At 68.5% G+C, this 56,329-nt stretch carries 50 protein-coding genes and 4 pseudogenes (2 of these 54 running past the window's edge); 21 read left to right on the plus strand and 33 right to left on the minus strand.

The window, feature by feature from the left end; translation table 11 throughout:
- On the plus strand, positions 1 to 463 hold the 3' portion of the coding sequence (ahpC, locus tag AK36_RS06375) for an alkyl hydroperoxide reductase subunit C (RefSeq protein WP_011881944.1). It extends 101 nt beyond the left edge of the window; 463 of the gene's 564 nt are visible here — the last part of the coding sequence; the start codon falls outside the window, past its left edge; the stop codon is at positions 461 to 463.
- A gap of 119 nt (positions 464 to 582) precedes the next feature.
- On the plus strand, positions 583 to 2,181 hold the full coding sequence (ahpF, locus tag AK36_RS06380) for an alkyl hydroperoxide reductase subunit F (RefSeq protein ID WP_045578121.1): 1,599 nt from the start codon (positions 583 to 585) through the stop codon (positions 2,179 to 2,181).
- Between the two features lie 113 nt (positions 2,182 to 2,294).
- On the opposite strand, the gene AK36_RS06385 is transcribed toward ahpF, so the two are convergent.
- The 9 genes and pseudogenes from AK36_RS06385 to AK36_RS06425 form a co-directional block, all read right to left on the minus strand.
- A complete protein-coding gene (locus tag AK36_RS06385) occupies positions 2,295 to 3,110 on the minus strand; it encodes a hypothetical protein (protein WP_045578122.1) in 816 nt (271 codons plus the stop codon).
- A gap of 167 nt (positions 3,111 to 3,277) precedes the next feature.
- Positions 3,278 to 4,177, minus strand: a complete 900-nt coding sequence (gene lpxO, locus AK36_RS06390; protein WP_045578123.1) for a lipid A hydroxylase LpxO — start codon at positions 4,175 to 4,177, stop codon at positions 3,278 to 3,280.
- 209 nt (positions 4,178 to 4,386) lie between these two features.
- Positions 4,387 to 4,941 carry a carboxymuconolactone decarboxylase family protein gene (locus AK36_RS06395; RefSeq protein ID WP_011881940.1) on the minus strand — a complete coding sequence of 185 codons (555 nt, stop codon included), beginning with the start codon at positions 4,939 to 4,941 and terminating at the stop codon, positions 4,387 to 4,389.
- A gap of 25 nt (positions 4,942 to 4,966) precedes the next feature.
- On the minus strand, positions 4,967 to 6,301 hold the full coding sequence (locus AK36_RS06400) for an aspartate aminotransferase family protein (protein ID WP_045578124.1): 1,335 nt from the start codon (positions 6,299 to 6,301) through the stop codon (positions 4,967 to 4,969).
- 15 nt (positions 6,302 to 6,316) lie between these two features.
- A pseudogene (locus AK36_RS06405) lies at positions 6,317 to 6,613 on the minus strand (peptidase C45); the annotation flags it as partial.
- Positions 6,606 to 7,097: pseudogene (locus AK36_RS06410) on the minus strand (ATP-binding cassette domain-containing protein); the annotation flags it as partial. The pseudogenes AK36_RS06410 and AK36_RS06405, both read right to left, overlap by 8 nt.
- A 42-nt stretch (positions 7,098 to 7,139) precedes the next feature.
- Positions 7,140 to 7,637: an ABC transporter permease subunit gene (locus AK36_RS06415; protein ID WP_014725108.1), complete on the minus strand. Its 498-nt coding sequence runs from the start codon at positions 7,635 to 7,637 to the stop codon at positions 7,140 to 7,142.
- 9 nt (positions 7,638 to 7,646) lie between these two features.
- A complete protein-coding gene (glnH, locus tag AK36_RS06420) occupies positions 7,647 to 8,372 on the minus strand; it encodes a glutamine ABC transporter substrate-binding protein GlnH (protein ID WP_045578126.1) in 726 nt (241 codons plus the stop codon).
- A 646-nt stretch (positions 8,373 to 9,018) separates the two neighbouring features.
- Entirely contained in the window at positions 9,019 to 9,390 is a 372-nt protein-coding gene (locus tag AK36_RS06425) for an MAPEG family protein (RefSeq protein ID WP_011881935.1), read from the minus strand.
- A 305-nt stretch (positions 9,391 to 9,695) separates the two neighbouring features.
- Between AK36_RS06425 and alr the strand changes: the two genes are divergently transcribed.
- The gene (gene alr, locus AK36_RS06430) at positions 9,696 to 10,817 is read left to right on the plus strand and encodes an alanine racemase (RefSeq protein WP_034193817.1); all 1,122 of its coding nucleotides are present in this window, start codon (positions 9,696 to 9,698) and stop codon (positions 10,815 to 10,817) included.
- A gap of 153 nt (positions 10,818 to 10,970) precedes the next feature.
- On the opposite strand, the gene AK36_RS06435 is transcribed toward alr, so the two are convergent.
- From AK36_RS06435 to AK36_RS06460, 6 genes are all read right to left on the minus strand, one after another.
- Positions 10,971 to 11,765, minus strand: coding sequence for an enoyl-CoA hydratase (locus tag AK36_RS06435; protein ID WP_106919395.1), 795 nt, complete (start codon positions 11,763 to 11,765; stop codon positions 10,971 to 10,973).
- Positions 11,766 to 11,839: 74 nt separating this feature from the next.
- A complete protein-coding gene (locus tag AK36_RS06440; protein WP_006765703.1) occupies positions 11,840 to 12,205 on the minus strand; it encodes a response regulator in 366 nt (121 codons plus the stop codon).
- 38 nt (positions 12,206 to 12,243) lie between these two features.
- Positions 12,244 to 13,203 (minus strand): chemotaxis protein CheX, encoded by a 960-nt coding sequence (locus AK36_RS06445; protein ID WP_014725114.1) that lies wholly within the window; start codon positions 13,201 to 13,203, stop codon positions 12,244 to 12,246.
- A 22-nt stretch (positions 13,204 to 13,225) separates the two neighbouring features.
- A complete protein-coding gene (locus tag AK36_RS06450; RefSeq protein WP_011881930.1) occupies positions 13,226 to 13,810 on the minus strand; it encodes a hypothetical protein in 585 nt (194 codons plus the stop codon).
- Positions 13,807 to 14,547, minus strand: coding sequence for a methyl-accepting chemotaxis protein (locus tag AK36_RS06455; protein ID WP_080938650.1), 741 nt, complete (start codon positions 14,545 to 14,547; stop codon positions 13,807 to 13,809). Before AK36_RS06455 ends, AK36_RS06450 begins: the two co-directional genes overlap by 4 nt.
- 2 nt (positions 14,548 to 14,549) lie before the next feature.
- Entirely contained in the window at positions 14,550 to 16,940 is a 2,391-nt protein-coding gene (locus AK36_RS06460; protein WP_045578128.1) for an MCP four helix bundle domain-containing protein, read from the minus strand.
- 274 nt (positions 16,941 to 17,214) lie between these two features.
- Between AK36_RS06460 and AK36_RS06465 the strand changes: the two genes are divergently transcribed.
- A complete protein-coding gene (locus AK36_RS06465; protein ID WP_034193811.1) occupies positions 17,215 to 17,412 on the plus strand; it encodes a hypothetical protein in 198 nt (65 codons plus the stop codon).
- A 33-nt stretch (positions 17,413 to 17,445) separates the two neighbouring features.
- The gene (locus AK36_RS06470; RefSeq protein ID WP_011881927.1) at positions 17,446 to 18,135 is read left to right on the plus strand and encodes an alpha/beta hydrolase; all 690 of its coding nucleotides are present in this window, start codon (positions 17,446 to 17,448) and stop codon (positions 18,133 to 18,135) included.
- Between the two features lie 43 nt (positions 18,136 to 18,178).
- Here the strand turns inward: AK36_RS06470 and AK36_RS06475 are convergent, their stop codons facing one another.
- Together AK36_RS06475 and aspA are read right to left on the minus strand one after the other, a co-directional pair.
- Entirely contained in the window at positions 18,179 to 19,690 is a 1,512-nt protein-coding gene (locus AK36_RS06475) for an amino acid permease (RefSeq protein ID WP_034193810.1), read from the minus strand.
- Positions 19,691 to 19,789: 99 nt separating this feature from the next.
- Positions 19,790 to 21,196 carry an aspartate ammonia-lyase gene (gene aspA, locus AK36_RS06480; protein WP_011881925.1) on the minus strand — a complete coding sequence of 469 codons (1,407 nt, stop codon included), beginning with the start codon at positions 21,194 to 21,196 and terminating at the stop codon, positions 19,790 to 19,792.
- Positions 21,197 to 21,347: 151 nt separating this feature from the next.
- On the opposite strand from aspA, the gene AK36_RS06485 reads away from it, so the two are divergent.
- Positions 21,348 to 22,322: a LysR family transcriptional regulator gene (locus tag AK36_RS06485; protein ID WP_011881924.1), complete on the plus strand. Its 975-nt coding sequence runs from the start codon at positions 21,348 to 21,350 to the stop codon at positions 22,320 to 22,322.
- Between the two features lie 165 nt (positions 22,323 to 22,487).
- Here AK36_RS06485 and AK36_RS06490 read toward each other — a convergent pair whose 3' ends face one another.
- Positions 22,488 to 23,552, minus strand: a complete 1,065-nt coding sequence (locus AK36_RS06490) for an asparaginase (protein WP_045578129.1) — start codon at positions 23,550 to 23,552, stop codon at positions 22,488 to 22,490.
- Between the two features lie 326 nt (positions 23,553 to 23,878).
- Between AK36_RS06490 and AK36_RS06495 the strand changes: the two genes are divergently transcribed.
- A complete protein-coding gene (locus AK36_RS06495; RefSeq protein ID WP_045578130.1) occupies positions 23,879 to 26,131 on the plus strand; it encodes a TonB-dependent receptor in 2,253 nt (750 codons plus the stop codon).
- Positions 26,132 to 26,256: 125 nt separating this feature from the next.
- Here the strand turns inward: AK36_RS06495 and AK36_RS06500 are convergent, their stop codons facing one another.
- From AK36_RS06500 to AK36_RS06510, 3 genes are read right to left on the minus strand one after another with little or no spacing between them, the layout of a single operon-like run.
- Positions 26,257 to 27,279, minus strand: coding sequence for a DUF2891 domain-containing protein (locus tag AK36_RS06500; RefSeq protein ID WP_045578131.1), 1,023 nt, complete (start codon positions 27,277 to 27,279; stop codon positions 26,257 to 26,259).
- Positions 27,280 to 27,288: 9 nt separating this feature from the next.
- A complete protein-coding gene (locus AK36_RS06505; RefSeq protein ID WP_011881920.1) occupies positions 27,289 to 28,239 on the minus strand; it encodes a DUF979 domain-containing protein in 951 nt (316 codons plus the stop codon).
- The gene (locus AK36_RS06510; protein WP_011881919.1) at positions 28,236 to 28,925 is read right to left on the minus strand and encodes a DUF969 domain-containing protein; all 690 of its coding nucleotides are present in this window, start codon (positions 28,923 to 28,925) and stop codon (positions 28,236 to 28,238) included. Before AK36_RS06510 ends, AK36_RS06505 begins: the two co-directional genes overlap by 4 nt.
- A gap of 488 nt (positions 28,926 to 29,413) precedes the next feature.
- Between AK36_RS06510 and AK36_RS06515 the strand changes: the two genes are divergently transcribed.
- Together AK36_RS06515 and AK36_RS06520 are read left to right on the plus strand one after the other, a co-directional pair.
- Entirely contained in the window at positions 29,414 to 29,638 is a 225-nt protein-coding gene (locus AK36_RS06515) for a hypothetical protein (protein WP_006399758.1), read from the plus strand.
- Between the two features lie 282 nt (positions 29,639 to 29,920).
- A complete protein-coding gene (locus AK36_RS06520) occupies positions 29,921 to 31,036 on the plus strand; it encodes a diguanylate cyclase domain-containing protein (RefSeq protein WP_045578132.1) in 1,116 nt (371 codons plus the stop codon).
- Here AK36_RS06520 and AK36_RS06525 read toward each other — a convergent pair.
- Positions 31,026 to 33,275, minus strand: a complete 2,250-nt coding sequence (locus tag AK36_RS06525; protein ID WP_011881917.1) for a putative bifunctional diguanylate cyclase/phosphodiesterase — start codon at positions 33,273 to 33,275, stop codon at positions 31,026 to 31,028. The two genes, AK36_RS06520 and AK36_RS06525, sit on opposite strands and share 11 nt — an antisense overlap.
- A gap of 334 nt (positions 33,276 to 33,609) precedes the next feature.
- On the minus strand, positions 33,610 to 34,569 hold the full coding sequence (locus tag AK36_RS06530; protein WP_034193805.1) for a LysR family transcriptional regulator: 960 nt from the start codon (positions 34,567 to 34,569) through the stop codon (positions 33,610 to 33,612).
- Between the two features lie 164 nt (positions 34,570 to 34,733).
- Here AK36_RS06530 and AK36_RS06535 point away from each other — a divergent pair, with 164 nt between their 5' ends.
- The 3 genes from AK36_RS06535 (at position 34,734) to mmsB (ending at position 38,612) form a co-directional block, all read left to right on the plus strand.
- Positions 34,734 to 36,053 carry an MFS transporter gene (locus tag AK36_RS06535; RefSeq protein ID WP_045578133.1) on the plus strand — a complete coding sequence of 440 codons (1,320 nt, stop codon included), beginning with the start codon at positions 34,734 to 34,736 and terminating at the stop codon, positions 36,051 to 36,053.
- 127 nt (positions 36,054 to 36,180) lie between these two features.
- On the plus strand, positions 36,181 to 37,707 hold the full coding sequence (locus AK36_RS06540) for a CoA-acylating methylmalonate-semialdehyde dehydrogenase (RefSeq protein ID WP_011881914.1): 1,527 nt from the start codon (positions 36,181 to 36,183) through the stop codon (positions 37,705 to 37,707).
- Between the two features lie 14 nt (positions 37,708 to 37,721).
- Positions 37,722 to 38,612: a 3-hydroxyisobutyrate dehydrogenase gene (gene mmsB / locus AK36_RS06545; protein WP_011881913.1), complete on the plus strand. Its 891-nt coding sequence runs from the start codon at positions 37,722 to 37,724 to the stop codon at positions 38,610 to 38,612.
- 106 nt (positions 38,613 to 38,718) lie between these two features.
- Here the strand turns inward: mmsB and AK36_RS06550 are convergent, their stop codons facing one another.
- On the minus strand, positions 38,719 to 39,051 hold the full coding sequence (locus tag AK36_RS06550; RefSeq protein ID WP_034193802.1) for a hypothetical protein: 333 nt from the start codon (positions 39,049 to 39,051) through the stop codon (positions 38,719 to 38,721).
- A gap of 871 nt (positions 39,052 to 39,922) precedes the next feature.
- Here AK36_RS06550 and AK36_RS06555 point away from each other — a divergent pair.
- Positions 39,923 to 40,687 carry a DUF4397 domain-containing protein gene (locus tag AK36_RS06555; RefSeq protein ID WP_011881909.1) on the plus strand — a complete coding sequence of 255 codons (765 nt, stop codon included), beginning with the start codon at positions 39,923 to 39,925 and terminating at the stop codon, positions 40,685 to 40,687.
- A 51-nt stretch (positions 40,688 to 40,738) separates the two neighbouring features.
- Here the strand turns inward: AK36_RS06555 and AK36_RS06560 are convergent, their stop codons facing one another.
- Together AK36_RS06560 and AK36_RS33675 are read right to left on the minus strand one after the other, a co-directional pair.
- The gene (locus AK36_RS06560; protein WP_045578134.1) at positions 40,739 to 41,293 is read right to left on the minus strand and encodes a DUF3005 domain-containing protein; all 555 of its coding nucleotides are present in this window, start codon (positions 41,291 to 41,293) and stop codon (positions 40,739 to 40,741) included.
- Positions 41,294 to 41,544: 251 nt separating this feature from the next.
- Complete coding sequence (locus AK36_RS33675; RefSeq protein ID WP_050781904.1) at positions 41,545 to 41,835, minus strand: hypothetical protein; 291 nt, start codon at positions 41,833 to 41,835, stop codon at positions 41,545 to 41,547.
- A gap of 535 nt (positions 41,836 to 42,370) precedes the next feature.
- On the opposite strand from AK36_RS33675, the gene AK36_RS06570 reads away from it, so the two are divergent.
- Positions 42,371 to 43,549, plus strand: a complete 1,179-nt coding sequence (locus AK36_RS06570; protein ID WP_224383348.1) for a LysR family transcriptional regulator — start codon at positions 42,371 to 42,373, stop codon at positions 43,547 to 43,549.
- Between the two features lie 389 nt (positions 43,550 to 43,938).
- Here the strand turns inward: AK36_RS06570 and AK36_RS06575 are convergent, their stop codons facing one another.
- Positions 43,939 to 45,513 carry an MFS transporter gene (locus tag AK36_RS06575; protein WP_045578135.1) on the minus strand — a complete coding sequence of 525 codons (1,575 nt, stop codon included), beginning with the start codon at positions 45,511 to 45,513 and terminating at the stop codon, positions 43,939 to 43,941.
- Positions 45,514 to 45,613: 100 nt separating this feature from the next.
- Between AK36_RS06575 and AK36_RS06580 the strand changes: the two genes are divergently transcribed.
- Positions 45,614 to 46,492 (plus strand): LysR family transcriptional regulator, encoded by an 879-nt coding sequence (locus AK36_RS06580; RefSeq protein ID WP_045578136.1) that lies wholly within the window; start codon positions 45,614 to 45,616, stop codon positions 46,490 to 46,492.
- 151 nt (positions 46,493 to 46,643) lie between these two features.
- Positions 46,644 to 47,633 carry an ABC transporter substrate-binding protein gene (locus tag AK36_RS06585; RefSeq protein ID WP_045578137.1) on the plus strand — a complete coding sequence of 330 codons (990 nt, stop codon included), beginning with the start codon at positions 46,644 to 46,646 and terminating at the stop codon, positions 47,631 to 47,633.
- A gap of 16 nt (positions 47,634 to 47,649) precedes the next feature.
- Here the strand turns inward: AK36_RS06585 and AK36_RS06590 are convergent, their stop codons facing one another.
- The gene (locus AK36_RS06590; protein ID WP_011881903.1) at positions 47,650 to 48,024 is read right to left on the minus strand and encodes a phage protein NinX family protein; all 375 of its coding nucleotides are present in this window, start codon (positions 48,022 to 48,024) and stop codon (positions 47,650 to 47,652) included.
- 256 nt (positions 48,025 to 48,280) lie between these two features.
- Here AK36_RS06590 and AK36_RS06595 point away from each other — a divergent pair.
- Together AK36_RS06595 and AK36_RS06600 are read left to right on the plus strand one after the other, a co-directional pair.
- Positions 48,281 to 49,360, plus strand: a pseudogene (locus AK36_RS06595) (glycosyltransferase family 2 protein).
- 16 nt (positions 49,361 to 49,376) lie between these two features.
- A pseudogene (locus AK36_RS06600) lies at positions 49,377 to 50,360 on the plus strand (glycosyltransferase family 87 protein); the annotation flags it as partial.
- A 234-nt stretch (positions 50,361 to 50,594) separates the two neighbouring features.
- Here AK36_RS06600 and AK36_RS06605 read toward each other — a convergent pair.
- A complete protein-coding gene (locus AK36_RS06605) occupies positions 50,595 to 50,774 on the minus strand; it encodes a Flp family type IVb pilin (protein ID WP_011881902.1) in 180 nt (59 codons plus the stop codon).
- Positions 50,775 to 51,407: 633 nt separating this feature from the next.
- Here AK36_RS06605 and AK36_RS06610 point away from each other — a divergent pair.
- Positions 51,408 to 51,815: a DUF427 domain-containing protein gene (locus AK36_RS06610; RefSeq protein ID WP_045578138.1), complete on the plus strand. Its 408-nt coding sequence runs from the start codon at positions 51,408 to 51,410 to the stop codon at positions 51,813 to 51,815.
- 194 nt (positions 51,816 to 52,009) lie between these two features.
- A complete protein-coding gene (locus tag AK36_RS06615) occupies positions 52,010 to 53,002 on the plus strand; it encodes a sulfonate ABC transporter substrate-binding protein (protein ID WP_045578139.1) in 993 nt (330 codons plus the stop codon).
- 18 nt (positions 53,003 to 53,020) lie between these two features.
- Here AK36_RS06615 and AK36_RS06620 read toward each other — a convergent pair whose 3' ends face one another.
- From AK36_RS06620 to AK36_RS06635, 4 genes are all read right to left on the minus strand, one after another.
- Positions 53,021 to 53,608, minus strand: a complete 588-nt coding sequence (locus AK36_RS06620) for a putative glycolipid-binding domain-containing protein (protein WP_045578451.1) — start codon at positions 53,606 to 53,608, stop codon at positions 53,021 to 53,023.
- A 35-nt stretch (positions 53,609 to 53,643) separates the two neighbouring features.
- The gene (locus AK36_RS06625; RefSeq protein ID WP_045578140.1) at positions 53,644 to 54,801 is read right to left on the minus strand and encodes an iron-containing alcohol dehydrogenase; all 1,158 of its coding nucleotides are present in this window, start codon (positions 54,799 to 54,801) and stop codon (positions 53,644 to 53,646) included.
- On the minus strand, positions 54,798 to 55,133 hold the full coding sequence (locus AK36_RS06630) for a putative quinol monooxygenase (protein WP_045578452.1): 336 nt from the start codon (positions 55,131 to 55,133) through the stop codon (positions 54,798 to 54,800). Before AK36_RS06630 ends, AK36_RS06625 begins: the two co-directional genes overlap by 4 nt.
- Positions 55,134 to 55,241: 108 nt before the next feature.
- On the minus strand, positions 55,242 to 55,958 hold the full coding sequence (locus AK36_RS06635; RefSeq protein ID WP_045578141.1) for an SDR family oxidoreductase: 717 nt from the start codon (positions 55,956 to 55,958) through the stop codon (positions 55,242 to 55,244).
- A 132-nt stretch (positions 55,959 to 56,090) separates the two neighbouring features.
- Here AK36_RS06635 and AK36_RS06640 point away from each other — a divergent pair, with 132 nt between their 5' ends.
- A protein-coding gene (locus tag AK36_RS06640) for a LysR family transcriptional regulator (RefSeq protein WP_034193793.1) crosses the window boundary here: on the plus strand, positions 56,091 to 56,329 show its 5' end (the start). The gene runs 712 nt beyond the window's last position; 239 of the gene's 951 nt are visible here — the first part of the coding sequence; it begins with the start codon at positions 56,091 to 56,093; its stop codon lies beyond the right edge, outside the window.

Consider the following 56,329-nt stretch of genomic DNA (forward strand, 5'->3'; position numbering starts at 1 on the left):
CGTCGTCGTGTTCTATCCGGCCGACTTCACGTTCGTGTGCCCGACCGAACTGGGCGATCTGGCCGACCGCTACGCCGAATTCCAGAAACTGGGTGTCGAAATCTACGGCGTGTCGACCGATACGCACTTCACGCACAAGGCATGGCACGACACGTCGGAGACGATCGGCAAGATCAAGTACCCGATGATCGGCGACCCGACGCTCACGCTGTCGCGCAACTTCGACGTGCTGATCGAGGAAGAAGGGATGGCGCTGCGCGGCACGTTCGTGATCAACCCGGAAGGCGAGATCAAGCTGTGCGAAATCCATGACAACGGCATCGGCCGCGACGCCGGCGAACTGCTGCGCAAGGTGCAGGCCGCGCAATACATCGCCGCACATCCGGGCGAAGTGTGCCCGGCAAAGTGGACGCCGGGCGCGGAAACGCTGACCCCGTCGCTGGACCTGATCGGCAAGATCTGACGATCGCCCCGCGCGCGCCGCACGGCGCGCGCCACGCCACCGCGGGCCGGCCCTCGCCGCCCGCCCTCCTCCGGCACCCCGTGCCCGAGCAGCCACATCAATACGGAATTCAGAACGCCATGCTCGACGCCAATCTCAAGAATCAACTGAAAGCGTACCTCGAAAAGATCACCCGCCCGATCGAACTCGTCGCCTCGCTCGACGACGGTGCGAAATCTCGGGAACTGCTTGCGCTGCTGAACGAGATTGCGTCGCTGACGTCGCGCGTGACCGTCATCGAGCGCCGCGACGATGCCGAGCGCAAGCCGTCGTTCTCGATCGGCGAACCCGGCAAGCCGGCCGGCATCCGCTTCGCCGGCATTCCGATGGGCCACGAATTCACGTCGCTCGTCCTCGCGCTGCTGCAGACCGGCGGCCATCCGATCAAGCTCGACGACGACGTGATCGAACAGATTCGCGCGCTCGACGGCGACTTCGCGTTCGAAACGTATTTCTCGCTGTCATGCCAGAACTGCCCGGAAGTCGTGCAGGCGCTGAACGTGATGGCACTGATCAACCCGCGCATCCGCCACGTCGCGATCGACGGCGCGCTGTTCCAGGATGAAGTCGACGCGCGCCAGATCATGGCCGTCCCGACGATGTTCCTGAACGGCGCAACGTTCGGCCAGGGCCGCAGCAGCGTGAAGGAAATCCTCGCGAAGCTCGACACCGGCGCGAGCGCACGCGCCGCCAAGTCGCTCGAAAACAAGCCGGTGTTCGACACGCTGGTCGTCGGCGGCGGCCCGGCCGGCGCGGCCGCGGCGATCTACTCGGCGCGCAAGGGCATCGCGACGGGCGTCGTCGCCGAGCGCTTCGGCGGCCAGGTGCTCGACACGATGGCCATCGAAAACTTCGTGTCGGTGCAGGAAACCGAAGGGCCGAAGTTCGCGGCCGCGCTCGAGCAGCACGTGAAGCAGTACGACGTCGACATCATGGACGTGCAGCGCGCCGAGGCGCTGATCCCCGGCGACGTGCATCAGATCCGCCTCGCGAACGGCGCGGTGCTGAAGGCGAAGACGATCGTTCTCGCGACCGGTGCGCGCTGGCGCGAAATCAACGTGCCGGGCGAGCGCGAGTACCGCAACCGCGGCGTCGCCTACTGCCCGCACTGCGACGGCCCGCTGTTCAAGGGCAAGCGTGTCGCGGTGGTCGGCGGCGGCAACTCCGGCGTCGAGGCGGCGATCGACCTCGCCGGCATCGTGAAGGAAGTCACGCTGCTCGAATACGGCGCACAACTGCGCGCCGACGAGGTGCTGCAACGCAAGCTGCGCAGCCTGCCGAACGTCACGATCGTCACGCAAGCGCAGACGACCGAGCTGACCGGCGACGGCAACAAGCTGAACGCGCTCGTCTACAAGGATCTGCAGTCGGGCGAAACGAAACGTATCGCGCTCGAAGGCGTGTTCGTGCAGATCGGCCTCGTGCCGAACACCGAATGGCTGAAAGGGACGGTCGAGCTGTCGAAGCACGGCGAGATCGTCGTCGATGCCCGCGGGGCGACGTCGGTGCCCGGCGTGTTCGCCGCCGGCGACGTGACGACGGTTCCGTTCAAGCAGATCGTGATCGCGGTCGGCGAAGGTGCGAAGGCATCGCTCGGCGCGTTCGATCACCTGATCCGGCAGGACGCGACGCCGGTCACGACCGCCGCGCCGCAGCCCGCCGAAGCACTCGCCGCGTAACGCGTAACGCGCGACGCGCGCACCGATTCGTCTCTCTTGGCCCCGCATGCTCTGGTCGGCGTGCGGGGCCCTTTTTTATCCGGCGTCGCGCCGCGCGAGCGCGCTGCCGCTCGTCACGGGGCGACAGGCGCGCCGTTCGTCGACGCGGGCGTCGTCCTGATGGTGCTCGATTGCCGCACCAACTGCTCGGTCATCGCGGCGGCAACCGGGTTCGAGCCGGCGGCCGCATGCGGTTGCGCGAGGCCCGGCGTCGCCACGTATTGCGGCGGCGGCAACGACGGATCGAGCTTGGCGGACTCGCGCACCAGCGCGGCGGTTTCAGGTGTTTCGGCGCGCTGCGCCGGCTGCGCCGTTGCCGCGTGGCGCTCGAGGCCGTCGCGGGTGCGTGCGGCATGGCGGCTCGGCTGGCTCGGTTGCTTGCCGGACCGAGGCGCTTGCGCGGCGTCAACCGGTGCAGCGGGTTGCGCTGCGCGAGTCGGCTGAGCCGGTTGAATCGTCTGCGGCGCTGCCTGTGGCAACTGCGCGGGTTTCGCATTCGTCGGAGTCGAATCGGCCGGCTCGACCGCGACCACGTGGACGGCGGGCGGCGGTGCAGCCGGCTTCGGCGCCGGCACGGCAGCGACGGGCGCGGCCGGCGCAACTTGCGCGACCGCCGCAGACGCCGGCACCGAACGGTCACGTGCGGCCGCTTGTTGCGGCAGTGCCTCATCTACATGCGCGGAAGGAGCGGCATCGGGCGGGGGCGGCGCGATCGCGCCCTGCGAGGTGCGGCCGTCGGCTGGGGCCGTAGCAGCCGGTGCGGCTGCGTCGCCGATGCCGGCCTCTGCGATCGCGCGGTGGTCCGCACGCAGCAGCATTACGTAGCCGGCGCCCGCGGCCGCGACCAGCAGCCCACCGGCGATCCACAATGTCTTTCGGGTACTCGTCATGCTTGCTCACCGATCGTGTCGACGTGAACAAGCCATGATACCCGCGCGTCGGCGCGCGATCCCGTGCGAATACATTTGGTTGCATTGACGCGCAGCCGGCCCACCATGCAGCGCGGCTCCGCGATCGTCAGCCCGCCCGAACCGCCCCGCTGCCGCCCGTCATGCGATCAGACCCAGAATATCGCGACCGCGATCCCGCCGAACAGCGCCCACTTCACGATGTAGTACACGGTCCGGTTCCACGCCTTCAGCCGCTTGCCCAGGCGCCGAATCGCATACAGATACTTGAACGCGTGATTGAGGCCGCCGGTGCGGTCGCCGGTTTCGTTCGGCGACGCCGCCGCGCGCATCAGCAGCTGCCCGAACGCGTCGTTGACGCGCTGCGCCCAGCGGTATTTCATCGGCCGGTCGATGTCGCAGAACAGGATCACGCGATCGTGCTCGGTGCGGTTCTCGGCCCAATGCAGATAGGTTTCGTCGAACATCACGGCCTCGCCGTCGCGCCATGCATACGACTCGCCGTCGACGACGATCCGGCACGCCGCGTCGTTCGGCGTGTCGAGCCCGAGGTGGTAGCGCAGCGACCCCGCATACGGATCGCGATGCAGGCCGAGCTTCCCGCCCGGCGGCAACTGCGCGAACATCGCGGCCTTGATCGACGGAATCCGCGACAGGATCTCGACCGTGCGCGGACACAACGCCTGCGCGGACGGATGCGGCGCGTCGTACCACTTCAGGTAGAAGCGTTTCCAGCCGTTGCGAAAGAACGAATTGAAGCCGATGTCGTTGTACTCGGCCGACGCCTTGATCCGGCTCGAATCGCGCAGCGCGAGCGCTTCGTCGCGGAAGGTGCGCCATTCGCGCTGCAGCACCGCGAGTTCAGGAAAGTGGCCGATCTCGATGAACGGCGTGGTCGGCACCGACGAGAACGCATACGAAAAGCAGTTCAGCGGCGCGGTGAAGGTCGAGTGATCGGATAGTTGCCTGAACAACCGATGCCGAACCTTGCCGCGCCGATGCGTGTGGACCACACACGCAATGAACACGATCAACAGGACCCAGCGCATCGATATTTCCCCCGTAAGTTCTTTGCAGAAATTTTAGGGAAGGGGAAAAATTCATGCACTGAAGCGCACGCGAAACGACGCGCGCAATCCACGCGCGACCACGATGCCGGCCGCCCGCTCTCACATCGCCGAAAAGCCCGTGCCGACGGGCTTTTCGGCGCCATCGCAACGCATGCGCGCGATGCCGGCCGCACCTGCGCACGCGGCAATTATTCCGAAAACGGCAAATCAGTTTGTCCGTCTGCGCGCATACCGAACGTGTTGAGCGTCATCGCGACCAGCGCGTAATAGCCGAGCAGCGCGACCAGATTGACGACCGTCTCGTGGCCGAAGCGCGCGCGTGCGCGCGCGAACGTCGCGTCGCTCACGCGCTGCGTGTCGTAGAGCTCGGTCGCGAACGCATGGATCAGCGCATCGTCGTCCGATTCGAACGCCGGCTTCACGCCGCGCCGGATTGCGTCGGCCGTTGCGGCCGGCACGCCGGCTTCGAGCGCGATCGGATGATGGATGTGCCACTCGGCTTGCGAGCGCCAGCGCGCGGCGGTCACGAGGATCGCCAGCTCCGACAGCCGCAGCGGCAAGCCGGTGCGATAGCGGCAGAACGCGCCGAGCCGCTGCGCATGCTGCGCCAGCTCGGGGCTCGCGATCCAGCCGACGAACGGGCCGTTCAGGTTGCCGCGCGGGCCGCCGAGGATTTCGGCCAGCACGGCCTTCTGCTCGTCGCTCGCCGATGCCGGATCGAACGGAGGCAATCTGTCTGTCATCGCAACCTCTCCAGGGGTTCGGGATTCACGCGCCGGCCGACGCGAGCGCCGCACCGATCGCGCCGGACAGCCGTTCGACGATCGTGTCGATCTGCTGCGCGGTGCAGATGAACGGCGGCGCGACGAGAATGTGATCGCCGTGCACGCCATCGATCGTACCGCCCATCGGATACACCATCAGCCCGCGCTGCATCGCCTCGCGCTTGACCGCCGCATGCAGCTTCAGCTTGGGATCGAACGGCGCCTTGCTGTCTCGATCGCGCACCAGCTCGACGCCGACGAACAGCCCGCGCCCGCGCACGTCGCCGACGTGCGGATGCGCAGCGTAGTGCTCGCGCAGCGACGCGCGCAGTTGCTCGCCGCGCGCCTTCACGTTGTCGAGCAGCTTCTCGTCGGCAATCACGCGCTGCACTTCGAGCGCGGCCGCGCACGCGGTGGCATGGCCGAGATACGTGTGACCGTGCTGGAAGAAGCCGGAGCCGTCGACGATCGTCCGATAGATGCGATCGCTCACCAGCGTCGCACCGATCGGCTGGTAGCCCGCGCCGAGCCCTTTCGCGATCGTCAGCAGGTCGGGCGCGACATCGTCATCGTCGCACGCGAACAGGTAGCCGGTGCGCCCCATCCCCGACATGATTTCGTCGAGGATCAGCAGCACGCCGTACTTGTCGCAGACCGCGCGAATCTTCTTCAGGTACGTACGTACCGGCGGCACCGCGCCGGCGGTCGCGCCGACCACCGTTTCGGCAACGAACGCCGCGACGTTCTCCGCGCCAAGTGCGACGATCTTCTGCTCGAGCTCGTCGGCGAGGCGCTGCGCATACGCTTCGTCGGTCTCGCCCGCCGCCTGGTCGCGATACGCATAGCACGGGCTCACGTGATGCGCTTCGATCAACAGCGGCAGGAACGGCTCGCGCCGCCATGCGTTGCCGCCGATCGCGAGCGCGCCGAGCGTGTTGCCGTGATAGCTCTGGCGGCGCGCGATGAAGTGGCGGCGCTGCGGCTCGCCCTTCTCGACGAAATACTGGCGCGCGAGCTTCAGCGCGGCCTCGATCGCCTCGGAGCCGCCCGACACGAAATACACGTGCTCGAGCCCTGCCGGTGCGGCCTCGACGAGCCGGTCGGCCAGCTCCTCGGCCACGTCGGTCGTGAAGAACGACGTATGCGCGTACGGCAGCTGCTGCACCTGCCGCTTGATCGCGTCGATCACGCGCTGGTTGCTGTGGCCGAGACACGATACGGCCGCGCCGCCGCAGGCGTCGATATAGCGTTTGCCGGTCGAATCGATGATCTCGATGCCGTCGCCTGCGACGGCGACGGGCAAGGTGGCGCGCGGAGCGCGATGAAAAACGGTCGTCATGCGTTGCCTCATGGATCAGGACGCGCGGGGCGCGTGCCCGGACGGCACGATGCGCGTCGCGAAGCGCTGCGTGCCGTGTTGATGGATCGTGAAGTCGATCGCGGTGTCGCGGATCTCGAACACCGCGGTCGCCAGCGTGTTTTCGTCGTCCGGGTCGTCCGGGTCGTCCGGGTCGGCCGGATCGTCGCGATAGATCGGCAGCCCTTCCGGTGCGCGGTCGCCGAGCGCACGCAGCAGCGCGGCTTCGTCAGGCACGTCGATGCCCGGCAGCAGCGCATCGACGCGCCGCCGACGGTCGCCGGACGATCTCGTGCGTGACGACGATCATCGTCATCCCTTCGGTCGCGAGATCCTGCATCGCCTTCAGCACTTCATGGCGCAATTCCGGATCGAGCACTGACGTCGGCTCGTCGAACCGCATCAGCCGCTGCCGCGGCCGGATCGCCAGCGCCCGCGCGATCGCGACGCGCTGCTGCTGGCCGCCCGACAGCTCCGACGGATAGTGATTCGCGCGCGATGCGCCGCGCACCTGGATCGGCCCGAACATCACGTTCTCGAGCGCGGTCATTTGCGGAAACAGGTTGAACCGCTGGAACACCATGCCGCCTTCGAGCCGGATGTCGCGGATCGTCGTCGCGTTGCCGCGCACGCTCTGGCCGTCGACCAGCAGCTCGCCGCCGGTGATCTTCTCGAGCGCGTTGATACAGCGCAGCATCGTCGACTTGCCGGAGCCCGACGGGCCGACCACGACGACCACCTCGCCCGCGTCGATCTTCAGGTCGATGTTCTTCAGCATCGGCACGTGGCCGAAGCTCTTCGACACGTTCTGGAATTCTGCTCATAAGATTTTCATCCGCTTTTCGACGAGCCGAAGCGCCAGCGTCATCGCACCGGTCAGTATCAGATAGATGACGGCCACCGCGAGCCCCGCTTCGGTCAACCCCTTCGGGATCGACAGCAGCGCGCCTCGCACCACTTCCGCGAGATACGCGCCCGAATTCACCGTGATCGCGGCCGTCAGGCCGTCGATGCGGATATGCGCGAGCAGCGGCAACGCGAAGTACAGGAACATCACCTGTACGACGATCGGCGTGCCGCGGATCAGTTCAATATCAATCTGGGCGAGCATGTTCATCGCCTTCGGTCCGTATGCGCGGAACATGCTCGCAATCATCCCGACGACGAAACCGCCCACCAGCCCCACCAGTGCGATGAACACCGTCAACCGGACCCCGTCCATCAGGTCCGGCAGCGCTGCCCAGATCGCCGACCAATCGAAATTCACGTGTCGCTCCCCGTTCGATTCAAGACCGGCGCGGCCGCCCGGCCGCGCCATCGTGTGGCGTCACGCCCACATCTTCGGCGGCTCGGCGCCGAACCACTTCTTGTAGATCAGCGCGTAGCGGCCGTCGGCCTTGATCTTCACGGGCGACGCGTTGACCTTCGGGAAGCCGATCCCGTACTGGTCGCCGCTGACGGGCTGGCCCGCGACCTTCACCTTGCCCTTGCCTTCGTTGTTCACGAAGAACGGCACGTTCGGCGTGTCGCGCATCGCCGCGTCGACGCGGCCTGCCTCGAGCGCGAGGTACGCCTGGTCGATGTTCGGGAACTGGCGGATTTCCTTCGGCTTCAGGTGTGCCTTGATCCAGTCGATCGTCGCGGTGCCCGTTTTCGCGGCGATCACCTTGCCGTTCAGGTCGTCGATCGACTTGATCGACGTATTGCCGGTCTGCACCATCGCCGCGAGCCCGCTGTCGTAGTACGGCGCGGAGAAGTCGATCGCCTTCTTGCGCTCCTCCTTGATGGTCATCCCCGACAGCGCGACGTCGATGTTCTGCGTCTGCAGCGCCGGAATCAGGCCCGCGAAATCCATCGGCTGGATCGTGTACTTCCAGCCCGGGTCCTTCGCGATCTCGGCCCACAGGTCGAGATCGAAGCCGACGTACTTGTCGCCCTGCTTGAACTCGAACGGCATGAACGACGTATCGGTCCCGACGACGAGCGTCTTGGTGTCCGCGCGGGCGATGCTGGCGCCGAGCGCGGCAGCTTTCAGGAAGGAACGGCGACTCATGACTTTTCTTCGCATGGTTGAGCGAGGTAACCGGCCGGCTGGGCGGGGAACGACGACATCAAGCCGCACCGCAACATGCGATGTTTAATTAGACATTAGTTCAACATGTGTTGTCAACGTGGATACTACGACAACAAAAAAGTGCGCAACGGAAAAATGTATCGAGACAAACCCGAGACGGTGCAAGCGGGTTTGATCGGGGGAAAGGGGGCGTCAGAGATGCGGGGCGGGAGCGACCGGTCGGTCGGTGTCAATGGCGCGCCGTTGCGGAGCGTGGAAGTGCGACAGTGCCGACGAGGCGATGTGGGCGAGCGCCGTTGCGGCGAACTCGTGTGTTGCCGTGGCGATCCGGGAATGGACTGACGACTGCGCATCCCGCGGAAGGAGCGAGCGAGGGACGCTGCCGCGGGCAGCGGGGCCGGATGCTTGGTGCGAAGCGTCCCCTCTCACGCTGGGCCGGCGCGCGCCGGTCGCCGTCGACCGCGTTCCTGCGCCGCAAAGCCGGCGCGCCGCCGTTCAAGCGTGCGATGACCGTTGCGCCCGCATCGAACGCATCCCACGACGTTCACGCGCGCGGCGCGGGCGGCGCCGGGCGAGCCCACGCACGCAGCGGCGCGGGCATCGCCGGCTCGTTACCTCATCGTCGTCACGGCGCGGCGAAGAACAGCGCGACGACGCAGGCCATCCCGGCGAACCACACGAGCGAGCGCAGCGCCGCCCAGTCCAGCACGTACATCAGCGCATACACGATGCGGATCGCGACGAACGCGATCGCCAGCTGGTCGACGTGATGCGCATTCGCGCCGTTGTGCCACGCGACGACGAGCCCGGCCGTAAACAGCGCGAGCGCTTCCCACGCGTTCTGGTGCGCGGCCTGCGCCCGCGCGCGCCAGCCTTCGAGCCGCGCGAGATACGCGCGCGGCGCATGGTTGTCGTAGCCCTTGCGGGCCTTCGCGAGAAACGTCATGGGGAACGGCAACAGCGCCACGATGAACAGGCACAGCTGGGACGTCGTCATCAAAGTCTCCTCCTTTATGATTACATCGATCAATGACACGGTCTCGCAGAGCTTAGCATCGCGACACCCCGTTCGCGCACCGGTTTTCTAGACGGCGGACTCGGCAAGGCCGGCTGCGCGAAGTCGCGACGACCCGCCCGCGAGATCGAATATTCCACCAAATCGACGCTAAATACGTTAATTAAAACTGGCCCAACATACATAAGATAGCGATCGAAACTGGCTTGGCACGTCGCCACGCCACCCTGCCGACCCCGCGCTGCACCGTCGTGCGCGCGCCGAACGACCTTCGATCCGAACCGACCATGCCCCGTCCCATCGTCGCCCATATCCGTCCCGACGCCGTCCGCCACAACCTCGACTTCATCCGCCGCACCGCCGCGCACTCACGCGTGTGGGCCGTGATCAAGGCCAATGCATATGGTCACGGGATCGAGCGGATCTATCCGGGCCTCGCGGCCGCCGACGGCATCGCGCTGCTCGATCTCGACGAAGCCGTGCGCGTGCGCGAGCTCGGCTGGGACAAGCCGGTGCTGCTGCTCGAAGGGATCTTCGAGCCGGTCGACGTCGAACTCGCCGACCGCCACCGGCTCACGGTAGCCGTGCACTGCGACGAGCAGCTCGATCTGCTGATCGCCGCGCAGCCGCAACGACCGATCGACATCCAGCTGAAGATGAACTCGGGGATGAACCGGCTCGGCTACCGTCCGCACCTGTTCCGCGCCGCGTGGGAACGCGCGGCGGCTGCACCGTCGATCGGCAACATCACGCTGATGATGCACTTCGCGAACGCCGACGAAGGCGAAGTCGCCTGGCAGCTCGACCAGTTCGATGCAGCCACGGCCGGGATCCCGGGCGAGCGTTCGACGTCGAATTCGGCCGCCGTGCTGTGGCATCCGCAGGCGCATCGCGACTGGGTGCGGCCCGGCACGATCCTGTACGGCGCATCGCCGACCGGCGCGTCGCGGCACATCGCCGATACGCCGCTGATGGCGGCGATGACGCTCACCAGCAAGATCATCGGCGTACAAACGCTCGCGCCGCAGGAAACGGTCGGCTACGGCCGCCGCTTCACGGCCGAGCAGCCGATGCGGATCGGCGTCGTCGCATGCGGCTATGCGGACGGCTATCCGCGCCACGCCCCGACCGGCACGCCGATCGCCGTCGACGGCGTGATGACGCGCGTGATCGGCCGCGTATCGATGGACATGCTGACCGTCGATCTGACGCCGTGCCCGAACGCCGGCATCGGCTCGAGCGTCGAGCTGTGGGGCGATCAGGTGAAGGTGGACGACGTCGCGGAAGCGAGCGGCACGATCGGCTACGAGCTGATGTGCGCACTCGCACGCCGCGTGCCGGTGGTGGTCGTGCCGCCCGGCGCGTCGGCAGCGGAGCCGGCGCTGCGCACCGGCAGCTACGGACGTTGACGAGCGCGGCGGCGGCGCGTTGCAGGTGCCGTCAGCGCGCCGCATACGGTTGCGGGCCGCATTGCACGCGGCGCGTGCGCGCAGCCGCCGCGTAGAGGCGCCGCGCATCGGCGAAGGCAACGCTGGCCCCGCACCGCGCCGCTCCCCTGCCCGCTACGAACGCCAGATCGGCTCGCGCTTCTCCAGGAACGCGTCGATTCCCTCGCCCGCATCTTCTTCCATCATGTTGCGGGCCATCACGTCGCCCGCATACGCGTATGCATCGTCGAGCGGCAGCTCGCGCTGCCGGTAGAACATCTGCTTGCCGTAGCGCACCGCCGCCGGGCTCTTCGCGACGATCTCCGCGACCTTGCGCGCGACGGCAGCGTCGAGCGCATCCTCCGGCACGGCCTCGTTGACGAGCCCCCACGCGGCGGCCGTCGCCGCATCGACGAAGCGGCCGGTGACCAGCATGTCGAACGCGCGCTTGGCGCCCACGTTGCGGCTCAGCGCGACGGCCGGCGTCGAACAGAACAGCCCGACGTTGATCCCCGACACCGCGAAACGCGCGGTATCGGCCGCGATCGCGAGATCGCATGCGGCAACCAGCTGGCAGCCGGCCGCCGTCGCGATCCCCTGCACGCGCGCGATCACCGGCACCGGCAACGCGCGCATCGCGAGCATCACGCGGCTGCATTGCGCGAACAGCGCACGGTAGTAATCGAGTTCCGGCTTGCCGCGCATCTGCCGCAGGTCGTGGCCCGCGCAGAATGCGCGGCCTTCGGCGGCGAGCACCACGCAGCGCGCCTGCGGGTCGGCGGCGATCGAATCGAATGCCGCCTGCAGGCTCGCGAGCAGTTCCTCGGACAACGCGTTGAACTGCTGCGGACGGTTCAGCCGCAGCGTGACGACGCCGTCACGCACGTCGTGCAACAGGATGGGTGCTGCCGAAGCGGAATTCGTATCCATGACGTCCCCGGTTGAAATGATGTCGATGCGATCACGCATCAATATAGTCCAACGGGGAAGCCCACGCCGCGCGGTCAGCCCGCGAGTTTCTTCAGCGCGTCGAGCACCGCGTCGCCCTTGAACGGCTTGACGATCCAGCCCTTCACGCCGGCCGCCTTGCCGCGCTCCTTCATCGCCGGGCTGCTTTCGGTCGTCAGCATCACGACGTTGACCGACGTGTTCGCCAGTTCGCCGCGGATTTTCTCGACCATCGTCAGGCCGTCCATGTTCGGCATGTTGACGTCGCTGATCACGAGGCGCACGCCGGGCGTCGCCTTGAGCTTCGCGAGCCCGTCCTTGCCGTCCACCGCCGTCGCGACGTCGAGCCCGTGATTGCGCAGGAAGCCCGCGACTTCGTCGCGCACCGTGCCCGAATCGTCGACCACCAGAATCTTTGCCATGCTTTCTTCCCCTTTTGCGTCGTTGCCGACTTCAATGTTCAAAACAGTTCGAGCTCGCCCGACTCGACCATCGGCCCGACGTCGTGCACCGTTTCGCGGAAATCCTCCGGCGACCAGCTCAAGCTGAATACGAAGCGCTGATCGAGCTGCACCGCGCGGCCCGACGCGCGGTCCGTCACGCGATACTTGAAGCACAGCTGCGGGCAGTCGCCGCCGAACGAGATGAACTTCTGCTTGTGATTGACGACGAGCGGCACCTGCACCGGATGGCGCGCGAGCGCGTCGGCGTCGCCGAGATAGCGGTCCTTGAACGCGCCCCACACGAGATTCGTCAATTCGCCGAGCACGCTGTTGACGTCGCGAAAATCGGGTGCGCGGCCGTCGTCGCGCGTGCCGCCGATCATGTCGAGCAGCGGCTGCTCGCTCGTCTGCAGCAGCATGTAGCCGCGGCACCACGCGCTTTCGAGCGCGATCAGGCTGAACACTTCGCCGAAGATGATCTGGTCGCGCACGATGCACGGCGTGTCGCATTCGATCGCCATCCCCGGAAACAGGCCGTCGAGGCGCGCCTCGGTGATCTCCGCGATGCCGCGCACGAGCGCGTTCGGGTAATCGCGGCCGAACAGGTATTCGTCGACGGCGCGCTTGAGCGGCGTCAGGTCATCGGCGACGTAGGCCGCGCACGCGACGCGCGCGAGCGCATCGGGCAGCCCGTCGCGCGACGCATCCGCCGCGCGGCGCAGGATGATCGGCAACTCGGGGCGCAGCGCGTCGATCTGCGTCGCGACGATCGCGCTCTCGGCCGGCGAGCCGCCGTAGTCTTCGGCGAGCAGGATCGCGCCGAGATCGATGTTCGAGCGCAGCACCTGCAACAGGCGGTTGCGGCGCACGGTCAGGCCCACGAGGTTGTGCTCGTCGCAAAAGCGCTTGATCGTCGCGGCATGCGCGCGGCTGTCGTCCAGCACGAGCACCTTGCTGACGGGTTGGTCCACGGTCATCTCGGATAATCCTCGGATTCGGTCAAAACAGTTCGAGCTCGCCGCCCGTGTCCACCGCAGCCGCTTCCGGCACGTGGAAATCCACCGGCGCGTTCGCGCACACGCAGAGCGTCGCGCCGATCCGCACGTCGCCGTCGAGCGTCACGTCGTACGCGGCCGTGTGAGCGGGATGCAGCGCGGCCAGGTAATCGACGCTCTCGCCGCTCAGCAGATAAGGCGTCGACATCCCGAGATCGGGAAATGGCGCGGTGAGCGCCTGGTTGATCGCGCCGCAGCACAGGTTCGCGACTTCCATGAACGCTTCGGCCAGCGGCCGCTGCGTGCTCGCTCCGGGCGTCGTCGCGGCGAAATGACGTTGCGTCGGCGCATCGTCGCGAAAGCGCAGCGCGAGCAGCAGACGGAAATGCAAGGCCGAGATCGTCAGCACGACGACCTGCTCGCGCGCATCGGGCTTGGCGCGCCGCTGGGTGCGCGACGGATCGTCCGGTGCGCGCCCGGCATCGTGCGCGACCGGCCGGATCTCGCATGGGCCGCCGCCCGCGAGCCGCGTGCGCGCCGCATCGAAGAAGATCCGCTCGAAGCCGGCACGCGCCTGCGCACTGATCACGCCGCCGCTCCTTCGAGCCGCGCGTGCAGTTGCGCCGCGAGCGTCTCGACGGTTGCCAGCGCGGCGGTGATCATCTTGCCGCCGGCCTGGATGTCCTGGAACGTCGCGGCCGTCACGAGGTCGTTGCGGTTCAGGCTGTCGCGATAGCTGTTCGACAATTGCTGCGAGCGCGCCGCCAGCCCGCGCACCTCGCTCGCGACGATCGAGAAGCCGCGCCCGGCCGCGCCGGCGCGCGCCGCTTCGATCGACGCGTTCAACGACACGATCGACACGTGCGCGACGATCGCCGACAGCTCCTGGTTCTTCGCGCGCATGTCCTGGTTCTGCGTGGTGAGCGAGATCATCTGCTCGTGCCAGCGCTCGAACGTGCCGGCCAGCCCGCGCAGCCGCGCGGCTTCGTCGGCGAGCTTCGTCGCGTGCTGCGACAGCGCCGCGCGCTCGGCCGCGAGCGCCTGCAGCGCGTCGCGCCGCTCGTCGGCGCCGGCCGTCTCGCGCGCCAGCGCCTGTTCGAGCTCCGCTTCCCGCTGCGTCCAGGCCAGCGCCGCCTGCGCATGCGCGGCGACGGCCGCGTCGGCACGCGCGTCGGCGGCGTTCAGCGCGTCGCGCAATGCGTGCGTTTCGCTCGCGATCGCGGCTGCGGAACGCGCGCGCAACACCCGCGCGACGATGAAGGCGATCGCCGCGGCCGCCACGCCGCCGCTCAGAGCGGCGCCGACCGGAATCATCCACGCCTGCACGTTCACTCCGCTGCGTCGACGTTCGCGATGCCGGCGCGCGCGTGCGACTCGACGTCCCGGCCGTCGCCCTCGGCCGCGAAACGCGCCGGCAGCGACACGATCGTCTCGAACGCGCGATACGACGCGCCGACGCGATCGTCGGTGAAGCGCAGCGCGATGTCGCCGCCGTCGCGCTTCAGAAAATTGCGCACCGCGTCCATCCCGACGCCGCGCCCCGACACTTCGGTCACCGCGCGCGCGGTCGAGAAGCCCGGCCGGAAGATCAGCTCGGCCACGGCTTCATCGGTCATCGCCGCGTCGTTGCCGGCGTCGATCCAGCCGCGCTCGCGCGCGATCGCGCGGATGCGGGCGAGCGCAAGACCGCGGCCGTCGTCGCGCAGCACGAAGCGCAGCGCGTCGCCGTCGGCGGCAACCGCGATGTCGATCGTGCCGGCCACCGGCTTGCCGGCCGCGCGCCGCTCGTCGGACGTTTCGATGCCGTGGTCGAGCGCGTTGCGCAGCAGATGCATGAACACGTTCTTCAGCGTCGCGCCGATCTCGCTGCGCACGCGCTGCCCGTTGCTGTCGATATGCACGACCGGCGCGGGCTTGCCGAGCTCGGCCGCGAGCGACGGCAGCGATTCGATCACGCCGCCCAGCGCATCGCCGATCCGCTGCGTGCCGAACTGGCTCAGCAGGCGGCGCACCGAATCGCGCGCGGCGAGCCAGTCGCTCGCGTTCGCGGGATCGGCGCCGTCGAGCATGCGCAGGCTCTCGCTGATATGCGCGCGCTCAACCATCAGGTAGTCGGCGCCGTCACGCGGCACCGGCTCGCCGTCGCGGCCGAGCGTCACCGCGTTGATCGTCGCGTAATGGTCGACCGCGTCGCGCACGCGGGCCAGGTCTTCCATCAACGCATCGCGGTTCCATTCGGGGCCGCCGTCCGCGCGGCGCAGCGATTCGTACGCCTGCTCCGCCTCGTGCACGATGTTGGTCAGGTGCTGCAGGCTGTACGTGCGCGCATTGCCCTTGATCGTGTGCATGTTGCGGAACAGCGCGGCGACGATCGAATGATCGGCGCGCTCGTGCTGGCGGATCATCCGCTCGTTTTCGCTGAGGAAGCCCTTCGCGCTGTGCACGAAGTCGTGGAACTTGTCCTGGCTGATCGACAGGATCTCGCCGATCATCTCGAGCCGGCGCTGTTGTTCGCCCGCTTGCGCGGTCAGCTCGCGAATCTCGGTCACGTCGCGCACGCACAGCATCAGCCGCACGACCGTGTCGGTGTCGTCGGTGATCGCCGACCAGCTCAGGTCGAGCCATTTCTCGCGGCCGTCCGGCATCCGCTTCGCGACTTCGTTGACGAGCAGGTGCTCGTTGAACGCGAAGTTCATGCTGTCCTCGCCGAGACACGCGTGCACGGCCGCTTCGACCTGCGAGCGCGCGTCGGCGCCGATGCTCGAATCGTCGAACACGAGCGCCATCAGGTCGCGGCCCGCGATGTCGTCGGTCTCGAAGATGGTTTCCAGATACGCCGAATACTCGCCGTGCACGCGCGCGCCTTCGACGACGGTCAGGATCCCCTGCTGCATGTTCTGCAGCATCGCCTGGATGTCGGCCGTCTTCTGCTTCAGCTGCGCGGCGTTCTGCTGGATCTTCTCGATCATCCCGTTGAACGCGACGATCGAGTGACCGATCTCGTCCATCCGCCCGACCGGCACGCGCCGCGTGAAGTCCTGGCTCGTCGCGATCTCGCTCATCATCGTCTGCATCCGGCTCAGCGGGCGCGTGATCTGGCGGTACAGCACGAAGCCGAGCGCCGTCAGCAGCACGACGACCGTACCCGCGACGCCCGCGATCGCGGTCGCCGTGGTCGCCAGCATGCCGTTCAGCGCGCTGATCGCGTCGTCCTTCTGGCGGTTCTTCTCGATGCGCAGCGTGTCGACGATCCCTTCGAGTTCGTCGCGATACTGCGCGACGTTCGCGAACAGGTACGCCTGCGCCATCTCCGCCTTGCCGTCGGCCTTCATCTTGACGGTGTCGTCGATCGCGGCGAAGTAGTTCGCGGCGCTGTCGCGCGCCTGCGCGACGAGCCCTTGCTGCGCCTGGCCGACCGCCGACTTCGCCTGCGCGTCGAGCGCGGCGCGCAGCGCCGCCTGCTTCGCCTTCAGCTCGTCGCGCGCCTGCGAGGCGGTTTGCGGGTCCGGTGCGTACACCAGCGTCATCGTCGCGATCTGGATGTTCTTCACGTCGGCGACGAGATCCGCCGACGCGAGCGCGCTCGGCACGATTCCCTGGGTAACCTGACGGACCTCGGCGGCGCTCTTGCGCGTCTGGTACACGGCGTACGCGCCGATCGAGGACAGCGCGATGAACGTCAGGACGACTAGCAGCGTAATGCGATGACGAATGGTCATGAGTACAGCTCCCCGCAGCGATCCGGCTTCAATCGCCCTCTGGTCTATTGAAAGAATATGAGCGGCGAATTATCGGGGATGGTGTATGACGGTCCGATGACCGGAAATCAATGGATCGTTGATGAAATTGCAATGATTAATTGCGCAGCCGAATTCCTAAAGTTCCGACGGAATCGGCCGTTAATCGTTATCCGGCAAGGGTTCGCCATCTCCTTTCAGCGCGGCGACGGGCGAATTCGGATATTCGCTTTCCATTCGTAATTCGGCAATTCAAATGGTGTCGATTCCGGCAGAACGCCTGCAAATCGTCGAGGTCGGCTGGCTGCCGGCCGGACATTTGGCGGCAGTTTTCCGGTGGCTGATTCGCAATACGCGCGACGCAGCGCCGGCCGCGATGCCGGACGGCATTCATTCCTGTCGGGAAAGGATCAATCACCATCCGGCGGTTCACGCTGCCGGCTGCGCGGCATAGACTGTCGGATCGTTTCGCTACCGGACCCACGCGATGACCGACGTTGCCCAGCTGACCACCGACCCCGAATCGGGCCTCCACTACCGGCTGCGCGCGGCCGTCGGCCGCCCGGCGGGCCGCCTGTTGCTGCTGCACGGCGTCGGCGGCAACGAAACCAATCTGCTGAACCTGGCCGATACGATCGACCCGCGCATCGAAATCGCGTTCCTGCGCGCGCCGCTGGCGTTCGGGCCAGGCCAGCATGCATGGTTTCCGGTGCGCTTCGGCCCGAACGGCCCGGAAATCGACGCGGCCCGCGCCGATGCGAGCCGCCTGAAGCTGATCGCGCTGCTGCGCGCGCTACGCGCGCGCGACGCCGCGCAGCAAGCCGCCGCGTTGCCGGTCGCGATCGCCGGCTTCAGCCAGGGCGGCATCATGAGCGCGAGCGTCGCGCTCACGTCGCCGTCCGACGTCGCCGCGTTCGCGGTGCTGTGCGGGCGCATCCTGCCGGAAATCGATCCGCTGATCGCACCGCGCGACGCGTTGAAGCCGCTGCACGCGCTGGTGATGCACGGCCGCTTCGACGACAAGCTGCCGCTCGCATGGGCCGACACGGCCGACGCGAAGCTGACGGCGCTCGGCGTCGCGCACGACACGTGGCGCTACGACGCCGGCCACGAACTCACCGCGCAGATGGCGGCCGATTTCAGCCAATGGATCGGTGCGCGGTTCGGCTTGAACTGAGCGCGGTGGGCCGGCCGGGCGCCGGCGCGCGCGGCCGGCATCGTCAGACGCTGCCCGCGGGATCGGCGGCGATCGGCGAGGCAGCCTGGGCCGCGGCCGCAGCAGCGGCATCGCGCGCCGCGCCGCGCTTCGCGAGCTTCCAGCCGACCACCAGCGCGAGTACGACGACCGGAATCATCGCGACGGTCCACGTGCCGCCGGGATAGTCGAACGCCATCAGCACCAGCACGCTGACCAGGAATCCGAGCGTGAGCCACGACGTGAACGGCGCGCCGGGCATCCGGAACGACACCGGGCTCAGCTCGCCGCGATCGACCGCGCGGCGGAACAGGATCTGGCACATCACGATGAAGCCCCAGGTCGTGATGATGCCGAGCGACGCCATGTTCAGCACGATCTCGAACGCCTGCGCCGGCACGATGTAGTTCAGCGGCACGCCGAGCGCGTTGACCGCGACCGTGACGAGGATGCCGCCGTACGGCACGCCGCGCGCATTCATCCGCGACACGAAACGCGGCGCCGAGCCGCCCATCGCGAGCGAGCGCAGCACGCGCCCGGTCGAATACAGGCCCGAGTTCAGGCTCGACAGCGCGGCGGTGAGCACGACCACGTTCATCACCGTGCCGACGTACGGCACGCCGAGCTTGCTGAAGAACGTCACGAACGGGCTTTCGTGGGCGCTGTACGCGGTCCACGGCAGCAGCATCGTCAGCAGCACGACGGAGCCGACGTAGAACAGCGCGATGCGCCACATCACGCTGTTGATCGCCTTCGGCAGCACCTTGCGCGCGTCGGCGGTCTCGCCCGCGGCGACGCCGACGAGCTCGATGCTCGCATACGCGAACACGACGCCCTGCACGATCAGCACGGCCGGCAGGATGCCGTGCGGAAAGATCCCGCCGTGATCGGCGACCAGATGCAGGCCCGGCATCTGCCCGGCGACCGGATGGCCGCTCGCGAGAAACACCGCGCCGACCGCGAGGAACAGCGCGAGCGTCCCGACCTTGACGATCGAGAACCAGAATTCCATTTCGCCGAACACCTTCACGCCGATCATGTTCATCACCGACACGATGCCCAGCGCGCCGAGCGCGAACACCCATTGCGGCACGTCGGTGAACACCGCCCAGTACTTCATGTAGATCGCGACGGCGGTGATGTCGACGATGCCGGTGGTCGCCCAGTTCAGGTAGTACATCCAGCCCGCGACGAACGACGCGCGCTCGCCCATGAACTCGCGCGCGTACGACACGAACGAGCCGCTGGTCGGCCGGTGCATCACGAGCTCGCCGAGCGCGCGCATGATCAGGAACGCGAACGCGCCGCACACCAGGTAGACGAGCGCGAGCGCGGGCCCCGCGCTCTGCAGGCGCCCGCCCGCGCCGAGAAAGAGGCCGGTGCCGATCGCACCGCCCATCGCGATCATCTGCACGTGGCGCGGCTTGAGCTTCTGTTCATAGCCGGCCTCGTGCGACGCGAACATCGCGTCGCGCTCGGCATCGCGGGGTTGCGCGCCGCCGGTCTTGGCCGGCGCGCGCTCGCTGACGTGCTTCATGGTGTGTCTCCGTTTCTTGATGTGTCGCGCCGCCGACGCGGCGCCGCGGGAACGGCGCACGGGCGGCCGGCGGCAGGCGCCGGCGCCGCGTGGCCGAAATCAGTAAGCGCGCGGGCGGATCAGCGCTTCGGGTTGCAGCGCGTCGTCGAGTTGCGCATCGGTCATCAGCCGGTGTTCCAGCACGACCTCGCGAATCGACTTGCCGCTCTCGTGCGCCTCCTTGGCGACGGCGGTGGCGCGCTTGTAGCCGATGTACGGGTTCAGCGCGGTGGCGAGCGCGACCGAGCGCTCCATCGTGTCGCGCAGCCGCTCGGGGTTCGCGGTGATGCCGCTCACGCAGCGATCGGCGAGCGTCGTGCAGGCCGCGCTCAGATGGCCGAAGCTGCGGAACAGCGCGCTGGCGATCACCGGCTCGAACGCGTTGAGCTGCAACTGGCCGGCCTCGGCGGCGAACGTCACGGTCAGGTCGTTGCCGAACACCTCGAACGCGACCTGGTTCACGACCTCCGGAATCACCGGGTTCACCTTGCCCGGCATGATCGACGAGCCGGCCTGCACCGGCGGCAGATTGATCTCGCCGAAGCCGGCGCGCGGGCCGCTCGACAGCAGCCGCAGGTCGTTGCAGATCTTCGACAGCTTGACGGCGATCCGCTTCAGCACGCCCGACATCTGCACGAACGCGCCGCAATCCTGCGTCGCCTCGATCAGGTTCGGCGCGGTGCTCAGGTCGAGGCCGGTGATGCGCCGCAGCGCGGCCAGCGCCTTCGCCGCATAGTCGGGATGCGCGGTGATGCCGGTGCCGATCGCGGTCGCGCCGAGGTTGATCTCGCGCATCAGCCAGCCGGCCTCCTGCAAGCGCGCGATGTCTTCGCTCACCATCACCGCATAGGTCGAGAACTCCTGGCCGAGCGTCATCGGCACCGCGTCCTGCAACTGCGTGCGGCCGAGCTTGAGCAGATCGGCGAACGCGTCGGCCTTCTGCGCGAACGCGTCGCGCAGGTGCGCCATCGCCTCGAGCAGTTGCTCGACCGCGAAGCAGGTCGCGATGCGGATCGCGGTCGGGTAGACGTCGTTGGTGCTCTGTGCGAGGTTGACGTGCTCGTTCGGATGCAGATGTTCGTACTGGCCGCGTGCATGCCCCATGATTTCGAGCGCGCGGTTGCAGATCACCTCGTTCGCGTTCATGTTGGTCGACGTGCCGGCCCCGCCCTGGATGACGTCGACCACGAACTGGTCGTGCAGGCGGCCGTCGCGGATTTCGGCGCAGGCGGCGGCGATCGCGTCGCGATACGCACGCGGCAGCAGCCCGAGCTCGCAGTTCGCGTCGGCGGCCGCTTCCTTGACCGCCGCCAGCGCGACGACGAGGTACGGCAGCGACGCGATCGTGCGCCCGGAGATGTCGAAGTTCTCCTGCGCGCGCAGCGTATGGACGCCGTAGTACGCCGAGTCGGGCACGTTTCGCTGCCCTAATAGATCCGCTTCGACGCGAAAGCCGCGTTCCGTCATGGTGTCCCTCCTGTTGTCTCGTTGCGCTGCCGAAAACGGCGGCGTGCACCGCTGTCCGACGCGCGGGATCGCATTCTATGCCTTTGCAGAGTGATGCTCGTTTCTGTATTATCGAAAGCGGTTTTGCGTGGAACGCAACAGCAGGAGACGGATGAACACCATGGCGAGAGACACCGGCATCGATCACCTCGGCGCGATGCGCGCGTTCGTGCGGGTCGTCGAAATGGGGAGCTTTTCCGCGGTGGCAAAGGAGATGCGCGTGTCGACGTCGACGGTCGCGCGCAAGATCACCGCGATCGAGGACGCGCTCGGCGTCGCGCTGCTGCATCGTTCGACGCACAGCGTGACGCTGACCGAGGCCGGCCACATCTACCTGGAGCGCGCGGTCACGCTGATCGCCGATCTCGACGACACGCTGCGCGTCGTCGCCGAGCTGAACGCGCAGCCGAGCGGGCCGCTGAAGCTCACCGCGCCGGTCGCGTTCGGCCGCCGCCATCTCGCGCCGCTGATCGCGCCGTTTCTCGCGCGCTACCCGACGATCCAGCTCGACGTGCGGCTCACCGACAACCACAACGATCTGGTCGCCGGCGGCTTCGATCTCGACATCCACGAGGGCGAGAACTATCTGGACAATCTCGTCGTCCACCGGCTGTCGCGCAACGACAGCGTGCTGTGCGCGACGCCCGGCTATCTCGACCGTTGCGGGCGACCGGCGACGCCGCAGGATCTGCAGCAGCACAATTGCCTGCGCTACGTGCATCCGGACGGCGATCCGCGCTGGGAACTGGTGCGCGGCGACGAGCGGCACAGCGTGCTGCCGGCCGGCAACCTCGTCACCGATCACTCGGAGCTGCTGCTCGACGCGACCTGCGCGGGGCTCGGCATCGCCGAGTTCGAGATCTGGCTGGTGCGCGACCTGCTCGCGAGCGGCCGGCTCGAGGCCGTGCTGCCGCGCTACCGGCTGCACAACAAGCTGACCGGCGACTACATCTACATCGCGTATCTGGCGAACCGGCGCAGCTCGGCGAAGCTGCGCGTGCTGAAGGACTTTCTGGCCGAACATCTCGCGCACATCGGCGAGCTGTCGGAGGTCGAGCTGATGAAGATTCGCGACGCGCTCGCGTAACCGGCGCGGCGGCGGCCGCGATCGCGGCCGTGCCATCGCATGGGCGGTGTCGCGCCAGGCATGCGGGCGTCAGGGTCAGCGGCATCGCCATGGTCCGTTCGGATACCGGGCTCCACGGCGTGTGCAGCGGCCGAGCGCTTTCCGCGCCCGGCGCGGCGGCTCGCGTCAGGCCGGCTGCAGCTCGAACGGGAAGCGCGCGTGCCCGATCTCGACACCCTGCGTGTTCAGCATGCGCGGCCGATGGAACGCGGCGAGCTGCGCGCGCTGCGCGTCGGTGCCGATCCCCAGCCGCTCGAGCAACTCGCTGACGACCATGTACAGCACGTCGATGTTGCCGTCGCCGATCTTGACCGAGATGCCGAGCGCGCCCTGCGCGCCGAGTTCGCGCGTGCGTGCGCAGGCGCGCACGCCGATCCCGTAGCATGCATCGGCGCCGAGCTTGCCGACCACCTGCCCTTCGAACGCGTTCATCAGCACCGTGCAGTAGCGGCCATCTCCGGCGACCAGCTCCGGATGCGCCGTCATCGCCCGATGGATGCGCGCGAGCGCGCGCACGCGATCGGTGGTCGCGACGCTGCCGGCTTCGACCGCATCCGCGCTGTCGGCGAGCGACGCGTAGAGACGCGCGAGCCGGTCGAGCGGGAATGCCGGGGTCGGCAGATTGCAGCCGTCGATCGCCCAGTCGACCTCGTCTTCGCGCAGCCCGCACGCGTCGGCGAGCACCTCCTTGACGCGCAGCTGCATCGGGTGCTCGGGCAGATGGTAGTCGGCGATCGCGGCGCCGAGCACGCGCGCGCCGGCCAGCATGCCGACGTGCTTGCCCGAACAGTTGCTGCACACGCCGGTAGGCGTGTAGTCGCGCTTGATCCACGAGCGGTACACCTCATCCGACAGCGGCGCATGGCCGCCGCAGCGCAGGTCCGACTCGTGCGCATCGACCTTCGCCAGCATCGCGCGCGTGCGCGCGATGTGCCGCTCCTCGCTGCTGTGCGATGCGCACATCAGCGCGATGTCGGCGTCGTCGAAACCGAAGCGCTCGGGCGCGCCCGTCTCGATCACGGACAACGCCTGCGCCGGCTTCGCCGCCGAACGCGCGAGCGTCACCCGGAACGGATCGCCGAACTGGAACAACAACTTGCCGTGCGCATCCACCACCGCGATATCGGCGACGTGCGTGTTCTCGATCGCATTGCCGCGGTACGTGACGACCGCTGCGCGTTGGGTGTCCATCTTCTACTGTCTCCTTCGTCGGGGCCTGATTCGCCGGGGCCCGTGCAACCGGTACGGCAGTGTATCGACTCGCCGTTCGAGCGCAGCGCCCACCGATGGAAAGCGGCTTTGCGCGATGCGCAAAGCCGTCGCCGCGCTCCGCGCCGTGAGTATGACGATTTCGTTGCGGAACAATACGATTGTTTACATATTTCCTACCGCTCCGTACAATCGCAATCACTAATGCGAATCATACGCATTTGTATTGACGTTTTCCGACACGACGGCCGCGGCCGGCCGTGTCGCGACGACGCGTCCGATTCACGCTACTTTCGCTGCCTTTCGCCATGTCCGTCCCGTTCAAGACGCGGCCTCGTGCCGTCGTGTCTGCACTCGCCTGCTCCGTGTTCCTGACGCCGCTGCTCGCGCGTGCGGAAACCGCCGCCGCTTCGGCCCCGTCCACGGCTTCGACCGATTCCTCCCGTTCCGCAGCGCCCGCGCCGTCGGCGACGCTGCCGGCCATCGCGGTGCAGTCGTCCGCGCTGTCGGACATGCAGGTGAAGCGTTCGCCGTCGTACAAGTTCACCGCGCCGCTGCTCGACACGCCGCGCTCGGTCACGGTGATTCCCGAGCAGCTGATCAAGGAGAAGAACGTCACCTCGTTCGCGGACGCGCTGCGCTCGGTGCCGGGCATCACGTTCCTCGGCGGCGACGCGGCCGCGAACCCGTCGGCCGACCGTCCGGTGATCCGCGGCTTCGAATCGCGCAACTCGATCTTCGTCGACGGGATGCGCGATTCGGGCGTGCAGAACCGCGAGACGTTCGCGGTCGAGCAGATCAGCGTGATCAAGGGTCCGGACTCCGTGTACGCGGGCCGCGGCTCGGTGGGCGGCAGCATCGACATCGTCACGAAGACGCCGCAGAACGACAACTTCGTCAACGGCAGCATCGGCTTCGGCACCGACGGCTACAAGCGGGCGACGCTCGACGCGAACCGCAAGATCGGCGACACGACGGCCGTGCGGCTGAACGTGATGGGCCACGACGCGAACCAGCCCGGCCGCAACGACGTGTACAACAAGCGCTGGGGCGTCGCGCCGTCGGTCGTGTTCGGGCTGAACACGCCGACTACCGTCACGGTCAGCTACTACCACATGAACTCGTACGACATGCCCGACTTCAGCGTGCCGTTCCGCGCGTCGGGTGGCACGCCGGTGCCGACCGATCGCGGCCGGTTCTTCGGGCTGAACACGCGCGACTACCGCTACGGCCAGACCGACACCGGCGAAGTGCGCGTCGAGCACCGCCTCAACGACGCGTGGAAGCTGAAGAACACGACGATGTTCGGGCGCTCGACGCTCGACTACGTCGCGACGAACCCGCAGATCCTCGCGTCGAACCCGAACCTGATCGCGTTGCAGGCGAAGAGCGGCAAGTACGCGCTGAACAGCATCGCGAACCAGACCGAAGTGACCGGCAGCGCGCAACTGTTCGGAATGAAGCACACGATGACGGCCGGCGTCGAGTTCAGCCATGAGCAGTCGCGCTACGAGGGCTATCTGGTGTCCGATGCCGCCGGCCACAACATCCGCACCGGCGGCCCGTGCTCGGTGGCCGGCAACTGCACGCCGCTCGCGGGCGGCTGGAACCCGAACATGCCGTGGACCGGCAGCATCGTGCTGAACGGCGACAAGGGCTTCCCCGGCGCGACGACGAACACGCGCACCGACACCGTGTCGGCGTACATCTTCGATACGGTCAGGCTGTCCGAGCGCTGGCAGTTCAACACCGGGCTGCGCTTCGACCGCTACGACACGACCGGCAAGCAGGCCGGCGTCGCCGACCTGTCGAATACGTCGAACCTGTTCAGCTACCAGTTCGGCCTCGTGTTCAAGCCGGTGACGAACGTGAGCCTGTACGCGTCGTACGGCACGTCGTCGAACCCGCCGGGCTCGAACGCGGGCCTCGGCGGCGGCTCGGACCAGATCACCGCGACGAACCAGGATCTCGCGCCCGAGCGCTCGCGCAACATCGAGGTCGGCGCGAAGTGGGACGTGCTGCAGGATCAGCTGTCGCTGACGTCGGCGCTGTTTCAGACCGACAAGACCAATGCGCGCGTGAGCGACGGGCTCGGCCATACGGTCAACGCGGGCAGCCAGCGCGTGCGCGGCGTCGAGCTCGGCTTCGCGGGCAACCTGACGCGCAAGTGGCGCGTGTTCGGCGGCTACTCGTACCTGAATGCGATCACGACCGATGCGGGCCCCGGCAGCCCCGGCGCGTCGGGCCTGCCGATGGTGATGGTGCCGAAGCACAACTTCACGCTGTGGACGAGCTACGACGTGCTGCCGCAGCTGACGCTCGGCGCCGGCGCGACGGTGATGAGCAAGACCTACGCCTCGGTATCGTCGACCGTGAAGAAGTGGACGCCCGGCTACGCGCGCTTCGACGCCGCGGCAACGTGGCGCGTGAACAAGACGATGGATGTGCAGCTGAACGTGCAGAACCTGTTCGACAAGCAGTATTACGCGAGCGCGTATCCGATCTACGCGACGTGGGCGCCGGGCCGCTCGGCGATGGTCACGCTCAACTTCTATCAGTAAGCGCGAGCGGCGGGCGATGGCGCGGGGCGGCTTGCGGGCCGCCCTGCTCACCGCTCACCGCTCACCGCTCACCGCTCACCGCTCACCGCTCACCGCTCACCGCTCACCGCTCACCGCGATGGAGATTACGCTTCGATCGCGAGCAACGCGAACGTCGCGAGCCAATGTTCGCCCATGTAGTCACCGGCCACGTGCGCGAGCGCGCTCGACAGATGGCGCTCGGCCGCATCCAGCAGTTTCGCGCGCCGCCCGTCGTGTTCGGGCAGCGCGCGCGCCAGTGAACGCTGGCACCACGCGCGGCTCAGGTTCAAGCCGTCCAGATGCGCGATCTTGCCGTCGCTGCGGTCGCTGACCGTCGCCGGCGTGAACAGCGTCGCCGGTTCGCCGCGCGCGAGATCCGGCAGGAAGCGTGCAAACCAGCCGTCGAAGTCGGCGGCCGGCAGCACGCGCCGCATCAGCTCCGCCTCCATCAGCGCGGGCGACAGGAACTCGTCGCCCGAGGGCTCCCACGCCTGGCACGCGACGTCGTTCAGATGCCAGCGCTTCGCGGTATCGGCGATCAGCGCGGCGAGCCCGTCGCGCCGCGTGGCGCGCGCGAAATCATGCGCGAGCGCGAGCGCGAACGCGGTGTTGAAGTGCGTGCCGACGCGCAGCGGATAGGTCGCTTTCGGCAGGAACGTCTCGAAGCGCGACACGAACAAGTCGGCGAGCGGCGCCATCGTCTTCGCCCAGCGCGCCGCCTGCGGCACCGCGCCGCTCAGCGCGAGCCGCTCCAGTTGTCCGGACAGCGCGAGCAGCCACGCCCAACCATAGGGCCGCTCGAAACCTCTGTTGTGCGGCAGCGCGAGATACGCGCGTTCGCCGGCGACGTTCGCGTCGGTGAAATGCGCATCGACGACGGCGACGATCTGCGCGGCCTGCGGCAGCGCCGGATAGCGCTCGAGCACGCGCAGCACGAGCCAGTAGCCGTGCACGCAGGAATGCCAGTCGTAGCTGCCGTAGAAGATCGGGTGCAGCGCACGCGGCCCCTGCACGTCGTGCGGGCCGGCGAGCTCGTGCGTGAGCTTGTTCGGATATTCGCGGGTCAGGTGCGCGAGCGCGAGCGACGCGAATTTCGCGGCCAGCTCGGCAGTCAGTCGGTCGGTCATGGGGTCTCGTCAGTAGCGGAATACGAACGCGTACATCAGCAGCGTATTGACGGCCAGCAGCAGCACGGCGGTCGGCCACTGCGCCTTGATCACGCCGTTCTTGTCCTTCAGTTCCAGCAGCGCGGCCGGCACGATGTTGAAGTTCGCGGCCATCGGCGTCATCAGCGTACCGCAGAAGCCGCTCAGCATCCCGATCGCCCCCAGGATCGCCGGATTGCCGTGAAACTGATGGACGATCAGCGGCAGGCCGATGCCGGCCGTCATCACCGGGAACGCCGCGAACCCGTTGCCCATGATCATCGTGAACAGCGCCATCCCGACCGTGTATGCGGCGACGACCGCGAACGGCGAATCGACCGGCACCCAGTCGCGCACGAGCCCCGACACCACGCCGCCGACGCCCGCGAGCGCGAACAGCGCGCCGAGCGCCGCGAGCATCTGCGGCAGGATCGCGGCCCAGCCGACGGCGTCCATCGTGTGACGCGCCTCTTTCAGCGCATGAACGGGCGAATCGCGCAGCATCGCGAGCGCGACGGCGAACGCGACGAGCGTGCCGAGCACGAGCGAAATCAGCGTCACGCTCTTCGGTTCGACGAACGGCACGAGCTTGAGCACGAACGTGCCGATCAGCGTGACGACGGGAATCAGCAGCGCGGGCAGGAACAGCCTGTTGCCGAAGCGCAGCGCGTTCGCCGCGCGCCGCGCGGCCGCCGCCTCGCCGGCTTCGTCTGACTTGCCGCGGCCGAGCTTGCCCGAGCCGGCGATCAGCGCCAGCGCGATCGCGAGACAGCCCGTCACGAAGTGCGGCAGCAGCGCACCGAACAGAAACGTCAGCGCATAGATGGCCCAGAACGCGAAATTGACGACGCGGCGCGGGTTCGTGCGGTCCATCAGGTTGAAGCACGCGAACGCGGCGAACATCGCGCCGGCCACCGAGTACAGCGGTTCGAGACCGATCATCGCGCGCCCTCCCGCGCGAACGCGCCGAAGCCGCGCGACAGCCGCCGGTCGAGCAGCGCGAGCCGCGCGCAATGGATCAGCAGCGCGGCGAGCGCGGTCGGAATCGCCCACACCGACAGCTGCAGCGGCTCGATCGAGATGCCGTTCTGTTCGAGAAAGCCCTTGATCAGCAGGATCGACTGGATCGCGATGAAGATGTCCTCGCCGAAGAACACGGCGACGTTGTCGGCCGCCGAGGCGTGCGCGCGGATCTGCTGGCGCACCGACTCCGGCAGCTCGCCGTGGCGGCCGACCGCCGCGGCCTCGGCCATCGGCGCGATCAGCGGCCGCACCATCTGCGCGTGGCCGCCGAGCGACGTGAGGCCGAGCGCGGCGCTCACCTGGCGCAGCACGAAGTACAGCATCAGCACGCGCCCGGTCGTCGCCGCGTGCACGCGCGAGATCATCCGCTTCGCCTGCTCCTTCAGTCCGTTGCGCTCGAGCAGCGCGATCACCGGCAGCGTCAGCCAGATGAGGCCCATGTAGCGGTTCTCGGCGAACGCCTTGCCGAACGCGCTCACGATGCCGACGATGTCCATCCCGCCCGCCAGCCCCGTCGCGAGCCCGGCGATCGTCACGACCAGCAGCGCGTTGAAGCGCAGCGCGAAACCGATCACGACGATCGGCACCCCAATCAGCACCAGCATTGCCGCTCCTTCCGTTGGATGCGCGGCGCCGTCCCGGCACGCCGCAGGCCCGGTTTCGACCGGGTTCAGGCGGCAAAATCTAACACGAGAATTTATCGATAAAAAGTCGATGATTTGCGGCTTCGGGTAAACGTTGAAGCGTGCCGGCACGCGGCGGCGGCGCGCCGTCGGCAGGCTGCGGCGGCCGCATGGCGCCGGTGCGCGGCGCGTCGCGCCGGCACGGGCGCACGCCGGGCCGCGTGGCGCGGCACCGGTGCGGCGACCAGGGCATGTTCACGCTGATAACGGGCTTGCGAACGAGCCTTTGCGCCCGCCGGGCAAAAAGAGAGGGCGCGATAGCCGTAGTAGCTATTGCAACGACGAACGACGACGCCCTGCGCGCGCAAAGGCTCGTTCCCTGTTTGGAAAAGTTCGTTCGTGGGGCTGGCCCGTTATTAGCGCGAACATGCCCTAGACTGGAAAGCATCGCAACGTATGGGAGAGCCGCCATGATCGACGTATTTCAGACCATCGGCAGCCGCGCGTTCTCCGCTCATCTGGCGAAGGACGGGATGGTGACGTTGATGGAGCAGCGCCACGAGGTCGACCGCGTGACGCTCGCCACCGCGTACGCCGCGCTCGTCGAGGCATCCGAGCAGGAGGCCGATCTGCGCGACGCGACGGTCGAAGGGATGATGCGCGCGCTGATCCAGGGGTACGCGCGCAGCCATTGACCTGAGCCGCGCCGCCGAGGCGGCGCGTCGGCCGGCAACCCCGACCCGCGTGCGACATCGCGTCGTGCCTGCGCGGGCATCCGGCACGTTCCCGCATCCGGCGCGATAATGGCGCGCTGCGCGGCCCGCCTGCCGCAGCGTTCGGCGGTCTCGCGCGCAACGGTTGGCGCGCCGCGCCGGCATGCAGGCGCGAGCGCCGGCCGACCGGCCGCGTTCGCGCGGATCCGATCCCGATGAAACGCCGCCACACTCCCTCAGCCATCGCGCAATCCGGCATCGATCATGACCAGTGACTTCACCCGCCCGCCCGGCGGCTCGCATGCGGCGCTCGACACTGCGCGCGGGCCGCGCACGCCGACCGCCGACACCCCGGCGATGGTTCTGCTGGTCGACGACCAGACGATCGTCGCCGAGGCGATCCGGCGCGCACTCGTCGACGAGGAAGGGATCGACTTCCACTACTGCCCGCGCTCGGACGACGCACTGGCCGTCGCGATCGACACGCGCCCGACGGTGATCCTGCAGGATCTCGTGATGCCCGGCGCGGACGGGCTGAGCCTCGTGAGCGCGTACCGCGCGAACCCGGCGACGCGCGACGTGCCGATCATCGTGCTGTCGACCCAGGAAGACCCGGCGATCAAGAGCACCGCGTTCGCGTGCGGCGCGAACGACTACCTCGTCAAACTGCCGGACCGCATCGAGCTGGTCGCGCGGATCCGCTATCACTCGCGCTCGTACATGAACCTGCTGCAGCGCGACGAGGCCTATCGCGCGTTGCGGCAGTCGCAGCAGCAACTGCTCGAGGCCAATCTGGAACTGCGGCGCCTCACGCACTCGGACGGCCTCACCGGGCTGTCGAACCGCCGCTACCTCGACGAATATCTGGCCGCCGAATGGCGCCGCGGCGCGCGCGAGCGCAGCGAGCTGTCGCTGCTGATGATCGACGTCGACAACTTCAAGCTGTACAACGACACGTACGGGCACGTGTCGGGCGACGGCGTGCTCAGGCAGGTAGCCACGACGATCGAGCGCTGTCTCGCGCAGTCGGGCGATTTCGCCGCGCGTTTCGGCGGCGAGGAGTTCGCGGTCGTGATGCCGGCCACGACGCCGGGCGCCGCGCGGCTGCTCGGCGAGAAGATCCGCCTCGCGGTGGAGGCGTTGCGGCTGGAGCACACGCATTCGTCGACGGGACGCTACGTGACGATCAGCATCGGCGGCGCGAGCATCGTGCCCGCGCCGGGCGTGCCGGCCACCTTGCTGATCGAAGCGGCCGATCGCGCGCTGTATCGCGCGAAGCACGGCGGCAAGAATCGCGTCGACGTGGATGCGCAACCCACGCCGGCACCGCGGGCGCCGTCGGCCCCCGGCAGCGATCCGGACCGCTCGCCTACGCGGTGACGAGGCGGCGCGCGTAGTCGGCCGCTTCGAGCGGCCGGTCGAACAGGTAGCCCTGTTGCATGTCGCAACCGATCTGCTGCAGGAACCGCGACTGCGCTTGCGTCTCGACGCCTTCCGCGGTCACCTTCATGCCGAGCGAGTGCGCCATCGCGACGACGGCCTGCGTGATCGCCACCGAGTCGCGGTGATCGGGCACGCCCGACACGAACGAACGGTCGACCTTCAGGTTGTGCAGCGGGAAGCGCTTCAGGTAAGCGAGCGATGAATAGCCGGTGCCGAAGTCGTCGACGGAGATCCGCACGTTCAGGTCCGCGAGCGCTTCGAGCATCGGCAGCACGGTTTCCGTGTCGTTCATCAGCACGCCCTCGGTGATTTCGAGCTGCAGCGCGCGCGGATCGAGCTTCGTCAGCGCGAGACAGCGATAGACCGATTCGACGAGGCCCTCGTGGAACTGCCGCGGCGACAGGTTGACGGACAGCATCATGTCGGGCGCGATCGTGCGGCGCCATTCGGCGGCCTGCCGGCAGGCCGTTTCGAGCACCCATTGGCCGATCGCGACGATCAGGCCCGTGTCTTCCGCGACCGGGATGAACTCCGCCGGCGACAGCGGCCCGAGCTCCGGACTGGTCCAGCGCAACAGCGCCTCCGCGCCGACCGTGCGGCCGCTGCGCGCGTCGACGACCGGTTGATACGCGAGCCGCAGCGCATCCGACGAGATCGCGCGGCGCAGCGACTGCTCGATCGCGAAGCGGCGCTGCAGCCGCAGGTTCAGCTGCGCGGTGAAGAACGTGAAGTGGTTGCGACCGCGCTGCTTCGCGTCGTACATCGCGGAATCGGCGTTGCGCATCAGCGTGGCCGCGTCGTCGCCGTCGCGCGGCGCGACGCTGATGCCGATCGACACGCCGAGCCAGTACTCGTTGTTCGCGATCTCGAACGGCTTCGCGATCGCGTCGATCACCTCGCGCGCGAGCGCGGCCAGCGCGTCGGGATCGTCGCAGTCCTCGACGAGGATCACGAACTCGTCGCCGCCGACGCGCGTGAGCGCATGGCGGCCGCTGCCGCATACGACGAGCCGCGCCGCGACGCTGCGCAGCAGCGCGTCGCCGGCGTCGTGGCCGGCCGTATCGTTGACCTTCTTGAAGCCGTCCAGATCGATGAACAGGACCGCGACGCGCGCGGGTCCGGCAACCGGGTCGCGCTTGCCGAACAGCTCGCGCATCCGCTCGGACAGCCAGCGCCGGTTGTACAGACCGGTCAGCGCATCGCGCGTCGCCAGATAGCGCAGCTGCTGCTGCGCCTCGCGCACGGGTCCGATGTCGTGGAACGACAACAGCACCGATTCCGGCTGCGTGGCGCCCGGCTTGACGATCGGCACCGCGTTGCCGCGCACCCAGATGATGTCGCCGTCCGCGAGCCCGAAGCCCGCCGCATAGTCGAGCTGCGAGGCGCCCGTGACGAGCGCGCGTCGGCTCGGCCAGTCGTCCGGCGCGATCGACGTGCCGTCCTCGTGCACCTTGTAGAGAATCACCGTCGACAGCCGGCGCCCGACCAGATCGCCCTTCACGCGCATCATCCGGTGCGCGCTCGGATTGCACGCGGTCACCACGCCGTCGCGCGACACGACCAGGATGCCTTCGTTCAAGCTGTTGACCACCAGCCGATGATGTTCCTCGCTGCGCACCAGTTGCCGAGCGATCGAATCCTGGTGCACCGCGAGGCCGACGCTATTGCCGATATCGCGCAGCAGGTCGGTTTCGGTGTCGGTCGGACACCGCGGCTCGTGATGGTAGACGGCGAACGCGCCGAGCACGGTGCCCGCGTCGTCGAGAAACGGCACCGACCAGCACGCGCGCAGGCCGAACGACAGCGCGAGCGCACGATAGTCGGCCCAGAGCGGATCGGTTTCGATGTCCTCGACGGCGACCATCCGGCGTTCGTGCATCGCCGTGCCGCACGAACCGACGGCCGGCCCGATCGGCAGGCCTTCGATCGCGGCGCTGTACTGTTCAGGCAGCGACGGCGCCGCGCCGACGTGCATGTGGATGCGATCCGCATCGAGCAGCAGGATCGAGCAGGCCGCCCCGTCGCCGAGCAACGCCTCGGCACGCCGGCATACCTCGAGGAGCAACTCGGGCAGCGGCGTGTTGCGCGTGATCAGCCGCAGCACACTCTGCTCGGACGCGAGTACTTCCGCTGCGAGCCCGGCGCTGTAGCGAGAACTTTGCGGTTCGGTATTCAATATGAATGCTGCCGTCAGTTCGACCGGGCTATTGCGCCCGATTCGTTGGTTTTATGTGCACTCTTTATCGCCCCGCGTCGACAGGCCCCGCGGTGCGTCCCCTTTCGTGCCCGCCCCGAGCGCGCACGCCCTTACATTTAACACCAATCCATACAAAACAGTACTCTCGCTCGCATCGGGGCTTACGCTCAGTCAATCCACGCGGCCCCAACGGCGCCCCGATTTATCCGACGATTCACGCGCGCGCACGCCCATGGCGCCTGCCTGTGGAACCGTTTCCCGACGCTGCGCCGTCGCGCGCGGGCATGCGCCGCGCCGGCCGCCCGGCACCGCGTCACGGCGGATCGCCGACGAAGCGCAACTGCGCCGACTCCCCCATCAGCAACGCGCGATTGAGCTCGGCGGCCGCGCGCAGGTAATCCCACAAGGCGGTTACGCGCCGCAGCTTGCGCAGATCTTCGCGACAGGTCAGCCAGAAACAGCGCGTGACCACCACGTCGTGCGGCAACACCGGCACCAGCGCCGGCTGCGTGGCGGCCATGAAGCACGGCAGGATCGCGAGCGCGCCGCCCTGCAGCGCCGCGAACACCTGTGCGATCACGCTCGTGGTGCGCAGCCCGGCCGTCGCGCCCGGCACCGCGCGCTCCAGGTACAGCAATTCGCTGCTGAACGCGAGATCGTCGACGTAGCTGATGAACGCATGCTGCGCGAGGTCGTCGGTGCTCGCGATCGGCGGATGGTTCGCGAGATAGTCGCGCGTCGCATAGAGCCGCAGCTGATAGTCACATAGCTTCGTGACGACGTAAGGGCCGCGCTCCGGCCGCTCGAGTGTGATCGCCAGATCGGCTTCGCGCTTGGGCAGATTGACGAAGTGCGGGACGGGCAGCAGATCGACCGTCACGTGCGGATGCGCGACGCGGAACTGCGCAAGCTGCGGCGCGAGGAAAAAGCAGCCGAAGCCTTCGGTCGAGCCGATCCGCACATGGCCCGACAGCGCGTGGCCGGTATTGGCGAGCTGATCGCAGGCGGATTGCACAGTCGTCTCCATCGCGTCCGCATACGCGACGAGCCGCTGCCCCTCGGCCGTCAGCGTGAAGCCGCCCGAGCGCGACTTGTCGAACAGCAGCGTGCCCATCGCGGTTTCGAGCGCGCGAATGCGGCGCGCCACGGTCGTGTAGTCGACGCCCAGCCGCTTGGCCGCCCCGCTCGCGCGCTGCGTGCGCGCGACTTCGAGGAAAAAGCGCAGGTCGTCCCAGTTCAGGCTGCCGGAAGCCGGCTCGGTGGATGGTCGCATCGGTGCGAAAGGCAGGGAAAGGCGGGTGTCTCCGGGCCGGCCGTCGATATGCAGAAATGCATAACCAACCGGATTTCTTGTCGGTACATCATGGATCTGCGCATAACTATACTCGACCGTGACCTGCGGACCATGAGCCGCGGGCAACAAAATCAGGAGACACCATGCAGACCCGATCCACCCTCGATGAGCACGCGGCCGTCGCGGCGCCGGCGCCCGCCCGCACCGCGAAGCACTATCTGCTGGCCGGTTGGGCCAGCATGGCCGGCACCACGATCGAGTGGTACGACTTCTTCCTGTACGGCACCGCCGCCGCGCTCGTGTTCAACCGCATCTTCTTCCCGTCGCTCGATCCGGTCGTCGGCACGCTCGCCGCATTCGGCACGTTCGCGGTCGGCTTCATCGGCCGGCCGATGGGCGGCATCGTGTTCGGCCACTTCGGCGATCGCATCGGCCGCAAGTCGATGCTGATGATCACGCTGCTGCTGATGGGCGTGCCGAGCATGATCATCGGGCTGATCCCGTCGTACGAGCACATCGGCTACTGGGCCGCCGCGCTGCTGATCGCCATGCGCTTCCTGCAAGGGATGGCCGTCGGCGGCGAATGGGGTGGCGCGGTGCTGATGGCCGTCGAGCACGCACCGAAGGGCCGCAAGGGGCTGTTCGGCAGCCTGCCGCAGACCGGCGTCGGGCTCGGACTGATCCTGTCGTCTGTCGCGATGGCCGCGGTAGCCGCGCTGCCCGAAGCCGACATGCTGTCGTGGGGCTGGCGCGTGCCGTTCCTCGCGAGCATCGCGCTGGTCGGCCTCGGCTGGTTCATCCGTGCGAAGGTGCCGGAGTCGCCCGACTTCGAGAACGTGCGGCGTCAGGGCAAGGCCGAGAAGTCGCCGGTGACGGCCGCGCTGCGCCGCCATCCGCGCGAGGTGCTGACGATCGTCGGCGCGCGTGCGGCCGAAAACACGTGGTTCTACATGGTCGTCACGTTCTCGCTCGCCTATGCGACGCAGCAGCTGCACCTGCCGAAGGCCGAGATGCTGCACGCGATCACGGCAGGCGCCGCGCTGTCGCTCGTCACGATGCCGTTGTGCGGCCATCTCGGCGACCGCATCGGCCAGCGCCGGATGTTCGCGCTCGGCCTCGTGCTGATGTGCGCGTTCGCCGCGCCGTTCTTCATGCTGCTCGGCACGCAGCAGACCTCGTATGCGTGGTGGGCGATCGTGCTCGGCCTCGGCGTCGTGTTCCCGATTCTGTATGCGCCCGAGTCGCTGCTGTTCGCGCAGCAGTTTCCCGCGGAAATCCGCTACAGCGGCATTTCGCTGTCGGTGCAGCTGGCCGGCGTGATCGGCGGCGGCTTCGCGCCGATGATCGCGACGTCGCTGCTCAAGGCCGGCGGCGGCCAGCCGCACTACGTGATCGCGTATCTCGTCGGCTTCGGCGCGTTCGCGCTGCTGTGCACCGCGCTCATGCGTCCGGCCCGGGCGTAAGCCGCGCCGCCCAACGCTGCACCGCAATCCCTTTTTCCGTTCGACCTCACGTTCGCCGCCGCTGCATGCGCGGCGGACGCGGGGCGACCATTTTTCCCGCACCCACACCGTTTCTCCGGAGAGTGACATGAACGCAGCAGTTCCCCAGACCACCCTCGCGCTGCCCACCGCCAAGCTGCTGATCGACGGCGCCTTCGTCGAATCGCGCAGCGCCGAATGGGGCGACATCGTGAACCCTGCCACGCAGCAAACGATCGGCCGCGTGCCGTACGCGACGCCCCACGAGGTCGATGCCGCGATCGCCGCCGCGCAGCGCGCGTTTCAGACGTGGAAGACGACGTCGATCGGCACGCGCCTGCGCATCATGCTGAAGTTCCAGGAGCTCGTGCGCCGCAATCTCGAGCGGATCGCGCACACGCTGACCGCCGAGCAGGGCAAGACGCTGCCCGACGCGCAAGGCGACATCTTCCGAGGGCTCGAAGTGGTCGAGCATGCCTGCTCGATCGGCACGCTGCAGCTCGGCGAATTCGCCGAGAACGTCGCGGGCGGCGTCGACACCTACACGCTGCGCCAGCCGATCGGCGTCTGCGCCGGCATCACGCCGTTCAACTTCCCGGCGATGATCCCGCTGTGGATGTTCCCGATGGCGATCGTGTGCGGCAACACGTTCGTGCTGAAGCCGTCCGAACAGGACCCGCTGTCGACGATGGAACTGGTCGAGCTGGCGATCGAGGCCGGCGTGCCGAAGGGCGTGCTCAACGTCGTGCACGGCGGCAAGGACGTGGTCGACCGGCTCTGCACGCATCCCGACATCAAGGCGATCTCGTTCGTCGGCTCGACGCGCGTCGGCACGCACGTGTACAACCTCGGCAGCCAGCACGGCAAACGTGTGCAGTCGATGATGGGCGCGAAGAATCACGCGGTCGTGCTGCCCGATGCGCATCGCGAGCAAACGATAAACGCGCTGGTCGGCGCAGGCTTCGGCGCGGCCGGCCAGCGCTGCATGGCGACGTCGGTGGTCGTGCTGGTCGGCAGCGCGCGCGACTGGCTGCCCGAGCTGGTGGAAAAGGCGAAGACGCTGAAGGTCAACGCGGGCTCGGAGGCAGGCACCGACGTCGGACCGGTGGTGTCGCGCAGCGCGAAGGCGCGCATCCTGTCGCTGATCGACGCGGGCGTCAAGGAAGGCGCGAAGCTCGAGCTCGACGGCCGCGACGTGACGGTGCGCGGCTACGAGCAGGGCAACTTCGTCGGCCCGACGTTGTTCTCGGGCGTAACGACCGACATGACGATCTACCGCGAAGAAATCTTCGGCCCGGTGGTGGTCGTGATGGAAGTCGACACGCTCGACGAAGCCATCGCGCTCGTCAACGCGAACCCGATGGGCAACGGCGTGGGCCTCTTCACGCAAAGCGGCGCGGCCGCGCGCAAGTTCCAGAGCGAGATCGACGTCGGCCAGGTCGGCATCAACATCCCGATCCCGGTGCCGGTGCCCTACTTCAGCTTCACCGGCTCGCGCGGCTCGAAGCTCGGCGATCTCGGCCCGTACGGCAAGCAGGTCGTGCAGTTCTACACGCAGACCAAGACGGTCACCGCGCGCTGGTTCGACGACGACGCGACGGCCGGCGGCGTGAACACCACGATCGCATTGCGCTGAACGGGAGCATGACCATGGATATCGCATTCATCGGGCTCGGCAACATGGGCGGCCCCATGGCCGCCAACCTGCTCGCCGCCGGCCATGCGCTGACGGTGTTCGACCTGGACGCGCACGCGCTCGACGCGGCAGTGCGCGCCGGCGCGACGGTGGCCGGGTCGCCGCGCGACGCGGCCGCGCGCGCGTCGCTGGTCGTCACGATGCTGCCGGCCGCGCAGCATGTGCGCGCCGTCTATCTCGGCGATGACGGCGTGCTGGCCGGCGCTCGCGCCGGCGCGACCTTCGTCGACTGCAGCACGATCGACCCGGACACCGTGCGCGCCATCGCCGACGCGGCCGCGCAGCGCAACTTCGCGTTCGCCGATGCGCCAGTATCGGGCGGCACGGGCGGCGCGCAGGCCGGCACGCTGACCTTCATGGTCGGCGCGGAGGCGGCGCTGTTCGCGCGTATTCGCCCGTTGCTGCTCGACATGGGCAAGAACGTCGTGCATTGCGGCGGCACGGGCACCGGCCAGATCGCGAAGATCTGCAACAACCTGCTGCTCGGAATCTCGATGATGGGCGTGTCGGAAGCGATGGCGCTCGGCGCGGCGCTCGGCATCGATCCGGTCGTGCTGGCCGGCATCATCAACACGTCGACCGGCCGCTGCTGGAGTTCGGAAACCTGCAACCCCTACCCCGGCGTGAACGATGCGGCGCCCGCCGCGCGCGGCTATGCGGGCGGCTTTGCCGCGAACCTGATGCTCAAGGACCTCGGCCTCGCGACCGAAGCCGCGCGCCATGCGCGCCAGCCGGTGTGGATGGGCGCGCTCGCGCAGCAGCTGTATCAGTCGATGAGCCAGCACGGGCTCGGCGCGCTCGATTTCTCCGCTTGCGTGAAGCTGTACGACGCGCAGCCGGCGTGACGCGCCAGATGCGCGCGGCACGGCCCGCGCCGCCGGTAGACGGCGGCGCGGGCCGGTAGCGCGGATTGCACGGCGGATCGCCGCAGTCGTGCGGGTGACGCGATGCTCAGCTGCGCGGGTTCGACGCCGTCTCGAAGGTCGGATGGCACTCGAAGGCCAGCTCCGAGCGCGCGTCGACGCGGCGGCCGCCGGTCAGCGACTCCTGCTTCAGGCTCGCGCGCATACCGCGCTGCGTGCAGTAGCTGGTCGCTTCGCTGACGGCTTTTTCATGGGCGTCGGCCCACGTCGTCGACACGCCGAGCGTGCGCGTCGTCACGGTGAAGACGTTCGGGTTCGACGTCGTGGTCACGTCGGAGGCGGTCGAGCACGCGGCGAGCAAGCATGCAGCCGCCGCGATGGTCAACCATCGCAGGGATGGAAAAAGTACTGGGATGGACATGAGGGCAAGCGCGCGTCGATTCGACGGCATCGGACAACATGGGCGACAGTATGCCTGCATGATCGCCGAAGATCATGCCCTTTTCAGTGAACAGATTGTTTCGGCTGGTTAAACGATCGCTGGGCGCTCGGCGGGTGGCGCCGCCCGGGACGCGCTGTGTCGTTGCCGTGGCGCGTGGTGTTTGTGCGAGTCGACGGTTGCTTGCGGAGTCGTCGGCGCGCGGCGCATGGCGACCTGAAACTGTGCGCGCTGCTCGATGCACTGCCGATCGCTCGGCAGGACATGCATAGGTTCATGCATGGAGCACGATGCTCCGATGCGCGGGTATTCGGTCGGAGGTGCAGCGCCCCGAGCGTGTTCAGCATGTCGAGCGCCGCTGAGGTCGCCCGCATGTCGCGTGTGCGTCGGCGGATGCGCATCGAACTCCCGTGTCCAGCGGACCGCTCATCATCAATGGTTTGCTCCAATCAGATCGATGCGTACGCAACCAACAAGAAGTAGCCATCGACTACGTCCACGCGCATTGCTCTCATGAATCGCGTTGCGTTTTAAACGCTTTTCCTGCATGTGCGGATTCGGCCGCGATGAGAGCGTCATCTCGTAGGGCGCCGAATCGCTCTTTTTACAAACGTGTGCCGCGAATCGCGCGCTCGCGCATCACGCGCATCACGCGCATCGCGCGTCGTGCGCAACGCTCCCACCGTCGGCGCGATCGCGCGCATCTCGCCGTGCGGGCACGCGCGTTGCGGCATCCATGCGCCGCCGCTCTGGCGGACAGCAATCATTCTTCAATCCAGGCGCTGCGTCCCGCGCGATGCTCCGCGCGGCGACACCGCATCGCCAGCAGGTAACTCCTGAACGAGAGGACGACATGAAATCCATTCGAACGATAGTGGCGCTGTGCTCGGTCATCACCATGCTCACGGCATGCGGTGGAGACGGCAACGACGTCGGCACCGTGCTCGGCATCTCGAAGCCGCAGGCACGCTTCATCAACGCGGTGCCGGCCGGCCCGAACCTCGACTACTACCTGAACGCGAAAGTCGATGCGTCCGGCGTCGCGTACAAGGGCGTGACCCGTTATCACGACATCGACTCGGGCACGCAGAACGCCAGTTACGACATTTCGGGCACCAACGCCACCGTCGCGTCGCAATCGTTCAGCGCGGCCAACGGCCACCACTACACGACCGTCGCGCTGCCCAGCACGTCGTCGCCGATCTCGGTGATCGACGATCCGTATGACAAGGGCCTGCTGTCGGACAAGGCGCGCGTACGCGCCTTCAATGCGTCGCCGAACGCGCAGAACGTGGACGTCTACGTCGTGCCGCCGGGGACGGACATCAACACGCAGAGCCCGACGCTCTCCGGCGCGGCGTACCAGAACGCGGCGCCTGCCACGGGCCAGGACTCGATCTATCTGAACGGCGGCAGCTATCAGGTGATCGTCACGACTGCCGGCAGCAAATCGCCGATCCTGACGACTCCGCCGGTGACGATCAACAACAACGCCGACTGGCTGCTCGTGACGATCCCGTCGGGCGGTATCGGTGACGTGACGCCGAACGACATCCACGTGCTCGTCGCCCAGGGCAACGATGCGGATACGTCGGCGCAGGAGCTCGGCCCGCAGTAAATGATGGCGGCGGATCGCCGTTCGGCGGTCCGCCGCGTGACGGGCGCGCCGTCAGTTGCCGGTGCGCTCGAAACGAATCACATGCTCGACGCGTGCGCCGGCGCCATGCTCGGTCACGACGTCGCCGACGTACGTGACCTGCCAGCCGGGCCGCGCGGCGATCAGCGGCATGTTGCCGCCCGGACGGCTTTCGAAGCCGCCGAGGCCGTCGGCCGGCGTGTTCACCGCGTTGTCGAGCGACGCGTTCGAATAGATCACGTTGTCGTGCCATTCATCGGCGCCGGTGCGCGCCTCCATGCCCTTGCCGTCGACGTCGACCGTGTTGTCGGTGGCCGCCATGTTCGCGTTGTCGATCGTCACGATCCGGCTGGCTGCGCGGCGCACCGGGTCGCCGCTGTCGACCGCATGCGCGTCGACGTCGATGTCCGGCAGGCCGGTCGGCGTTTTGCCCGCGACCGATTCGGGCGTTTGCGGCCGTTTGGCCACTTCGGCAGCCTGGGTCGCCGCATCCGGCATGTCGCCACCGGCCGCGGGCGTCTTCACCGGGCTCTGCTTGATCTGTTCCCGCTGCTGTTGCGGGGTTGGGTTCGATTCCGCGTTCTGCATCGCACCTCCTTGTTCGGGACCTTGCAGCGCGGTCCGGACGGGCCGCCGCCGTCGTCAGCCGGCGGCTGCGATCGGCCGCGTGACGAGCGCCATCGGCGCCGGGAATCGCTACAACGGTCCTTGCAAATCTTTCACACACGCGTAGCGCGGCCGCGCGCCCGAGAGCGCGCGTGCCGCCTGGCTCCGCCATTGCGGCGGCGCAGCGCGGGCGGTGCTGCACGTGCCGCCCGGCGCCGCCCCGCGAGGCGCGATCAGCCGCCGCTCGCGCCCGTCGTCCCCGACGCCGCGCCCGGCATGCTGGCCGCGCCGCCGGTGGTGCCGGCCGTGCCGCTGTCGGCGCCCGCCGCGCCGCTGCTCGGCGTGCCCGACGGTGCGGTCGATGGCGCGGGCGACATGCCGCCCACGGCGCTCGCGTCCGACGTGGCGCCGGCGCCCGTGTCGGTTTCGCTCTTCTTCTGACAGCCTGCCCCCGCCGCCAGGCCGGCGATCAGGATGCCGGCGAAGACGGCCCGCGATACGTGACGAATGGAATATCGCTGCATGACACCTCCGCTTGATGTCGATGAATGGATGGAACCGACCCGTTCGCAATTCGCGTGCCGTCACCGCTGCGCCTCATTCGTTTTTTGAATGGCGGCCTGCCGAATATTTAATTTCCCATCGCGGCGACGGCCGCCCATACTCGCGGACGAATGGGACATATGACGTCCACGGCGGTCCGCCCGCGCTGCACGCACGGCGCACGCCGCGGCCATGGAAGGAGACAACGCGTGCGACCGCAAACCCGCGTCGAAGCGATCGAACGCCGCGCCAGGCTTGCGGCGACGCGCGAGCATGCGCATGCGGTTTGCGGCGGCTCACGCATGCGGAGAAAACCCGACGCCGGCAGCGAGCCGGCCGCCGAATGGCCGAACGCAGATGCGGGGCGGATCGCTGCTACCACTACGCGAGCGGCCGTGAATCGCGGCGTGCCGCAGCCACGCATCGATGTCGCGCGGACGGCCTGTCGACTGCCGGTGCAGCTTCGGCGGCTGGCGCACCGTCGAACGCCGACGCACCGCGTGAACGGATAGCGACATGGATAGCGACATGCGCAACCCACCGGCACGGCACGGCGCCATCGCCGACACCCGCGATGCAGGCGGCGCGCTCGACCTGCTCGACGCGCGGCTGATGCGCATCCTGCTCGTGCTGCTCACCGAGCGCACCGTGTCGCGCGCGGCGGTGCGGCTGAACATGTCGCAGCCCGCGACGAGCGCCGCGCTCAAGCGCCTGCGCACGCTGCTCGGCGATCCGCTGCTGGTGCGCAGTCGGTACGGGATGGTGCCGACGGAGTTCGGCGCGCGGCTGATCGATCCGCTGCGCAACGCGCTGCGGGTGATCGACTTCATTCGGAGCCAGCAGCCGCGCTTCGCCGCACGCACGTCGGTGCGAACCTATCGGATCGGCTGCCCGGACTACCTGAACGTGCTGTTCGTGCCGAAGCTCGTCGCACTGTTCCGCGAACGCGCGCCCGACGCGCAGCTCGTGTTTCATCCGCTCGGCGACGGCTTCGATGCGCAGCGCGCACTCGCGGACGGCGCGCTGGACGTCGTGATCGACAACCGCCCGGCGCACCCGGCGCGGTTCCGGCACGACGCGCTGTTCGACGACCGCATCGTCTGCGTGATGCGCGCGACGCATCCGCTCGCGCGCCGCGGCGCGATGACCGCGGAAGAATTCGCGCAGGCGCCGCAGTTGTGTCCGACGCCGTCGTGGCTGGAGGCGTCCGGCGCGATCGATCGTCAGCTGCAACGCGTCGGGCTGCGACGGCGGATCGTCGTCACGCTGCCGCATTTCGAACTCGCCGCCCATGCGCTGGTGCGCTCCGATCTGGTCCTGACCACGACCTACCGGCTCGCGAGCCACTACGCGAAGCTGTTGCCGCTGGGCATCGTTGCGCTGCCGGCTCAACCACCCGACATCACGTACCGGCTCGCCTGGGACGAAACCGGCGCCTGCGCGGACGCGGTACGCTGGCTGCGCGGGCTGATCGTCGAAGCGACGCGCGCATGGCTCGACGCAGAATCCGCGCTGCCGGCCGTCACGGCCGTCGCCGCGCGTGCGCCGACGTCCATCGCCGCACCGCTCGCCGGCGCGGCGGCCGAATCCGCGCGGCGCGGTCGACGCAGGCAACCGACGCAGTGCGACGCGACACCGCAGCCGAGCGCCGCACGCGCGACGCGCGCCCATCGGATCGCGATGAAGGCGCGCTGAGGCCGGTGTGCCGACGCGCGTGCGTGGCGTCGCGTGCGGCAGCGGTCGAACGCTCGGTAAAGACTGACATCGCCACGAACGCGACTGCGATGTCCGCGCGGCGCGGCGCCATCACCGATGCAAATGCTGCGCCGTACGATGACGGAGGCGTCGTGCATCGGCGCATCGAACGACTTCGCGAGCAGCTTGGTCCAACGCGACGCAGCCGGGGCCGCTGCACGCACCGCAATGCCACATAGCCACGCGCGGACGCGCGATTTGACCACCTGCGCATCGCCCCATCAAACGACTTCACGAGCAGCCCGACCGAACATGAAACGCAACTGCGGCCGCCGCACGCAACGTACCGCCACGCCACCCCGCCACATCACCCAGCCAGAACCGCCCCATCACATACCCACATCGCGCATCGGTTGCACGAGCAACCAATATGCAACCGCAGCGCCAACCAGCGCGAGCACACCGCTCACCGTCAGCGCCGTCGAAAACCCGGCCGCGAACGCCACCGGTGCGACATCGTGCAGCACACGCGCGGCCGTCGGCGGCAGGCGTCCGAGCGCCTGCGCAAGATCGCCGGCCAGCAGGCTCGACATGAACCGCGCATCGACGAACGCGCGTACGTCCGGCATCGCGGACAGCCGTCGCACGAGCTGCGCGTGCGTACTGCCGGCCAGCACCGCCCCGAGCACGCCCACCGCCGTCACGATCGCCGAGAAGCGCGTGGTCGTGCTGATGCCCGATGCCATGCCCGTGCGGTTCCGCGGCACGCACGCGATGATCGCCTTCTGCGTGTCGCCGTTCATGATGCCCGCGCCGCAGCCCGTCACGCAGATGCCGAGCGCAACGAGCCGGTAGTCGGCGCCGGCCGTCAGCAGCGCAGTCGCAAGATTGCCGACGCCGATCAGCGCGAGGCCGCCCGCCAGCACGCCGCCGGACGACATGCGCGCGGCCAGCTTCGCGCCGAGCGACGGCCCGACGATCATCGCCAGCGCGAACGGCAGCATGCCGAGCCCCGCGTCGATCGCCGACATCCCGAACGCGTTCTGCAGATACAGCGGCAGGAACGTCATCATCACTTGCGCGCACGCCGCATAGCCGAACATCGCGACGACCGCGCCGACGAAGCGCGGCTGCCCGAACAGCGCGAGGTCGACCATCGGCCGCGCGTGGCGGCGCTCGACGGCGACGAACGCGGTCGACAGCGCGGCGGCGAGCCCGAGGCGGCCGAGCGTCGCGCCGGTCAGCCAGCCGTGCGACGGCGCGCCGATCAGCGCCGCGATCGCGCACGCGAGCGCCGCACCGAACAGCAGGCTGCCCGGCGCGTCCACGCGCGTCGCATGCGGATCGCGCGACTCCGCGATCGCCGCGCGCACGCCTGCCGCGAGCAATGCACACGCGGGCAGGTTCAGCAGGAACACCCAGCGCCAGCCGATCCATTGCGTGATCGCCCCGCCGATGAGCGGCGCGAGCGCCGTCGCGATGCCCATGCACATCCCCCAGATCGCCCACGCTCGCGCGCGTTCGCGTCCGTCCGGGAAACGGTTCGCGATGACCGCCAGTGCAGCGGTCAGCAGCATCGCGGCCCCACCGCCCTTCACGGCGCGCGCGGCGATCAGCCACGCCGCCGACGGGGCGAGGCCGCACCCAAGCGATGCGAGCGCGAACAACGCGAGGCCGGCTGCCAGCATGCGCTTGCGCCCGAAGCGATCGGCGAGGCCGCCGGCCGGCAACAGGCACGCGGCGAACGCGGTCATGTAGGCGCTGACGACCCACTCGATCTCGGCGAAGCTCGCATGAAAGCCGCGCGCGATGCTCGGCAGCGATACGGCCACGACGTTCGTGTCGAGCACGATCAGCGAGCACGTCGCGGACGCAACCGCGAGCGTCGCGGCGGCAGGCGCGCCAGCGCCGCCGCCCGAGCGGGAAACGGAGGACATGGGGGAAACGGGGGACGGCTGCGGCATCGAGCGCTCCGGAACGGGATCAACGACGCGTATGCTAGGCTTGCCCCACATTGCCCGTCATTGACACACCGGAGCCATTTGATTGACGAAAATTGCAATCATGAATCCGCTCGAATTCCGCCATGTCCGCGCGTTCCTCGCCGTCGCGGAGCACCTGCATTTCGCACGCGCGGCCGACGCGCTCGACATGGCCCCGCCCGCGCTCACGCGACAGATCCAGGAAGCCGAGCGGCTGCTCGGCGTGCGGCTGTTCGACCGCTCGCGGCGCGCGGTCACGCTGACGGCGGCCGGCGAGGCGTTCGGCGCCGACGCGCGCGCCGCGTTCGAGCATCTGCAGCGCGGCCATGAGCTCGCGCTGCGGGCCGAGCGCGGCGAAGTCGGCCGGATCGAGATCGGCTATGTGTCGTCGGCCGTCTATTCGGGCACGCTGCAGCGCACGGTCGGCGCATTCCGCGCGTCGCATCCGCGCATCGACCTGAACCTGCGCGAGGTGCCGATGGACGACGTCGCGAAGCAGCTCGACGCCGGCCGGCTCGACCTCGCATACGTACGCCCGCCGTTGCCGCTGCCGGGCGGCGTGCGGACCGTGACGCTGCAACGCGACGTGTTCGTCGCCGCCGTGCCGGCCGACTCGCGCTATGCGTCGATGCCGACGTTGCGCGCGGCCGACCTTGCCGATGCGCGCTTCGCGGTGCCCGAACAGGAGGGCGGCACGCTCGAAGTCGCACGGCGCGGCCGCTTCGCTCCGGTGATCGACGCGCGGCCGGGCGGCTTGCTCGCGGTGCTCGCGTGCGTGTCGGTGAACGGCTGCGTCGCGGTGATCCCGGACGCGCTGGCCGGCTGCGTGGCGCTGCCCGGCGTCGTATACCGGCCGCTCGCCGGCAAGCCGATCACGTCGGAGCTCGCGCTCGCGCATCGCCGCTTCGAGAAGGCGCCCGCGGTCCGCGCGTTCCTGCGCACCGTCACCGCGGCAGGCTGAGCACGCGCCGCGGCGGCCGGGCTCGTCACCGCGCGCCACCGCTCTCGCGCGAATAAGCATTGCGCGATTCGATGTTTGCCGCGGCGAAACCGATTCCGTAATCTGCCGGTCAGCCGTGCATGCCGCGCGGATTACCGAGGATTGCATACCGATGACTTCGCCCGCCTCCCCGGCCCGTCGCCGCGCGCTGCTGCGCGCGAGCGCGCTGGCCGCCGCACCGTTCGCCGGCGCCGCCGCATTCCCCGCGTGCGCGGCCGGCGCCAACCTGTCGAACGTGACGCTGGTGCTCGGCGATCAGGCCGGCGGGCTGCGCGCACTGGCCGAAGCCGCGCGCGTGCTCGACGGCGTGCCGTACCGGTTTCGCTGGGCGAATTTCCAGGGCGCCGCGCCGCTGTTCGAAGCACAGCGCGCGGGCGCGCTCGATCTCGCGCCCGCCGGCGACCTGCCCGTGCTGACGGCCGCGCTCGGCGATCCGGCGCTGCGCATCGTCGCGACGCGCGCCGGCTCGCCGACGTCGCTCGGCATCGTCGTGCAGCCCGATTCGCCGGTGCGAAGCGTCGCCGACCTCAAGGGCCGCACCGTGGTCGTATCGTCGGCGCGCGGCAGCATTTCGCAATACCAGCTGTACGGCGCGCTGCGCGAACACGGCCTCGCGGCGCGCGACGTCGACGTGCGCTTCGTGCTGCCGGTCGACGCGTTCGCCGCGTTCGAAGCGAAGCAGATCGGCATCTGGGCGACCTTCGATCCGTATTACGGGCACGTGGTGCAGCGCGGCGCGCGCGTCGTGCGCGACGGCAGCGGCATCAATTCCGGGCTGGCGTTCCTCACGTCGCCGGTCGACACGCTCGACGACCGGCTCAAGCGCGCGGCGCTGGCCGACGTGCTCGCGCGGCTCGCGCGCGCCGGCCAGTGGGCGCTCGCGCATCCGGCCGATTACGCGAGCGTCTATGCGTCGGTCACGCGGCTGCCGCGCGACGCGGCCATCGACATCGTGCGCCGGGCACCGCTCGCGCAACGCGACGTCAGCGGCACGGACATCGACGTGCTGCAGCGCGTCGCCGATCGCGCGGCCGCCGATGCGATCCTGCCGAAGCGCATCGACGTCGCGTCGATCGCGGTGCGCAACCTGTCGGCGGCGTAACCGGCTTCTCGTACGTTCAGCGCGGCCTCGACATGTCGAGATCCGGCACGTCGTCGCCGAACGTCGACGCGACCAGCGTGCGCATCGCGGCCACCAGCAGCGTCGGCCCCGACTGGTTGAACGTGCAGCGCTCGCCGGCCGCAGGCACGGCCCGATGCAGCACCGCGCGCCACGCGCCGCGGCCGCCGTCGCGCTCGAACGCGCCGAACGGCAGACGCTCGACCAGCGGTCCGCCGTCCGCCCATGCGGACGACGGCGCATACGGCGCCGGCGCGCCGCCCGGCTCGCGAATCACCGTACAGCGCGCAGCATCGACCCGCGGCGCGTCGAGCGCCTGGGCCATCGCCACCCAGAAATCGAGCGCGGCGCCGGTCAGCTCCTGAACCTGCATCGCCACCTCCTTCGGCATCGAAAGTGCCCATCGTAGCGCCGATCGCTCCGCCGCCGGGCAGCGCGAGGCGCCGCATTGCGCCTGCGCCGATACATGTTACGAATCGGCGAACCCTTCCTACAATGAACTCGACACCTGTCGACCGGTCCGCGGGGGCCGCCGCGTCGCAGCCGAATGCGCGCGCTCGGACCCGTTCGGCAGATATCGATTCGAACCTCACGGTGCAGCACCGGCCGGATCTCTGGGGAGCCGCAGCGTGCCGACGCACGCCAGGAAACCGCTGCTCTCGCTCGTCGTGCCGTTTCATGACGAAGAAGAAACGATCGGCCCGTGCTTTGCCGAAACGCTGCCGATCCTCGCGTCTGGTCGACGGCGTGCAGTTCGAAATCATCTGCGTCAACGACGGCAGCCGCGATCGCACGCTCGAGCGGCTGCTCGCGATCGCCGCCGCCGACTCGCGCGTGCGGGTCGTCGATCTCACCCGCCGCTTCGGCAAGGAAGCCGCGCTCACCGCGGGCCTCGACGAAGCGGCCGCGGCGCCGCGGTGATCCTGATCGACGCCGACCTGCAGGACCCGCCCGCGCTGATTCCCGCCATGATCGAACGCTGGCGCGACGGCGCCGAAGTCGTCGCCGCGAAGCGCACCGACCGCATGTGCGATCCGTACCTGCAGCGCGCCGCGGCCGCGCTCTACTATCGCGTCCACAACGCGCTGTCCGAGGTCGAGATGCCGGAGAACGTCGGCGATTTCCGGCTGATGGACCGCGAGGTCGTCGCTGCGCTGCGCGCGCTGCCGGAGCGGCGGCGCTTCATGAAGGGGCTGTTCGCGAGGGTCGGCTTTCGCACCGCGATCGTCGAGTACACGCGCGCGCCGCGCAGCGGCGGCCGCTCGAAGTTTTCCGGCTGGCGGCGCTGGAATTTCGCGCTCGAAGGCATCACCAGCTTCAGCACGGTGCCGCTGCGCGTATGGACTTACGTGGGCGTCACGTTCGCGCTGCTGTCGCTGCTGTATGGCGCGTTCATCGTCGTTCGGACGCTGCTGTACGGGAACCCGGTGCACGGCTACCCGTCGCTGATTTCGGTCGTGCTGTTCGTCGGCGGGATTCAGCTGATCGGCATCGGCGTGATCGGCGAATACCTCGGCCGCGTCTATCACGAATCGAAGCAGCGCCCCGTCTATCTCGTGCGGCGACGCTATCGCGCCGAGCGCGATGCGGCCGGCGCGCCAGCGTCGACGCTGCTGCAATTCCCGCTCAAGCGCACGCACGCGGCGCGCCGCCGCACGCCGATGCCCGCGGGCGGCAACGTCGCGGCGCGCAAGGCGTCGTTCAAGTAGAACGGGGCCGCGCCGCTTGAACGCCACACCGCAATCGATGCGCCGCGCGCGGCGGCCGGTCGTCGCCTGGCTCACGCCGCGCCGCGTGGTCGTGTACAGCATCGTGATGCTGGTGTTCTCCGCGCTGTTCGTCACGATCCGGGCGTGGGTCGCGCATGCGTTCCCCGAGCGCGTGCCGCCGCGCGTCGGCGCCGACTTCTCGGTGTTCTGGACCGCCTCGTACCTGATGCTGCACGGCTCGCCGGCGCAGGCGTACGACTTCTCCGCGCTCTCCCGGCTGTCGGCCGCGCTGTTCGACACGATTCGCCACGGCGCATTCGCGCCGTGGCTGTATCCGCCGACCTATCTGCAGCTCGTCACGCCGCTCGCGCTGTTGCCGTTCGCGCTCGCCTATCCGCTGTTCGTCGCGCTCGGCGTCGGCGTGCTCGGCTGCGCCGCCTGGCGGGTGGCAGGCCTCGGCGCCGTGGCCGGCGCGTCGCGCGCGGGCGCACTCGCGCTGGTCGCCGCGCCGTGCGTGTTCGTCACCGCGACGCTCGGGCAGAACGCCTTCCTCACCGCGTCGTGCGCGGCGCTCGCCGTCTATTGGGCCGAGCGCCGGCCATTGTGGGCAGGCCTGTGCATCGGGCTGCTGTCGGTGAAGCCGCAGATGGCGCTGCTGTTCCCGTTCGTGCTGATCGCCGCCCGCGCGTGGCGCACCCTCGCGTGGGCCGCGCTCGCCAGCGCCGCGTTCGTCGCGCTCAGCGTGCTGGTGTGCGGCACAGAATCGCTGCGCCTGTTCGTCGCGAGCGCGGGGCTCGCGCGCTCGATCGTGCTCGAGCACGGCGTGGTGTTCTGGCTCGTGTCGCCGACGCCGTTCGCGGCGCTGAGGCTCGCCGGCGTGCCGTTGAACGCGGCCTATGCGGCCCACGCCGGTGTCGCCGCGATCGCGATCGCCGCCGCGTGCGTCGCCTGGGCCGGCACGCGCGACGTCCGCGTGCGCGCGGCGGTGCTGGCAGTCGCGCGAAGGCGTGCGGCACGAGCGCAGCCGCGATGAAGTACAGCGCCGCGAACGCCGACACCAGCCAATTCGACAGGCGACGCGCGCGCACGTCCTGCATCACGAGCGACGCCAGCACGAGCGGCCGCCGCTTGCACAAGATAGAGCATCGGAGAACCGTCCGTCGGCGCGCCGCGTCCGGGTCCGCCTTACTGCCGCGGAGCCGTGTATTCGTCGGCGACGCGCGGGTTCAGGAGATCAGATCAGCGACGAGACCTTGTTGATCAGCGTCGTGAAGATCGACGACAGCCCCGAGCTGCCGCTGAGCACCGTGCCGACGGCCGCGAGCGCGACCACGACGATGCCGGCCAGAACCGCGTATTCGAGCGAGCTGACGCCCCGTTCATCGCGCAACAAGGTCTTGACGTATTGCAGCATGACAACCTCCGTATGACCGGGCCGCTGATCGACCGTTGATATATTGGCGCTGCACTGCTTCGGGTGGCGCATGACATTCGCCCGTTCAAGACTCATGCTGCGGCCGCTGTATCGGGCCGTCGGCGTCCCCCGGAATCCCTTCGATCGCTGCGCCGCGCGACGTGCGCGCGTCGATTGCATGAGCGCATTCAGCACGATGCGAATCACGCTATTTCGTCTATGGCATGGACAATTTTTTCGGCGATTTCCAATCATTCGGTGTCGGAATAGATTTATGAAAAAACGGTTATCGAAGCGGATCGGCGCGAATTATTTACCGTTATTTAACCGCCGCGATGCCGACGGTTCCGGGCCGGACGTAAGAATATTAACGATGATGCATATTGTTTCAGATACCTGATCGTCGGCGGTAATTCCGCACCTGTTTTCAACGGCATTGCAATTCGCGCCGGTAATTGTGCAGCGCACGGATTTACGCAAAAAAGTTCGGGAACGTCCATTGCCCCAACCGCATCCCGCTGCAGCTTTTGCGCAATGCGCGCATGCTCTCAGTTGGTCGACGCGGCCATCGCCGCGCACATCCTCGCAGCTCGCTTCCACGCGGCGCTCCCACCGTCTCCCGGAGGAACCACGATGTCGATCAGCCCCGATACACCGTCTCGCCCCGTGAAGTCGCCCGGCCCCGACCATCCGATCACGATCGAACCGCATCCGTCGCGCGTCGTCGTCAAGGCGGGCGGCAAGGTCGTCGCCGATACGCGCCGCGCGCTGGCGCTGCGCGAAGCGAGCTATCCGGCCGTGCTCTACATTCCGCGCGACGATGCCGACATGTCGCTGCTGCAGCGCACCGACCATGCGACCTACTGCCCGTACAAGGGCGATTGCGCGTACTACTCGATTCCGGCGGGCGGCGCGCGCGCCGTGAATGCGGTATGGACCTACGAGCATCCGAATCCGGCCGTCGAAGCGATTCGCGGCCATCTCGCGTTCTATCCGGATCGCGTCGATGCGATCGAGGAAAGCGCGGCCGGCAGCGATTGACCGCGACGACGGCCCACCGCGCCGTCGTTCATGCATCGTCGCACTACTGATTTGCATATGCGGATTCGTTGGTTGGCCGGCCGGACAGGCCGCCGTATCGTGCTGAGTCTCGCGCGGGGCAGTTCGCGCCCGGTTTGAGTCGGGCCACGTCGCTGCGCAGCCCATGAACTCGCCGCAGCCCGCAGGACGCCTCGATGAACGACATTTCGCCCGACACCCTCGACACGCCGCCGCAAAGCACGCGCCGCCGCCGGTGGCTGCAAGGCACCGCCGCCGCGCTCGCCGGCGTCGCGCTCGGGCCGCTCGCCGGCCTGCCCGCCCGCGCACAAGCGGGCGGCACGCGGCTGCGCATCGGCTTCCAGAAATACGGCAACTTCGTCGTGCTGAAAGCGCGCGGCACGCTCGAGAAGCGGCTCGCGAGCCAGGGCGTGACCGTGGAGTGGCTCGAGTTTCCGGCCGGCCCGCAACTGCTCGAAGGATTGAACGCGGGCGCGATCGACGTCGGCACGGTCGGCGAGACGCCGCCGATCTTCGCGCAGGCGGCCGGCGTCGACTTCGTCTACATCGGCAACGAGCCGCCCGCGCCGCGCGGCGAAGCGATCGTCGTGCTGCCCGATTCGCCGATCCGGACGCTCGCGCAGCTGCGCGGCAAGAAGGTCGCGCTCAACAAGGGTTCGAACGTCCACTACCTGCTCGTGAAGGCGCTCGAGCATGCGGGCATTCCATACACCGACATCCAGCCGATTTTCCTGACGCCCGCCGACGCGCGCGCCGCATTCGTGCAGCGCAACGTCGACGCATGGGTGATATGGGATCCGTATCTCGCGGCCGCCGAGCGTCAGCTCGGCGCGCGCGTGGTCGCGAACGGCGAAGGGCTCGTGCGCAACACGCAGTACTATCTCGCCGCGCGCCGGTACGCGCGCGCGCAGCCGCAGATCCTGCGCGCGTTGCTCGACGAAGTCGACGCGGTCGATCGCTGGGGCCGCGATCATGTCGGCGAAGTCGCCGCGCAACTGTCGCCGCTCGTCGGGCTCGACACGGCCACGCTCGAAGTCGCATTGAAGCGCACCGGCTACGGCGTGCAGCCGGTCAGCGACGCAACGCTCGCCTATCAGCAGAACATCGCCGATGCATTCAGCGCGCTGAAGCTGATTCCCGGCCGCGTGAGCGTCGCCGACGCTCGCTGAGCCGCGGTTGCCGCCGCGCTACGCGCGAGCGCTCGCACCAATGCGCCGCCACTCGTCGTAATCGATGACGAGGCCTGCGTCGTCGACCGCGATGTCGGCCGCATAGGCGCCGCTCTCATAGCGGTACACGCGCTCGGCCGTACGCGTATAGCGTTGCTCGCCGCGCACGAGCTCGAACTCCGGAAAACGCAGCCACGCGGTATGGATGACGGCCGACGCGCCGACCGTCAGTCCGAGCCGCCGGATCGGCAACGTATTGGTCGACGGGCTGAAGCCGAGATCGATGTCGGTCGCACCGTCGAGCGCCGCCGCGTGTGCGCCCTCGATCGCCCACCGCCCTACTTCGCAGCGGATCTCGAGCCGCTGCGGCGGCGCCGCGCCGTGGCGATGCACGACGCGCACCGAACGCGTGAGCCAGTCGGCGCCGCATTCGATCGCATAGTCGATGCGGAACGGCGTGCCGTCGAGCGCGCCGGCGATCGTACCCGACAGGTCGATGCCCGCGGGCGCGGGCGCGAGCCGGCACCATTCGGCGGCTTGCCAGGTGTGCAGGACCTGCCATGCGACGCATCGGACGGTCGTGGCGGCTTCAGCCCCTTGCCTCATACCGCCGTCTTCGCCGGTCACCATCCCCGCCGCCTTCACCATGCCTGCCGATAAATCGCGAGCGCATCGGCCTCCGTCACTTCGCGCGGATTGTTGACGAGCAGACGCGTCTGCACCATCGCATCCGCCGCCATCCTCGGCAGGTCGGCCTCGCCGACGCCGACTTCGCGCAGCGTGCGCGGAATGCCGGTCGCGACGATCAGCCGGTCGATCTCGTCGATCAGCGCCTGCGTCCTCGCTGCGTCGCTGCCCGTCGCCGACGGCGCGACGATCGCCGCGAGCTCCGCGTACAGCGGCGCGGCAGCCGCCGCGTTGAAGCGCAACACGTGCGGCAGCACGAGCGCGTTCGACAAGCCATGCGGCACGTGGAAAATGCCGCCGATCGGGTAAGCGAGCGCATGCACGGCCGCCACCGGCGCATTCGCGAACGCCTGACCCGCGAACATCGCGCCGACCAGCATCGCTTCGCGCGCCGCGCGATCGTGGCCGTCGTCGCATGCCTTCAGCACATTGCGCGACAGCAACGTCAGCGCGTGCACGGCCAGCATGTCCGACACCGGGTTCTTCAACCGCGCCGACGTAAAGGCTTCGATCGCGTGCACCATCGCGTCGATGCCGGTCGCTGCCGTCGCGGCGCGCGGCAGCCCGAGCGTGAGCTCGGCATCGAGGATCGCGACGTCCGCGAACAGCTGCGGCGACACCACGCCCATCTTGCGCGCTTCGCCGACCGTGACGATCGATACGGCCGTCACTTCCGAACCGGTGCCGGCCGTGGTCGGCATTTGCACGAGCGGCAGCCGCGGCGTCGCGACCTTGTCGACGCCGTACATGTAGGCCAGCGCCTGCCGGCCCGGCGCGAGCACGGCGATCAGCTTCGCGACGTCCATCGACGAGCCGCCGCCCAGGCCGAGCACGATCTCGGCGTCGGCGGCCACCGCGCGCGCGGTCGCTTCGAGCACCACGTGCTCGGGCGGATCGGCGACGACGTCGTCGATCACGCTCACCTGCCAGCCGTGCGCGGCGAGGCTCTCGAGCGCGGGTGCGAGCACGCCGCTGCGATGCAGGAACGCGTCGGTGACGACGCACAGCCGCACGAGCGACGGAAAGCGTTCGCGCAACAGCGCTCCAAGCCGGCGTGCTGCGCCGAATTCGACGATCTGCGTCGCGACGGTACGGAATTGAAACGGGTTCATCGAGCGGCTCCCGGTAGCGTCGCCGTGCCGGTGTCCGGCTGCACCATGTAGCGCGTCACGTCGCGGCGATCGAGCAGCGGAATGATCTCGCCGATGCCGATGCGCTGGAAATGCGGCGTTTCCCGATGTGCGTCGAGGCCGCCGGCGTCGCGGTAGCGCTCGAGGATCACGATGTGGTCGGGATCGACCGGCGACCGGAAGTACGCGTAGTCGAGGTTGCCCGGTTCCGCTCGCGTGGGCGGCGCGAGCTGCGCGAGCAGCTCGATCACGCGCTCGCCGTTGCCGGGTTTCGCGAAGTAATGCGCGATGACCTGCAGGTAGGGTTCGTTCATGCTGCGCTCCGGAGTCGTCGGCTGGTCGGCACGCCGACACGGCGCGCGCACCTCGACGTCGCATTGTATTGAATCGGCGCGACGCGCGCAGAGCGCGACCGTCGCGCGCTACCAGGGCACCGTGCGGCCCTGGTAATCGAGGTATTCGAGCCCCGGGCGGCGGCGCTTGTCGAGCAGGACGTTCACGAGGCCCGGCACGCTTTCGTCGATCGTCAGCCGCGCATCGGGGCCGCCGAGTTCGGTGCGGACCCAGCCGGGCGCCATCAGCACCATCGCGCGCGCCGTACCGGCCTGACGCGCGGCGAAGCTGCGCATGAACTGGTTCAGCGCGGCCTTGCTGCCGCGGTACACCTCGCGCATCCCGTTGACGTTGTTCGACACGCTGCCCTGCCCCGACGACATCGCGCCGATCAGGCCGTCCGCCGTCACGAGATCCTGCAGCGTCTCGATCGTGCGCATCGGCGCGAGCGCATTCGTGATCATCACGCGCACGAACTCGTCGGTCGTGACTTCGCCGATCGTCTCGGCCGGATCGTTGCTCGTGCCCGCGTTGACGAACAGCATGTCGAAGCGCCGCCCCGACAGGCGCGCGCGCAGCGCGGCAAGCTGCGCGGGCTCGCAGATGTCCAGCGTCTCGATGTCGAGCCGCGCGCCGACGCGCTCGGCGAGGTCGTGCAGCTTCGAGCAGCCCGAGCCCGCGCGGACCGTGCCGGTCACATGCCAACCGTGATTCAGGAACTGCTCGGCCATCGCGAGCCCGAGGCCGCGCGATGCGGCGACCAGCAGGATCGAGGGTGTGCCGGCGTGCGAGAGAGTCGGTTGCATCGTATTCACCTTGGAGATCGTTCGTCTCCGGCTACTGTAGGCGCTCGCCATCGGATGCACCAGACGCACCGAACGCAATCCACGATTGCACCGGACGCCATGTCACGCCGCGCCATGCCTTATGCTGTCGGGATGGAAGACCTCGATCTGAACCTCGTCACCGCGCTCGATGCGCTGCTCGGCGAAGCGAGCGTGACCGGCGCCGCGCGCCGGCTGGGCTTAAGCGCGTCCGCGATGAGCCGCACGCTCGCGCGCTTGCGCGCGGCCACCGGCGACCAGCTGCTCGTGCGCGCCGGACGCCGGCTCGTGCCGACGCCGCACGCGACGGCGTTGCGCGAGCGCGTGCACGCGGTCGCACGCGAAGCGCAGGC

Source organism: Burkholderia vietnamiensis LMG 10929, assembly GCF_000959445.1.
Lineage (GTDB): Bacteria > Pseudomonadota > Gammaproteobacteria > Burkholderiales > Burkholderiaceae > Burkholderia > Burkholderia vietnamiensis.

Excerpts from the sequence above, each read along its gene's own strand:
- ahpF (WP_045578121.1), top strand. The coding sequence starts at position 583 with ATGCTCGACGCCAATCTCAAGAATCAACTGAAAGCGTACCTCGAAAAG.
- AK36_RS06385 (WP_045578122.1), bottom strand. The coding sequence starts at position 3,110 with ATGACGAGTACCCGAAAGACATTGTGGATCGCCGGTGGGCTGCTGGTC.
- lpxO (WP_045578123.1), bottom strand. The coding sequence starts at position 4,177 with ATGCGCTGGGTCCTGTTGATCGTGTTCATTGCGTGTGTGGTCCACACG.
- AK36_RS06395 (WP_011881940.1), bottom strand. The coding sequence starts at position 4,941 with ATGACAGACAGATTGCCTCCGTTCGATCCGGCATCGGCGAGCGACGAG.
- AK36_RS06400 (WP_045578124.1), bottom strand. The coding sequence starts at position 6,301 with ATGACGACCGTTTTTCATCGCGCTCCGCGCGCCACCTTGCCCGTCGCC.
- AK36_RS06415 (WP_014725108.1), bottom strand. The coding sequence starts at position 7,637 with ATGGCGCGGCCGGGCGGCCGCGCCGGTCTTGAATCGAACGGGGAGCGA.
- glnH (WP_045578126.1), bottom strand. The coding sequence starts at position 8,372 with ATGAGTCGCCGTTCCTTCCTGAAAGCTGCCGCGCTCGGCGCCAGCATC.
- AK36_RS06425 (WP_011881935.1), bottom strand. The coding sequence starts at position 9,390 with ATGACGACGTCCCAGCTGTGCCTGTTCATCGTGGCGCTGTTGCCGTTC.
- alr (WP_034193817.1), top strand. The coding sequence starts at position 9,696 with ATGCCCCGTCCCATCGTCGCCCATATCCGTCCCGACGCCGTCCGCCAC.
- AK36_RS06435 (WP_106919395.1), bottom strand. The coding sequence starts at position 11,765 with ATGGATACGAATTCCGCTTCGGCAGCACCCATCCTGTTGCACGACGTG.
- AK36_RS06440 (WP_006765703.1), bottom strand. The coding sequence starts at position 12,205 with ATGGCAAAGATTCTGGTGGTCGACGATTCGGGCACGGTGCGCGACGAA.
- AK36_RS06445 (WP_014725114.1), bottom strand. The coding sequence starts at position 13,203 with ATGACCGTGGACCAACCCGTCAGCAAGGTGCTCGTGCTGGACGACAGC.
- AK36_RS06460 (WP_045578128.1), bottom strand. The coding sequence starts at position 16,940 with ATGACCATTCGTCATCGCATTACGCTGCTAGTCGTCCTGACGTTCATC.
- AK36_RS06465 (WP_034193811.1), top strand. The coding sequence starts at position 17,215 with ATGGTGTCGATTCCGGCAGAACGCCTGCAAATCGTCGAGGTCGGCTGG.
- AK36_RS06470 (WP_011881927.1), top strand. The coding sequence starts at position 17,446 with ATGACCGACGTTGCCCAGCTGACCACCGACCCCGAATCGGGCCTCCAC.
- AK36_RS06475 (WP_034193810.1), bottom strand. The coding sequence starts at position 19,690 with ATGAAGCACGTCAGCGAGCGCGCGCCGGCCAAGACCGGCGGCGCGCAA.
- aspA (WP_011881925.1), bottom strand. The coding sequence starts at position 21,196 with ATGACGGAACGCGGCTTTCGCGTCGAAGCGGATCTATTAGGGCAGCGA.
- AK36_RS06485 (WP_011881924.1), top strand. The coding sequence starts at position 21,348 with ATGAACACCATGGCGAGAGACACCGGCATCGATCACCTCGGCGCGATG.
- AK36_RS06490 (WP_045578129.1), bottom strand. The coding sequence starts at position 23,552 with ATGGACACCCAACGCGCAGCGGTCGTCACGTACCGCGGCAATGCGATC.
- AK36_RS06495 (WP_045578130.1), top strand. The coding sequence starts at position 23,879 with ATGTCCGTCCCGTTCAAGACGCGGCCTCGTGCCGTCGTGTCTGCACTC.
- AK36_RS06500 (WP_045578131.1), bottom strand. The coding sequence starts at position 27,279 with ATGACCGACCGACTGACTGCCGAGCTGGCCGCGAAATTCGCGTCGCTC.
- AK36_RS06505 (WP_011881920.1), bottom strand. The coding sequence starts at position 28,239 with ATGATCGGTCTCGAACCGCTGTACTCGGTGGCCGGCGCGATGTTCGCC.
- AK36_RS06510 (WP_011881919.1), bottom strand. The coding sequence starts at position 28,925 with ATGCTGGTGCTGATTGGGGTGCCGATCGTCGTGATCGGTTTCGCGCTG.
- AK36_RS06515 (WP_006399758.1), top strand. The coding sequence starts at position 29,414 with ATGATCGACGTATTTCAGACCATCGGCAGCCGCGCGTTCTCCGCTCAT.
- AK36_RS06520 (WP_045578132.1), top strand. The coding sequence starts at position 29,921 with ATGACCAGTGACTTCACCCGCCCGCCCGGCGGCTCGCATGCGGCGCTC.
- AK36_RS06530 (WP_034193805.1), bottom strand. The coding sequence starts at position 34,569 with ATGCGACCATCCACCGAGCCGGCTTCCGGCAGCCTGAACTGGGACGAC.
- AK36_RS06535 (WP_045578133.1), top strand. The coding sequence starts at position 34,734 with ATGCAGACCCGATCCACCCTCGATGAGCACGCGGCCGTCGCGGCGCCG.
- AK36_RS06540 (WP_011881914.1), top strand. The coding sequence starts at position 36,181 with ATGAACGCAGCAGTTCCCCAGACCACCCTCGCGCTGCCCACCGCCAAG.
- mmsB (WP_011881913.1), top strand. The coding sequence starts at position 37,722 with ATGGATATCGCATTCATCGGGCTCGGCAACATGGGCGGCCCCATGGCC.
- AK36_RS06550 (WP_034193802.1), bottom strand. The coding sequence starts at position 39,051 with ATGTCCATCCCAGTACTTTTTCCATCCCTGCGATGGTTGACCATCGCG.
- AK36_RS06555 (WP_011881909.1), top strand. The coding sequence starts at position 39,923 with ATGAAATCCATTCGAACGATAGTGGCGCTGTGCTCGGTCATCACCATG.
- AK36_RS06560 (WP_045578134.1), bottom strand. The coding sequence starts at position 41,293 with ATGCAGAACGCGGAATCGAACCCAACCCCGCAACAGCAGCGGGAACAG.
- AK36_RS33675 (WP_050781904.1), bottom strand. The coding sequence starts at position 41,835 with ATGCAGCGATATTCCATTCGTCACGTATCGCGGGCCGTCTTCGCCGGC.
- AK36_RS06570 (WP_224383348.1), top strand. The coding sequence starts at position 42,371 with ATGGATAGCGACATGCGCAACCCACCGGCACGGCACGGCGCCATCGCC.
- AK36_RS06575 (WP_045578135.1), bottom strand. The coding sequence starts at position 45,513 with ATGCCGCAGCCGTCCCCCGTTTCCCCCATGTCCTCCGTTTCCCGCTCG.
- AK36_RS06580 (WP_045578136.1), top strand. The coding sequence starts at position 45,614 with ATGAATCCGCTCGAATTCCGCCATGTCCGCGCGTTCCTCGCCGTCGCG.
- AK36_RS06585 (WP_045578137.1), top strand. The coding sequence starts at position 46,644 with ATGACTTCGCCCGCCTCCCCGGCCCGTCGCCGCGCGCTGCTGCGCGCG.
- AK36_RS06590 (WP_011881903.1), bottom strand. The coding sequence starts at position 48,024 with ATGCAGGTTCAGGAGCTGACCGGCGCCGCGCTCGATTTCTGGGTGGCG.
- AK36_RS06605 (WP_011881902.1), bottom strand. The coding sequence starts at position 50,774 with ATGCTGCAATACGTCAAGACCTTGTTGCGCGATGAACGGGGCGTCAGC.
- AK36_RS06610 (WP_045578138.1), top strand. The coding sequence starts at position 51,408 with ATGTCGATCAGCCCCGATACACCGTCTCGCCCCGTGAAGTCGCCCGGC.
- AK36_RS06615 (WP_045578139.1), top strand. The coding sequence starts at position 52,010 with ATGAACGACATTTCGCCCGACACCCTCGACACGCCGCCGCAAAGCACG.
- AK36_RS06620 (WP_045578451.1), bottom strand. The coding sequence starts at position 53,608 with ATGAGGCAAGGGGCTGAAGCCGCCACGACCGTCCGATGCGTCGCATGG.
- AK36_RS06625 (WP_045578140.1), bottom strand. The coding sequence starts at position 54,801 with ATGAACCCGTTTCAATTCCGTACCGTCGCGACGCAGATCGTCGAATTC.
- AK36_RS06630 (WP_045578452.1), bottom strand. The coding sequence starts at position 55,133 with ATGAACGAACCCTACCTGCAGGTCATCGCGCATTACTTCGCGAAACCC.
- AK36_RS06635 (WP_045578141.1), bottom strand. The coding sequence starts at position 55,958 with ATGCAACCGACTCTCTCGCACGCCGGCACACCCTCGATCCTGCTGGTC.